Source organism: Nocardia tengchongensis, from assembly GCF_054781395.1.
Genome location: NZ_BAAGUM010000005.1, coordinates 57,384 through 113,595, shown reverse-complemented (window position 1 = coordinate 113,595; position 56,212 = coordinate 57,384). Strand labels below are relative to the sequence as shown.

General features: G+C 67.7%; 53 protein-coding genes (2 of these 53 only partly in view). 28 read left to right on the top strand and 25 right to left on the bottom strand.

All coding sequences use genetic code 11. The annotated features are described in order from the left end of the window. Positions 1 to 233 carry the 5' portion of a MarR family transcriptional regulator gene (locus ACYVKL_RS09330; RefSeq protein ID WP_379168378.1) on the bottom strand. Its footprint begins 4 nt before the window's first position, so 233 of the gene's 237 nt are visible here — the first part of the coding sequence; it begins with the start codon at positions 231 to 233; its stop codon lies off the left edge, out of view. 193 nt (positions 234 to 426) lie between these two features. Here ACYVKL_RS09330 and ACYVKL_RS09325 point away from each other — a divergent pair, with 193 nt between their 5' ends. From ACYVKL_RS09325 to ACYVKL_RS09315, 3 genes are all read left to right on the top strand, one after another. Further along, entirely contained in the window at positions 427 to 1,260 is an 834-nt protein-coding gene (locus ACYVKL_RS09325) for a sigma-70 RNA polymerase sigma factor region 4 domain-containing protein (RefSeq protein WP_379168376.1), read from the top strand. Next, positions 1,257 to 2,048 carry a PP2C family serine/threonine-protein phosphatase gene (locus tag ACYVKL_RS09320; RefSeq protein ID WP_379168374.1) on the top strand — a complete coding sequence of 264 codons (792 nt, stop codon included), beginning with the start codon at positions 1,257 to 1,259 and terminating at the stop codon, positions 2,046 to 2,048. Before ACYVKL_RS09325 ends, ACYVKL_RS09320 begins: the two co-directional genes overlap by 4 nt. Before the next feature lie 134 nt (positions 2,049 to 2,182). Then, positions 2,183 to 3,361 carry a permease gene (locus tag ACYVKL_RS09315; RefSeq protein WP_379168372.1) on the top strand — a complete coding sequence of 393 codons (1,179 nt, stop codon included), beginning with the start codon at positions 2,183 to 2,185 and terminating at the stop codon, positions 3,359 to 3,361. A gap of 85 nt (positions 3,362 to 3,446) precedes the next feature. Here the strand turns inward: ACYVKL_RS09315 and ACYVKL_RS09310 are convergent, their stop codons facing one another. Continuing rightward, a complete protein-coding gene (locus tag ACYVKL_RS09310; RefSeq protein WP_379168370.1) occupies positions 3,447 to 4,283 on the bottom strand; it encodes a hypothetical protein in 837 nt (278 codons plus the stop codon). Between the two features lie 482 nt (positions 4,284 to 4,765). On the opposite strand from ACYVKL_RS09310, the gene ACYVKL_RS09305 reads away from it, so the two are divergent. Beyond that, positions 4,766 to 5,176, top strand: a complete 411-nt coding sequence (locus ACYVKL_RS09305; protein ID WP_379168368.1) for a DUF4189 domain-containing protein — start codon at positions 4,766 to 4,768, stop codon at positions 5,174 to 5,176. A gap of 154 nt (positions 5,177 to 5,330) precedes the next feature. On the opposite strand, the gene ACYVKL_RS09300 is transcribed toward ACYVKL_RS09305, so the two are convergent. Beyond that, positions 5,331 to 5,954, bottom strand: coding sequence for a DapH/DapD/GlmU-related protein (locus tag ACYVKL_RS09300; protein WP_379168366.1), 624 nt, complete (start codon positions 5,952 to 5,954; stop codon positions 5,331 to 5,333). 137 nt (positions 5,955 to 6,091) lie between these two features. Next, a complete protein-coding gene (locus tag ACYVKL_RS09295; protein ID WP_379168364.1) occupies positions 6,092 to 6,490 on the bottom strand; it encodes a nuclear transport factor 2 family protein in 399 nt (132 codons plus the stop codon). 817 nt (positions 6,491 to 7,307) lie between these two features. Here ACYVKL_RS09295 and ACYVKL_RS09290 point away from each other — a divergent pair. Further along, on the top strand, positions 7,308 to 7,961 hold the full coding sequence (locus tag ACYVKL_RS09290; protein WP_379168362.1) for a hypothetical protein: 654 nt from the start codon (positions 7,308 to 7,310) through the stop codon (positions 7,959 to 7,961). Positions 7,962 to 8,073: 112 nt separating this feature from the next. On the opposite strand, the gene ACYVKL_RS09285 is transcribed toward ACYVKL_RS09290, so the two are convergent. Next, complete coding sequence (locus ACYVKL_RS09285; RefSeq protein ID WP_379168360.1) at positions 8,074 to 11,346, bottom strand: protein kinase domain-containing protein; 3,273 nt, start codon at positions 11,344 to 11,346, stop codon at positions 8,074 to 8,076. Between the two features lie 195 nt (positions 11,347 to 11,541). Then, positions 11,542 to 12,387 carry an SDR family NAD(P)-dependent oxidoreductase gene (locus tag ACYVKL_RS09280; protein ID WP_379168358.1) on the bottom strand — a complete coding sequence of 282 codons (846 nt, stop codon included), beginning with the start codon at positions 12,385 to 12,387 and terminating at the stop codon, positions 11,542 to 11,544. 141 nt (positions 12,388 to 12,528) lie between these two features. On the opposite strand from ACYVKL_RS09280, the gene ACYVKL_RS09275 reads away from it, so the two are divergent. Beyond that, a complete protein-coding gene (locus ACYVKL_RS09275; RefSeq protein WP_379168356.1) occupies positions 12,529 to 13,062 on the top strand; it encodes a CGNR zinc finger domain-containing protein in 534 nt (177 codons plus the stop codon). Positions 13,063 to 13,255: 193 nt separating this feature from the next. Here the strand turns inward: ACYVKL_RS09275 and ACYVKL_RS09270 are convergent, their stop codons facing one another. After that, positions 13,256 to 13,513, bottom strand: coding sequence for a hypothetical protein (locus ACYVKL_RS09270; protein ID WP_379168354.1), 258 nt, complete (start codon positions 13,511 to 13,513; stop codon positions 13,256 to 13,258). Beyond that, positions 13,510 to 13,746, bottom strand: a complete 237-nt coding sequence (locus ACYVKL_RS09265; RefSeq protein WP_379168352.1) for a MarR family transcriptional regulator — start codon at positions 13,744 to 13,746, stop codon at positions 13,510 to 13,512. Before ACYVKL_RS09265 ends, ACYVKL_RS09270 begins: the two co-directional genes overlap by 4 nt. Before the next feature lie 174 nt (positions 13,747 to 13,920). Here ACYVKL_RS09265 and ACYVKL_RS09260 point away from each other — a divergent pair, with 174 nt between their 5' ends. Beyond that, entirely contained in the window at positions 13,921 to 15,138 is a 1,218-nt protein-coding gene (locus ACYVKL_RS09260) for a helix-turn-helix domain-containing protein (protein WP_379168349.1), read from the top strand. Positions 15,139 to 15,165: 27 nt separating this feature from the next. On the opposite strand, the gene ACYVKL_RS09255 is transcribed toward ACYVKL_RS09260, so the two are convergent. Then, the gene (locus ACYVKL_RS09255) at positions 15,166 to 16,068 is read right to left on the bottom strand and encodes an SGNH/GDSL hydrolase family protein (protein ID WP_379168347.1); all 903 of its coding nucleotides are present in this window, start codon (positions 16,066 to 16,068) and stop codon (positions 15,166 to 15,168) included. Then, entirely contained in the window at positions 16,069 to 16,992 is a 924-nt protein-coding gene (locus tag ACYVKL_RS09250) for an SGNH/GDSL hydrolase family protein (RefSeq protein ID WP_379168345.1), read from the bottom strand. It lies immediately after the preceding gene. Positions 16,993 to 17,076: 84 nt separating this feature from the next. On the opposite strand from ACYVKL_RS09250, the gene ACYVKL_RS09245 reads away from it, so the two are divergent. Continuing rightward, positions 17,077 to 17,409, top strand: coding sequence for a hypothetical protein (locus ACYVKL_RS09245; RefSeq protein WP_379168343.1), 333 nt, complete (start codon positions 17,077 to 17,079; stop codon positions 17,407 to 17,409). 7 nt (positions 17,410 to 17,416) lie between these two features. Here the strand turns inward: ACYVKL_RS09245 and ACYVKL_RS09240 are convergent, their stop codons facing one another. After that, on the bottom strand, positions 17,417 to 18,223 hold the full coding sequence (locus ACYVKL_RS09240) for an LLM class flavin-dependent oxidoreductase (protein ID WP_379168341.1): 807 nt from the start codon (positions 18,221 to 18,223) through the stop codon (positions 17,417 to 17,419). A gap of 242 nt (positions 18,224 to 18,465) precedes the next feature. Between ACYVKL_RS09240 and ACYVKL_RS09235 the strand changes: the two genes are divergently transcribed. Then, positions 18,466 to 18,843 carry a hypothetical protein gene (locus ACYVKL_RS09235; protein ID WP_379168339.1) on the top strand — a complete coding sequence of 126 codons (378 nt, stop codon included), beginning with the start codon at positions 18,466 to 18,468 and terminating at the stop codon, positions 18,841 to 18,843. A 143-nt stretch (positions 18,844 to 18,986) separates the two neighbouring features. On the opposite strand, the gene ACYVKL_RS09230 is transcribed toward ACYVKL_RS09235, so the two are convergent. The 5 genes from ACYVKL_RS09230 to ACYVKL_RS09210 all read right to left on the bottom strand — a co-directional run bounded on the left by ACYVKL_RS09230 (position 18,987) and on the right by ACYVKL_RS09210 (position 25,889). Continuing rightward, positions 18,987 to 19,454: a carboxymuconolactone decarboxylase family protein gene (locus ACYVKL_RS09230; RefSeq protein WP_379168337.1), complete on the bottom strand. Its 468-nt coding sequence runs from the start codon at positions 19,452 to 19,454 to the stop codon at positions 18,987 to 18,989. A 140-nt stretch (positions 19,455 to 19,594) separates the two neighbouring features. Beyond that, positions 19,595 to 23,080, bottom strand: a complete 3,486-nt coding sequence (locus tag ACYVKL_RS09225) for an indolepyruvate ferredoxin oxidoreductase family protein (RefSeq protein WP_379168335.1) — start codon at positions 23,078 to 23,080, stop codon at positions 19,595 to 19,597. Next, entirely contained in the window at positions 23,077 to 24,726 is a 1,650-nt protein-coding gene (locus ACYVKL_RS09220) for an FAD-dependent monooxygenase (protein WP_379168333.1), read from the bottom strand. The genes ACYVKL_RS09225 and ACYVKL_RS09220 overlap by 4 nt, the downstream gene beginning before the upstream one ends. After that, positions 24,723 to 25,238, bottom strand: coding sequence for a VOC family protein (locus tag ACYVKL_RS09215; RefSeq protein WP_379168331.1), 516 nt, complete (start codon positions 25,236 to 25,238; stop codon positions 24,723 to 24,725). Before ACYVKL_RS09215 ends, ACYVKL_RS09220 begins: the two co-directional genes overlap by 4 nt. A gap of 87 nt (positions 25,239 to 25,325) precedes the next feature. Then, positions 25,326 to 25,889, bottom strand: coding sequence for a TetR/AcrR family transcriptional regulator (locus ACYVKL_RS09210; RefSeq protein ID WP_379168329.1), 564 nt, complete (start codon positions 25,887 to 25,889; stop codon positions 25,326 to 25,328). 100 nt (positions 25,890 to 25,989) lie between these two features. Here ACYVKL_RS09210 and ACYVKL_RS09205 point away from each other — a divergent pair, with 100 nt between their 5' ends. Beyond that, positions 25,990 to 26,856: a fumarylacetoacetate hydrolase family protein gene (locus ACYVKL_RS09205; protein ID WP_379168327.1), complete on the top strand. Its 867-nt coding sequence runs from the start codon at positions 25,990 to 25,992 to the stop codon at positions 26,854 to 26,856. Next, positions 26,853 to 28,718 (top strand): acyl-CoA synthetase, encoded by a 1,866-nt coding sequence (locus tag ACYVKL_RS09200; protein ID WP_379168325.1) that lies wholly within the window; start codon positions 26,853 to 26,855, stop codon positions 28,716 to 28,718. The genes ACYVKL_RS09205 and ACYVKL_RS09200 overlap by 4 nt, the downstream gene beginning before the upstream one ends. 84 nt (positions 28,719 to 28,802) lie before the next feature. On the opposite strand, the gene ACYVKL_RS09195 is transcribed toward ACYVKL_RS09200, so the two are convergent. The 3 genes from ACYVKL_RS09195 to ACYVKL_RS09185 all read right to left on the bottom strand — a co-directional run bounded on the left by ACYVKL_RS09195 (position 28,803) and on the right by ACYVKL_RS09185 (position 31,951). Then, entirely contained in the window at positions 28,803 to 29,150 is a 348-nt protein-coding gene (locus ACYVKL_RS09195) for a DoxX family protein (RefSeq protein WP_357198124.1), read from the bottom strand. A 154-nt stretch (positions 29,151 to 29,304) separates the two neighbouring features. Next, positions 29,305 to 30,276, bottom strand: coding sequence for an alpha/beta hydrolase (locus ACYVKL_RS09190; RefSeq protein WP_379168323.1), 972 nt, complete (start codon positions 30,274 to 30,276; stop codon positions 29,305 to 29,307). A gap of 121 nt (positions 30,277 to 30,397) precedes the next feature. Next, the gene (locus tag ACYVKL_RS09185; RefSeq protein WP_379168322.1) at positions 30,398 to 31,951 is read right to left on the bottom strand and encodes an acyl-CoA carboxylase subunit beta; all 1,554 of its coding nucleotides are present in this window, start codon (positions 31,949 to 31,951) and stop codon (positions 30,398 to 30,400) included. A 196-nt stretch (positions 31,952 to 32,147) separates the two neighbouring features. Here ACYVKL_RS09185 and ACYVKL_RS09180 point away from each other — a divergent pair, with 196 nt between their 5' ends. The 3 genes from ACYVKL_RS09180 to ACYVKL_RS09170 all read left to right on the top strand — a co-directional run bounded on the left by ACYVKL_RS09180 (position 32,148) and on the right by ACYVKL_RS09170 (position 35,512). Continuing rightward, positions 32,148 to 32,771 (top strand): LppP/LprE family lipoprotein, encoded by a 624-nt coding sequence (locus tag ACYVKL_RS09180; protein WP_379168320.1) that lies wholly within the window; start codon positions 32,148 to 32,150, stop codon positions 32,769 to 32,771. 203 nt (positions 32,772 to 32,974) lie between these two features. Next, positions 32,975 to 34,198: a PucR family transcriptional regulator gene (locus ACYVKL_RS09175; protein WP_379168891.1), complete on the top strand. Its 1,224-nt coding sequence runs from the start codon at positions 32,975 to 32,977 to the stop codon at positions 34,196 to 34,198. A 114-nt stretch (positions 34,199 to 34,312) separates the two neighbouring features. Further along, a complete protein-coding gene (locus tag ACYVKL_RS09170) occupies positions 34,313 to 35,512 on the top strand; it encodes an esterase/lipase family protein (protein ID WP_379168318.1) in 1,200 nt (399 codons plus the stop codon). 40 nt (positions 35,513 to 35,552) lie between these two features. Here the strand turns inward: ACYVKL_RS09170 and ACYVKL_RS09165 are convergent, their stop codons facing one another. Beyond that, positions 35,553 to 36,215 (bottom strand): TetR/AcrR family transcriptional regulator, encoded by a 663-nt coding sequence (locus ACYVKL_RS09165; RefSeq protein ID WP_379168317.1) that lies wholly within the window; start codon positions 36,213 to 36,215, stop codon positions 35,553 to 35,555. Between the two features lie 124 nt (positions 36,216 to 36,339). Between ACYVKL_RS09165 and ACYVKL_RS09160 the strand changes: the two genes are divergently transcribed. Beyond that, complete coding sequence (locus ACYVKL_RS09160; protein WP_379168315.1) at positions 36,340 to 37,707, top strand: ABC1 kinase family protein; 1,368 nt, start codon at positions 36,340 to 36,342, stop codon at positions 37,705 to 37,707. A gap of 47 nt (positions 37,708 to 37,754) precedes the next feature. On the opposite strand, the gene ACYVKL_RS09155 is transcribed toward ACYVKL_RS09160, so the two are convergent. Both ACYVKL_RS09155 and ACYVKL_RS09150 read right to left on the bottom strand, forming a co-directional pair. Then, a complete protein-coding gene (locus ACYVKL_RS09155) occupies positions 37,755 to 40,094 on the bottom strand; it encodes an arylsulfatase (protein WP_379168313.1) in 2,340 nt (779 codons plus the stop codon). A gap of 252 nt (positions 40,095 to 40,346) precedes the next feature. Continuing rightward, on the bottom strand, positions 40,347 to 40,571 hold the full coding sequence (locus ACYVKL_RS09150; protein WP_379168311.1) for a hypothetical protein: 225 nt from the start codon (positions 40,569 to 40,571) through the stop codon (positions 40,347 to 40,349). Between the two features lie 140 nt (positions 40,572 to 40,711). Here ACYVKL_RS09150 and ACYVKL_RS09145 point away from each other — a divergent pair, with 140 nt between their 5' ends. Both ACYVKL_RS09145 and ACYVKL_RS09140 read left to right on the top strand, forming a co-directional pair. After that, positions 40,712 to 41,656 (top strand): ATP-binding cassette domain-containing protein, encoded by a 945-nt coding sequence (locus tag ACYVKL_RS09145; RefSeq protein WP_379168309.1) that lies wholly within the window; start codon positions 40,712 to 40,714, stop codon positions 41,654 to 41,656. Further along, complete coding sequence (locus tag ACYVKL_RS09140; RefSeq protein WP_379168307.1) at positions 41,653 to 42,465, top strand: ABC transporter permease; 813 nt, start codon at positions 41,653 to 41,655, stop codon at positions 42,463 to 42,465. The genes ACYVKL_RS09145 and ACYVKL_RS09140 overlap by 4 nt, the downstream gene beginning before the upstream one ends. Here ACYVKL_RS09140 and ACYVKL_RS09135 read toward each other — a convergent pair. Next, positions 42,449 to 45,610: an ATP-binding protein gene (locus ACYVKL_RS09135; protein ID WP_379168305.1), complete on the bottom strand. Its 3,162-nt coding sequence runs from the start codon at positions 45,608 to 45,610 to the stop codon at positions 42,449 to 42,451. The genes ACYVKL_RS09140 and ACYVKL_RS09135 overlap by 17 nt on opposite strands. Positions 45,611 to 45,758: 148 nt before the next feature. Between ACYVKL_RS09135 and ACYVKL_RS09130 the strand changes: the two genes are divergently transcribed. The 10 genes from ACYVKL_RS09130 to ACYVKL_RS09085 all read left to right on the top strand — a co-directional run bounded on the left by ACYVKL_RS09130 (position 45,759) and on the right by ACYVKL_RS09085 (position 54,314). Further along, on the top strand, positions 45,759 to 46,394 hold the full coding sequence (locus ACYVKL_RS09130) for a DUF4097 family beta strand repeat-containing protein (RefSeq protein ID WP_357198147.1): 636 nt from the start codon (positions 45,759 to 45,761) through the stop codon (positions 46,392 to 46,394). Positions 46,395 to 46,501: 107 nt separating this feature from the next. Further along, positions 46,502 to 46,999 (top strand): hypothetical protein, encoded by a 498-nt coding sequence (locus ACYVKL_RS09125; RefSeq protein ID WP_379168303.1) that lies wholly within the window; start codon positions 46,502 to 46,504, stop codon positions 46,997 to 46,999. A gap of 111 nt (positions 47,000 to 47,110) precedes the next feature. Beyond that, a complete protein-coding gene (locus ACYVKL_RS09120) occupies positions 47,111 to 48,151 on the top strand; it encodes an urease accessory protein UreH domain-containing protein (protein ID WP_379168301.1) in 1,041 nt (346 codons plus the stop codon). Between the two features lie 17 nt (positions 48,152 to 48,168). Then, positions 48,169 to 48,384, top strand: a complete 216-nt coding sequence (locus ACYVKL_RS09115; protein WP_379168299.1) for a heavy-metal-associated domain-containing protein — start codon at positions 48,169 to 48,171, stop codon at positions 48,382 to 48,384. Between the two features lie 85 nt (positions 48,385 to 48,469). After that, positions 48,470 to 49,540, top strand: a complete 1,071-nt coding sequence (locus ACYVKL_RS09110) for an FO synthase (protein WP_379168297.1) — start codon at positions 48,470 to 48,472, stop codon at positions 49,538 to 49,540. Positions 49,541 to 49,544: 4 nt separating this feature from the next. Then, positions 49,545 to 51,029, top strand: a complete 1,485-nt coding sequence (locus ACYVKL_RS09105) for a flavin-containing monooxygenase (protein WP_379168295.1) — start codon at positions 49,545 to 49,547, stop codon at positions 51,027 to 51,029. A gap of 92 nt (positions 51,030 to 51,121) precedes the next feature. Next, the gene (locus tag ACYVKL_RS09100) at positions 51,122 to 52,036 is read left to right on the top strand and encodes a dienelactone hydrolase family protein (protein WP_379168293.1); all 915 of its coding nucleotides are present in this window, start codon (positions 51,122 to 51,124) and stop codon (positions 52,034 to 52,036) included. A gap of 131 nt (positions 52,037 to 52,167) precedes the next feature. Then, positions 52,168 to 52,824, top strand: a complete 657-nt coding sequence (locus ACYVKL_RS09095) for a hypothetical protein (protein ID WP_379168291.1) — start codon at positions 52,168 to 52,170, stop codon at positions 52,822 to 52,824. Positions 52,825 to 53,020: 196 nt separating this feature from the next. Next, entirely contained in the window at positions 53,021 to 53,170 is a 150-nt protein-coding gene (locus ACYVKL_RS09090; protein ID WP_213558133.1) for a hypothetical protein, read from the top strand. A gap of 154 nt (positions 53,171 to 53,324) precedes the next feature. Further along, positions 53,325 to 54,314: a cation diffusion facilitator family transporter gene (locus tag ACYVKL_RS09085; protein ID WP_379168289.1), complete on the top strand. Its 990-nt coding sequence runs from the start codon at positions 53,325 to 53,327 to the stop codon at positions 54,312 to 54,314. 33 nt (positions 54,315 to 54,347) lie between these two features. Here ACYVKL_RS09085 and ACYVKL_RS09080 read toward each other — a convergent pair whose 3' ends face one another. After that, positions 54,348 to 55,190 carry a helix-turn-helix transcriptional regulator gene (locus ACYVKL_RS09080; protein WP_379168287.1) on the bottom strand — a complete coding sequence of 281 codons (843 nt, stop codon included), beginning with the start codon at positions 55,188 to 55,190 and terminating at the stop codon, positions 54,348 to 54,350. A 118-nt stretch (positions 55,191 to 55,308) separates the two neighbouring features. On the opposite strand from ACYVKL_RS09080, the gene ACYVKL_RS09075 reads away from it, so the two are divergent. Further along, positions 55,309 to 56,070: an SDR family oxidoreductase gene (locus ACYVKL_RS09075; RefSeq protein WP_213558136.1), complete on the top strand. Its 762-nt coding sequence runs from the start codon at positions 55,309 to 55,311 to the stop codon at positions 56,068 to 56,070. Positions 56,071 to 56,086: 16 nt separating this feature from the next. Here ACYVKL_RS09075 and ACYVKL_RS09070 read toward each other — a convergent pair whose 3' ends face one another. Then, on the bottom strand, positions 56,087 to 56,212 hold the 3' end of the coding sequence (locus ACYVKL_RS09070) for an AMP-binding protein (protein WP_379168285.1). The gene runs 1,404 nt beyond the window's last position; the window shows 126 of its 1,530 coding nt (coding positions 1,405-1,530); its start codon lies off the right edge, out of view; its stop codon occupies positions 56,087 to 56,089.

The following is a 56,212-nucleotide window of genomic DNA, read 5'->3' as shown; positions in this document are numbered from 1 at the left end:
TGGGCGTACCTCCTGAACTTCGTGGTCCAAGCCGCGTGTCCCCTGGGGGTGATCGACCAGCGGGAGGCGTATGGCGCGGCCATCACCAGACCACGTGACTCCAGTTGCCCGATCGCCCGGCGAGTGGACCACCCGGTGATCCGGGCCTGTTCGCTGATCTGGGCGGCGGTCAGCATCCCGCCGGGCGCGAGCACGCCCAACACCGCCGCCTCCGCCATAGACCCGGTTGCCATCGCTACTCAGACGGACGGATTGCGGAGAACTTCGTTGACTTACGGACCCGCACGACGACCCCCTAGTCAAAGCTTCCAGTGTTTACCCCCTCTAAACTCACGAATCGGACGGTCAGAGGTGTGGTTTAGAAGGGGTAAACAGGAGCATACGCCTAACGGACACCCGCCGTAAAGGGCCTCTAAACTCGTACCCGTGGCTACCGCCGAGGAGTTCGAACAGGTCCGGAACGACCCGGATCCCATTCGGCGCGGTCAGCGAGCCGCCGAGCTCATGATCATCTACCAACAGCGCGCTACCGAACTTGCACGTCTCCGCAAGGCCGCCATCGAGGAAGCCCATCGAAATGGCCTGAGCTACACCGAGATTGCCGATCAACTCGGCATCACTAAAGGGCGCATCAGCCAGATTCGATCTACCGCGCCCGGCCCTGAACGCGCCTTCTTCGGGGTTGGCCCAGTGACCGTGGGCATCCCCCGACGATTTGGGTTCGAGGAGGGGCGTGAGCGCCCGTTCTTCGACGCGAACGACGAGGCCACCCGTGAGGTCATCGAGGGCACGCTGACACGGCTTTCATTGGCCAACAGCCGGTTTGCGATCGATCCAGACATGTCCGAGCCGCCGGCAGGTGACTCGGTGATTATCTGCGGGCCGAAATCCACGCCTGTTGGGCGACATCTGCTCGATGCCGATCCGGTGCTCGACTTCGAGCGCACCGAGGAGGCCTGGTGGATCACCGATACACGGAGCGGTAACCGCCACCGCTCTCCATACCACCGCGATAGCTCGGTTCGAACTGACCTCGGCTACTTCTCCCGGCGCCGAGAGCCTGGGCGCGTACTCGTTCACATCGCGGGCATCACCAGCATCGGATCGCTCGGCGTGGCGCATTGGCTGGATCGGAATCTGAGCGAGGTGTTCAGCTCGTCCTCGACATTCATCAGCGGAGTAGTCGAATGCGACTTCGATGCCGACTTCGCCGTGACCGAAAGCCGTTTGGTCGCCGGCCCATACTCGGAGCGCTCATGAAGGTCACCGCGGCTCAGCTTCCCGCGCTAGCGGACGAGGACCGGGTATTCGTCACCGATCACGGCGTGATTGTGCTCGACGGAGCCACCGCGCATGACCCAGCCATGCCAGCCGCTCGCGAGTACGTGGATACCCTTGGCGCCGAGCTCTGCAGTCGGATCGACCGCCCCGGGGATCTGCGGGGCATTCTCGCCGGGGCCATTGCCGCTACTGCGGATCACCTCCAGCTGCATTCCGGCGGCGCTCCATCGAGCACGGTCGCACTGCTTCGGGTATGTGACAACATCGCCGAGATCCTCACTCTCGGTGATTCCCCGGTGATCGTCGGCCGAGCTGACAACGGCTTTGACATCGTCACCGACACCCGCATCAACGACCTCAATCTGCCGGAGTCCACGCAGTACCGAAACAGGCTTGCCTCCGGCACCGGTTACGACGAGACCCACCGCGGCCTACTCCGAGTGCTCCAACGCAAGCAACTAGAGCACCGGAACCAAGCCGGTGGCTACTGGATCGCCGAGACCGAACCCGATGCCGCATATCACGCCGTAACCGCCCGCTACCCAGTTGAATCAGTCCCGTGGGTCGTGCTCGCTACCGACGGAGCCGCAAGCTCCCTCCCGCTACTGGAGACCTCTTGGCCGGACATCGCGAAGATGGACACCACCGGACTGCGGCAACTCCTCGAACGTGGTCGACATTGGGAAGCCGACCGCGATCCGGATGGCCAGATCCAGCCACGTTCCAAGCGCCACGACGACATGACCATCGCCGTCGCCTTGCCGTAACCCCTTGCGGCCGCCCCAGCTCCCCATCTCCGCTTCCCCCAATCGAGTGGCAGCAGTGATTGATTAATACCCCTGGCGGGTATAGGGTCGCGATTGTTCGGTCGTGGGGGCGAAGAGGATGGGACGAAGCGGCGATGAGCGCTATCGGACACGCCCTGGCGTTGGCCGGATCGATGACCTGGGAGATTCTGTGGGCGTTGATTCTCGGCTTCGCGCTGTCGGCGATGGTGCAGGCCGTGGTGCGCAAGTCCACGATCGTGCGACTGCTGGGTGACGACAGTCCCCGCACCCTCGCCGTCGCCGCCGGATTGGGCGCGGCTTCCTCGTCGTGCTCGTATGCCGCCGTGGCGCTGGCACGGTCACTGTTCCGCAAAGGCGCGAACTTCACCGCGGCCATGGCCTTCGAGATCGGCTCCACCAACCTGGTCGTCGAACTCGGCATCATCCTCGCCCTGCTCATGGGGTGGCAGTTCACCGCCGCCGAATTCGTCGGCGGACCCATCATGATCGTGCTGTTGGCGGTGCTGTTCCGGCTGTTCATGCGCTCCCGGCTCGTCGACGCCGCCCGCGAGCAGGCGAACAAAGGGCTGGCCGGATCCATGGAAGGCCATGCCGCCATGGACATGTCGGTACCCGCCGAAGGCCCCTTCCTGCGGCGGCTCTTCTCCAAGCAGGGCATGACCGCCGTATCCCACGTCTTCGTGATGGAGTGGGCTGCCATCCTGCGCGACCTGGTCATCGGCCTGCTGATCGCGGGGGCGATCGGCGCCTGGGTGCCGGATACGTTCTGGCAGAAGTTCTTCCTGACCGACCACCCGCTGGCCTCGGCGATCTGGAGCCCGATCGTCGGTCCGCTGGTGGCGATCCTGTCGTTCGTCTGCTCGATCGGCAACGTGCCGTTGGCGGCGGTGCTGTGGAACGGCGGCATCAGCTTCGGCGGCGTCATCGCGTTCATCTACGCGGACCTGTTGATCCTGCCGATCCTCAATATCTACCGCAAGTACTACGGCACCCGCATGATGCTCACCCTGCTGGGCACCTTCTACGCCGCCATGGTCGGCGCCGGCTACCTCGTCGAGATCCTCTTCGGCACAACCGGTCTCATCCCGGGTGAACGCAACGCCATGGTGATGGCCGAAGGCATCCGCTGGAACTACACCACCTGGCTCAACCTCGCCTTCCTCCTCCTCACCGCACTGCTCGTCCTGCGATTCGTCCGCACCGGCGGCATCCCGATGCTGCACATGATGGGCGGCGCACCCAACGACCAGCCCGCCCACCACGACCATCACCCATCCGGCCCCGCCCAATAGCCGAACGGCCGCTGCCGCAAGTGATCACATCGTCATCGGGGGCAAGATGCCTTGCTGATGCAGCGACATCATGACCTGACATCGACTACCGGCGCACCCACCCCTGGGCAACATCGGATAGATTCCACCATGAAACATATTGGAGTGGAGCCGATTTAAGCTCCCACCCTTCCGCCAGGACATCGAAGAAGGCGTCATCACCAGTCTTGCCGCCCTTCGGTTCACCGATGAAGATCAGCCGCTGCCCTCCGCGCGCCGCGAACTTCGCAAGGGCCCCGGAGGCCATCGGGCTTCCCCATCCGGGCGGCCAGCACATCAGTAGCGTGTGATCGGCGTTCCCCGCGGTCCGGGCCGAGTACTGCCCCAAGTCGCCGACACTGTGCCAGATGTCACGCTGACCGGCAGCGCCAGGGAACGAGATGTTGTCGGTGATATCTGGCGGTTCCGAGTCATAGGCGTCTACCTTCATCCCCGCGTGTTCCAGCTGCGCCGCCCAATACCCGCGTCCCGCACCTAGTTCCACTAGCAGACCGCCTTCACAGAACTTCCGGACCCACGCGACTGTTTCGGGCGAGGGTATGGCGTACGCGTATGCGGCCTGGAGGATTGTCTGCGCGAACGCGAGGCGGGCACTCCCGGACGGTTTGCCGCCGTCCACGACCCATCGCCCATCTCGCTCTGAAACTGCCGACTCCACGATGTCCCAGTACGGATTTCCACTCGGAGACTCGCCGCCCGTCATGTAGTGCACGAACTTCAGGTCGAATGCTGCGTCGGCTTGCTGATCACCCGTGCCCGGCAGCATCGGCGCCGTCTCCAGGTACTCCGCGACCTTTGGATACTGAGCGCGCAATCGCTGCTCGTCACCGAGTAGAGCGGCGAGCTCACTCCGCCGCTCCGGGGTCAGTGTGAGATCAGCCATGCATCGATTCTGCCGCTTGGCTGATCGATCTTGGCTCCCTTCAGCAGAGATCGGCCAAATCCGTTGCTGCACAACAGAGCTACAGCACCCTTGACTCGCCCTCCCCCTGCTGAGGGCGGCCAGTATGAGACGGTTGGGAGGACTGGGCAGGCGGCCAGGTCGAGCGATCAGCGGCAGGAGAGTGTGTTCGGCAAGGCGACCTCGTCGAGGGAGGACCGAATCCGCCGCAGCCGCGGCTCTCGCCCGGGCCACACGTCGTCATAGTTGACCGCGTCCGTCGCTGCGCGAGGCGATGGCCACCGACGAGGGCGCTCCCGCAGCCAAGGGCGACTGGATCGGTTTCCGCAGATCCGTCACGAACACCGCAGTTCGTGATGGTCTTTGCCGTGCCCCCAAGACTTGGGGCGATCTCGAGTCCATGCGCTGCGGTATCTTCCATGCGATCGCCGCACCCTGGTCGGCGCGCAGAGGAAGCACGCCACTTGTTCAACAAATCCTTTGCGGCCGCCGCCCTCTCGGTGAGCGCCGCTGCCCTTCTTGCGGCACCGCCTGCCTCCGCCGACCCGGTCAACTGGGGCGCCGTTTCCCTCAGCGCGTGGGGCAACGTCTACGCGTTTTCGGTCAACCACCCGACCGAAGCCGACGCCATTCGAGCCGCCGACCGAGCGTGCAAGGGTCAAGGCATCATCGACTGCCGGATGATGGTGACGTTCGCGAACGGCTGCGGTGCAGTCGTGACGAGTCCGCTCGCGATCGTCGCAGGGTTCCCGATCGTGGGCTTCGGTAAGGGGGCGACCCCGGGCGAGGCATACGCAGACGCCACCCGCAACCTCCCCACCGGCACCGGAAGCGTCGGCTCGTTCAATCGCGAACATGCCTGCACCCAGCCTTGATCTAGTTCCAGCACGGTCCTCGGCAATTGCGGACGTTCCGCCGGCCTCGGATCAGTAACGGCCCGTTATCTTCCGTCGCGCTGGCCGGTTCGGTCAGCGCGGTATGCGGCAGTTCGTGCGTTCAGCAGCAAAGTGGAACCGCTGCTGCCTCGCGCTACCAATCTCGGCGCACCGCGGCCTTGGGGCCAGCCACCAAGCTCCTCGCCGGCACGTCATCGGCCACGACTGCACCTGCGGCGACCACCGCGTCACGCCCGATGCTGACCCCGGGCAGGATCATTGCCCCGGCACCGATCCATACGTTCTCCGCCACATCGATCGGTGCACCGGTGAGGAATCGGCGCCGTTCCTCCGGGTCTACCGGGTGGCCCATGGTGATGAATGTGGCCTTCGGGCCGATCATCACGCCCCTACCCAACCGAATACCGGCGTAGTCCAGGAAAGTACACCCCTGATTGATGAACACGCGCTCGGCCAAGTCCAGGTGCAGTCCATGGTCGGTGTAGAAGGGCGGGTAAATCGTGACTCCTGCGGGGAGAGGGCGGCCCAGGATCTGTTCGAGCAGGGCTGCCTTTCCGGTCTCGTCGTCGAAGGGCAGGATGTTGAGACGGGAGGTCAACTCCGTGACCTGCACAACCCGCTCGTGCATCGCTGTGAACTCGGCACCGAGAACCCGTTCGCCCTGCGCAAGGAGCTCGGCATCGTGGATCAGCATGAAGTTGTCGCTCGCCATCCCGCCATACTTGCGCATCTCACCGACGAATGGACGCTCGGTCATCGAGCAGTAGCGAACGTTCTCTGGGCCTCAGATCGCCTCAGCCTGTTGATCTTCGGCGCACCTGCGGTGGCCCGTTCTGACAGCGCGGTATGCGGCATGACAGTGCATCGGCGTCATCGTAGAGTCGCAAGCGCCTCTTATCCTTTTGCCCAAGCCCAGGCCGTCAAGCGCCAGTCGGTGCCGACCTTGCCCAATGCCACAGTGAAGACCGCGCCGGTTTGGGTGACCCGCTCGCCCTGAAGGTTGAACGAGAGGGTGCACGGAACGACGACATACCCGAAGTCGCCGGTGACGTCGACATGTCGTGGCTCACCGAGATCCATGCGATAGCCGGAAACCCCGACGTGCTCGCCCTCAGCAAGCACAGCCCTCCACCACTCCTCCGCGGCTGTCGGCCCTTGCCACACATGTGGCGACATTCCGTCCAGAATCTGCATCGGGTCAGCGCAGGCTGCCGCCATCGCCTTCTCGTCACCGTTGTTGAAAGCGTCGACATACTGGCGCACCACCGCCATCGGATCGTTGGAGTTGGGCACGACGGGTCTCCTCTCTCGCGATGTGTCGCTCATTGTTCTTCGGAGGGTGATTCGTAGTCGCCGGCGCCGATGGCCGGGCAACGATGCGGGCGCTGTCACGACTCTGTCGCAAGTGCCTGCACACACCGGACAGGCGCCTACCGAAACGCCAGGATGAGAGACGGTGGCAACCAGCCAGAGAAACCCATCACCCGATCCCATTCTGCCTCGGAGCTGAAGCTCGCTCATCGGCAGTTGCGGACGTTCCCCCGGCCTCGGATCGGCACGGCCAGTTGATCTTCCGACACCACGCGCTGACCGCTGCGGTCAGCACGATCAGCGGCAATAGCGTGCGTTCCGGCGTTCCGAGATTGGGAGAGGCAGCTGGGGGATTCTGGCGATGGACTGCAGCCGGATTGGTTTGTTACAGGGCGCGGTATCCGGCTGCCTCGGAGTCTTGGCGGCTGATGGCAGCAATCAGGCAGATCGGACTGGCGGTCTGGATGTGGCTGTCCGAGGGGCGGTTCGGCCGGGTTTTCCCTCCGACCTGCACGTAAATGGCAGGTGAGGGTCGGTGTGTGCTGTGCAGGGGATCAAGGCTGGCTAGCTCTCGTTGCCGCCGCGATGGACCATGAAGACGTTCTAGGCGTCGGCGTCTGGACACGTGGAACGTCCGCCTGATGCGCTAGTCGGGCTTGCTTCCAATTCCATTCGAGCGGTAGCGGGAAGTCGGTTCGAACCCTGAGGTGTGCCGAAGTGTGTGAAACGATCGTACGTAAGATTGGTGGTGGATTTCCTGCCGGAGCAGTCGCGGCGGGTTGTGGATGAAAGGACCCCGATGACCACCGAGACCTCCGAAGACACCCGCCAGGCGGAGACCCCGCAGGCGCCGATGACACGGGCCGATCAGTTGCGCGCGGTGGTGACGCTGGTCAAATCGGGTGGATTGAAGCCGCTGGCGATCTACGTGTACGGCGAGCGGAAGAAGGCCGCCAAGAACTCCATGTACCAGTACCTCGGCAAGGGAGTCATGGCGGGAACAGCCGCACTGCACCGCGCCCTGGTGCCTGTAGCAACCGCACCCGGCGCGGGGCCGGTGCGCGACCGGCTGATCGAGCTGCTCGACCGCCAGGCCGAGGTCATCCACGCCGCACCGGTGCGCAAGGTGGCCCTGACCTGGCTCGCCGCCGGCACCCCGGTCGATTTGAGCGCGCAGCTGAGCAAAGCTGACATGTTCCGGCTGGCGTTGAACTACCACTACCGCCAGCCGTTCGAAGAGTTGTTCGCGACCGAGGACGGCCGTGCGGCGATCGGTACGGACAACGTGCCCGCGGTGGTCGCGCAACTTGTCGGCCCGATCGCCTACGGTCGGCTGGTCGGAGCCGCCCGCACCACCCACGACGACCACGTTCGCATCGTCGACGAGTTCCTGGCCGCACACCGGCAGCCGGAGACCGAGGCCGAGCCGGCCGACACCGCTGCGGAGTCCTGACACAGGTCGCAGGTTCGAATCCGGTCCCCGCTATTCGGCCGATCAATCTTGGCCCACTTCAACATGATCGGGACCATCAGGTTCAGGCAGCACACAGACTTCTGGCCGACGGTCAATGAACTTGTCGTTCAGCGCTTTCCGCGATCCAGGCCGCGATTTGCGTTCGGGAGGTGAATCCGAGTTTGGTGAGGATGTGCTCGACGTGGCCTTGGGCGGTGCGTTGGGAGATCACCAGTTTGGCGGCGATCTGTTTGTTGGTGAGCCCTTGCGCGACGAGGTCCGCGACCTGGCTCTCACGCTTGGTAAGAGCTTTGCCCGGACCTGATGCGGGCAAAGCGTCGGCAGGTTTTTCACCGAGTACGTAAGCCACGGCATCGTCCATCCCCATCGCTCGGCCTTTACCGGAGGCCACGTCGAATCTGCGGGCGCCGAGAGCGGATCGCGTTGTCCGGACACATTCGTCGTGATTGTCCACCATTGGCAACATGGGCGATGCGTTACCGAAGGACCGCCGTCCTTCTTCTGCGGCTCCCATCAGTACGGCTGCACGCCCGGCGTCACCGTTGGCGCCGGCGACCCAGGCCAGCACCTCGAGGCTCAACGCGGCAACGAACGGACTGCGCATTCGCCGGTTGACTCGCAGTGCGTCCTCGAACAATTCGGTTGCCCGGGAGCGCTCACCTTGCCGCCAGGCGGCAACGCCCAGGCCCCACAACGCTATCGACCGGAAGTACGATTCACCGACCTCTTCGGTGAGGGAAATCAACTGCCGGTAACACTGGATCGCCACTTCTGTCTCACCGGCCAGTGCGTGCACCCCACCGAGCCGGGCCAAAGCAGCAGCGTGAAGGGATTCTTGCCGATTCGAGCCGAGCATCCTGACAGCGCGTTCCAAGCAGGAGACCGCCAGAGCAAGCTCACCGCGATAGAGCGCCACGACACCGTCGGCATAAGCGATCAGCGCCTGGGTCATCGGGGTGGGATCCTGTTCGGCGAGCACGCGTCCCTCCTCGGCAAGCGCGGCAGCCGCCGGCAGGTCGCCCTGCACAGCTGCCATGATGCAGCCGGCATGAAGGGCTTTGACACGGTCGGGTACCGATTGCCGGGCCGGGTGGTCGAGGAGCCGTTCGATCCAACGGCGACCCTCGCTGTACAGACCTCGGAAAGTCCAGAACATGAATAGTGCTGTGGCGGTCTGCAATCCGGCTTCGGCCGCTTGCTCGGTGTTTTCGGCCAGGCTGTATTCGAGCGCGTCGCGCAGGTTGGGTTGTCCGCGTTCGAGCCTGGCGTTCCAGTAGGGTTGCCGGTCGCTGATCCACCCGGCCTCCGCGGCCAGCGCTACTCGGTGGGACCAGTCGAGGTGCCGGCGCCGTAACAGCTGATCCTCACCGGACTCGCGCAGCTTCTGCCGGCCGTAGTCGCGAAGTGTCTCCAGCATCCGGAACCACACCACACCATCCGACTCGTCGCGGATCACGATCGACTTGTCCACCAGCGAGGACAGCTCATCGAGCGCACTCTCCGGAGCCAGATCGACGCCGCAAACCTGTTCAGCGGCATCGAGTTCGTAGCCCCCGGCGAATATCGACAGCCGGGCCCACAGCCGCTGCTCGACCGGGGTGCACAACTCGTAGCTCCAGTCGATACACCACTGCAGCGTCTGCTGCCGTGCGGGTGCGGTACGGCTCGCGCGCGTCAGCAGTGCATACCGATCGTCGAGGCGTTGCAGGATCTGCTCGGGCGACATCATCCGCATCCACGTCGCCGCCAGCTCAATCGCCAGCGGTAACCCGTCCAGCCGAGCGCAGATCCGGGCCACGGTGGCCTTGTTGTCTTCCGACAGTTCGAAGCCCGGCACGACCGCGGTCGCGCGGTCGACGAACAGCGTGACCGCGTCGTACCGCAGCAGCCCTCGCACTGACGATTCCGGATCCGGCACCGTCAGCGGCGAAACACGCACTACCGCCTCCCCGGCGATATTCAGCGGTTCACGGCTGGTGATCAGGATCCGCAGGTTCGGACAGTTCAGCAACCATGTCTCGACCAGCTCCGCCACCGCCGCCACCAGCTGCTCGCAGTTGTCCAAGACAAGGAGCGACTCCCGCGTGGACAGAAACTCGACCACCACCTCGGGCAGCGGCCGCGCCGACACATCGCGCAACCCCAAGGTGGCGGCCACCGCGTGGACCAGCAGCGACGGGTCGGAGACATCGGCCAACTCCACCAACCACACCCCGTCGGCGAACTGCCGCCGCGCGGTCGCCGACACCCGCAACGCCAACCGGGTCTTACCGACACCGCCGATCCCGGTCAACACCACCAGCCGGGCGGTCGACAGCAGATTCTTCACCTCGGCCAGCTCGGAGCGGCGACCGACGAAACTGGTCAACTCCAGCGGCAACCCACCCGCACCCCGGGAAATCGGCGGCCCAGGCGGGCACCACCCCAGCGTGGCGGGCTTGTGGTCCCGGCGTTCCGCGGCCGGCTCGGGGCGCAACGCCATCTCGCCTCCGGTGAACCCGTGGTGACGCTGCACTCGCTGGATCATCTCCCCCAGCGCGGCTGCCGACGGCCGTTGGAGGGGATCGCGGCTCATCCCCGCCGCGATCACCGCGGAGATGTCGCCGGCGATGCCGTGCTCACGCAGGTCCGGCACCGGCTGGGAGGTTATCCGCAGGAACTGGGTCACCACGCTCTCTCCACTGCGACGTTCGAACGCCGCATGCCCGGTCAGCGCACAGAACAGGGTGGCACCCAGCCCGTAGACATCCGCAGCCGAGGTGGGAGCCCGACCCTCGAGTACCTCCGGGGCCGTGAACGCCGGCGACCCGGCCAGAGTGCCCGCGGCCGTCTCGAAACCCCCGGCGATCCGCGCGATACCGAAATCCGTCAGCGCGGGCTCGCCGTAGTCGGTCAGCAACACATTGCCCGGCTTCACATCCCGATGCACGATGCCGAGGCGATGCGCGCTCTCCAGCGCCCCGGCGATCTTCACCCCGATCCACAACACGGTCTCAACCGGCAGTGGACCCTGCCCGCGGATCCGTGCTTCCAGAGATCCGACCGGGTAATACGGCATCACCAGATAGGGTCGTCCGCTCGCGGTGGTACCCGCCTGCAGCATCGTGACGATGTTCGGATGCCCGGTCAGCCGGCCCATCACTTGCTGCTCCCGGAAGAACCGCGCCCGGTTCTCTGCGTCCAGCTCGGCGGTCAGGATCTTCACCGCCACCGTCCGATTCAGCTCGGTCTGTGTGCAGCGATAGACCACACCGAAACCGCCCCGCCCGATCTCCTCGGCATCCTCGAACCCGGCTGCGGCCAATTCCTCCGTGACCGGTTCGAACACGTCACGAACTGTCTGGAACCGATCGTCCTCGCTCATCAGCTGCCCACCATCCACCGGCGTCCCGGCACCGAGCAACACCCGTTAAGTCCTGGTCAACGCACAGCGTATCCCCACCGAGCATCGGCAATCGAACGGCTTGGACCTCAACCTCGGTCACATTTCCTGCTCACTCGGGACCGCGCGCAACACCTCACCCGTCCGACGATCCGCGTGGCCCCGCTGCGAAGTTGTCTATCCCGTGTGGGCATCGACCAGGTTGGTGACGGAGGCCCATTCGTCGAGGTCGTCGAGGCGGGCCGTGAGCGCGGAGCGCATGCTGTCGGAGCCCGCGATGCCGAGGGCGAGGCGGCGGGGCGGATTGTCGCTGGCAACGGCGGTTCGGATGCCTGCGGCTACGCGATCGACAGCGGAGAAGGCCGAGGCGGGCAGTGCCCCGATCGCCTGTTGCAGGGTTCGTACCGTCTGGTCGTAGTCGGCATGGTTTGCGGTGGCCGCGGCGAGGTTCGACAGAAAGGGTGTCGCGGTCAGGCCGGGCTGCACGAGAGTGACGTGGATATCGAGTGGCGCGAGTTCGGCGGCGAGCGCGTCGGAGAGACCCTCGACGGCGTATTTGGTGGCGGCGAGCAGCCCGACGCCGGGGTCGGCGGTCTGTCCGTAGTAAGACGAGCCTTGCAGGATGTGCCCGGATCGTCGGCTGCGCAGCACCGGCAGTGTCGCGCGTAGGACGTTGAGTACGCCGAAGACGTTGGTGTCGAAGATCGCCCGTGCTTGCGCGTCGGATGCTTCCTCGACCGCCCCGAAGAGCCCGTAGCCGGCGAAGTTGGCGACGACATCGATGCGGCCGAAGCGAGCCACGCTCTGCTCGACCGCCTTCATGACGGCGGGCTCGTCGCGCACGTCCGCCTCGATCGTGAGCAGCTGTTCGGATTGCGCCAGGCCGGCGAGGGTTTCGGTGTGTCGAGCTACCGCGACGACAGCTTCACCGGATGCCAGCGCCTGAATTGCGAGCTCGTGTCCGATGCCCGAGGAGGCGCCGGTGATGAACCAGACTCGCGGGGTATGTCCTTCATTCGTCATGTTGCGACCGTAATGTTTTAGAGCGCAACATTTCAAGGGGTTCTTCTGTCCTAGTTGCGACCGAATGAGCTAAACCGCAGGCGGCGTTGGTATCGTGCAGGTGTGGAGATACCGCAGTGGAGCGACGACGCGGCTGCCCTGGTGTTGTCGTTCGTCAACACCAGAGCTGACGGCGCGGGGCGCGTCGAGATGTTCGGCACGGCTGCGGAATTCGCACATTGGGCGATCCAGCGAGGTCTGCTCGACGCGGCCACGGTGGTGACCGACTCCGACGCGGTGGCCGCACGCGAGCTTCGCGACGCGTTGGTCACGACGTTGCTGACACACGCGAGCGACCCGGATATCACTGATGCCCAGGTCATCGCGGCGGAACGGTACCTGCGGCAGGCCGGTGTCCGCTATCCGCTGACGACGGTCGTCACCACGCAGACGGCGCGACTTCTCGCCGGATCGACCGGTGTCCCCGGTGTTCTGGGGAGCGTTCTCGCGGCGGTGACGGAGACAGCGCAGCGCGGGGACTGGATGCGGATCAAGGCATGCTGCAATCCGCCGTGTCACTTCGGCTTCATCGATCGCACCCGTAATCGGGCAGCGCGCTATTGCAGTCCCGGATGCGGATCGCAGGTGTCCATGCGCGCGCTTCGGCAACGACGCAAGCAGGCCGATTCCCTCTGATCGAGATGACCTCGGCGCGTTGCGGCGGTGGCCCGGCGCTCCAGTTCGATCCTGGCTCTGATCGCACCCACGCTGTTCTGCGGCGGCATCCGATCGGACCAGAGCGCAAGGCGCAGCAGGGCGACGGTGGGAACAACCATGGCCAGGACCCACCCCCAGAACAGCGAGGTCTCGTAGTGGGCCAGGTGGGTAATCATCTGTCCAGCTCCCTTCGCTCGAAATCCGGTGTATTCCAGTGGCTTTCATGGGCGCTCGCGGGCTCCACCTCGGTCACGACCAGGCCCAGCGCCCTCAGGTCGGACACGTCGACCTCGAGCTCACACAACTGCATGCAGTAGGCGTCCATCGGGATCGGCCACCCGTCCGCGCCGACCACTGACCAGGAGCCATCGGCGTGCTGGAGGTAGCCGATCCCGGATCGCCTTGCGGGCCAGGGACTTCGGCCGGTCATCGCGCGTACCGACTGAACTTCGTGGCCCAGGCCGCGCGGCCTCGGGGAGTGATCGACCAGCGGGAGTCGTGCGGCGACGGCACCACCAGGCCTCGTGACTCCAATTGCCCGATTGCCCGGCGGGTAGACCACCCGGTGATCTGGGCCCGTTCGCTGATCTGCGGGGCGGTCAGCAGCCCGCCCCGCGCGAGCACGCCCAGGACTGCCGCCTCCGCCATGGACCCCGTCGCCATCGGTACCCCCTTCGATCGCCTGCCCGTCGTGGACGAGTACCGAGCACCGGCGGTCCGGCGGCCGATACCCGCTCCCTCACCTTGACAGCCTGGTCAGGTGACTTTGTCCCGCTGCGGGACAAGGCTTGGCGACGCACGTAATCTGTGTCTTGTCAGCGCCATGGAGGGAGCGGCATGACCGCCGAAGATCTGTTCATCGGGCAGCGGGTCAAGGAGATCCGGAAGCGGCGCGGCATCACGCAACAGGTGCTGGCCGACCGGACCGGACTCTCACGCGGCGCGATCGCGAAGTACGAATCCGGTGAGCGCCCAGTGGATTCGCGGCGCACCCTGCTTACTCTGGCTGGGGCGCTGGGCGTCACCCTGGGTGATCTGACCGGGCACGAACACGACAAGTTCGACCCGTCCACCGCCGGATTCCACACCGCCGTACCGGATCTGGAGACGATCCTGTGGGCTCAGGGCAACGTCACTGACACTCGGCCACCGCGCACCCTGGACCAACTCGCCGCCGAGGCGGAGCGGGCTACGAAGCTCCGCAACGACTGTGACTATGCGGCGCTCGGACCAATGCTCGGGCCGATGCTGACCGACGCCTACCGTCATGTCCGCGATGCCGAGCGCGAGCACGCGGAGCGGGCCTGGGATGTGCTCGGCACGGTGGCCTACGGGGTCGCGTCGGCACTGCGAGCACGTGGGTATCACGCGCTCGCGTGGACGGCAGCGCAGGAGGCCGAGCGCGCGGCGAATCAGATCGGCGCGGCCGCACCCCTGGCCGCGGCCGCCTTCAGTCGGGGACAGATCATGTTGTCCCGCCCCGATGCGCTGCCCGCCGCCCTGGCCACCACGATGGGGACGGCGGAGCGGATCGCCGCCGAGGTGCGTACGGTCGGCGAGATCGAAACGTACGGGATGCTGCACCTTCAGGCGTCCATCGTCACTGCCATCATGGGGACCGATCCGGAACCCCACCTGGTCGAGGCGGCGGAGCAGGCGGGCCGGCTGGCCGATGCGAAGCCGAATACGTCTGTCGCGCGCAATGAATCATTCGGACCGGCCAACGTGGCACTGTGGCGAATGTCGGCGGCGATGGAGCGGCGGGAGCCGGGCCGGGTGCTCGCGCTCGCGCCAACCCTCTCGGCCGCGGATCTGCCCAGCGAAGGGCGGCGGGCTCAGTACTTCGTGGAGATCGGCAAGGCGCACGCCATGCGCAAGAACTACCGCGACTCGCTGTACGCCCTGCTGCGAGCCGAACACGCCGCACCCCAGCACGTGCGCACCATGCCGCCCGTGCGCGAACTGGTCGGCCACATGATGCGCACGGCCAAGCGGGATCTCACGACAGGCGATCTGGGCAAGCTCGCGAACCGGGTTGGCGTCGTACCCGCCTGACCTTCAGCTCGACCTCTCGTGAACAACTCAGCGTCCGTAGCGGGCGTAGATCGCGGTCGCGAGCATGGTGTCGCCCTCGGTCGACGGATGGAAGGGCAAGCCGCCGATCCCGGTGCGGGGGTCGAGAATCCCGTTCAGCCACGGGCTCTGAGAGCAGAGGCCATGACCGGCGGTGAGGGCTCGCGCATCGAGGAAATCGATGCCCAGCAGCTGGGCGGCTTCGCGCTGCGCCAGGTCGATCTGGTCGAGGTACTCCACCAGCGCGCGGCCTCGCGGATTGATGAACGGCGCAGCCCCCATGATGCTGAGACAGATGGTGCTGCTTCCCGGGGTGAACAGCTCCGGGTAGCCGACGAATACGATGCGCGCGTTCGGTGCGTAGTACTTGATGTAGGTGACCGTGTTGCTCATTCGCATGGCCATCAGCGCACCGGACACACCGGTGTAGTCCGTCATCCGGCCCTGATCGACAGCCTCCGGGTCACATCCCAATTCGACGTTGAGCACGCAGGACGCCAAGGAATCCCACAGCGACCGATCTGATTTTCCCCATTTGTCGTTCATCCCGAACTGCAATGTCACCAGCTTGGTGTTCGGTCCGAACGCGCCTTCTTTATCCGCCCGCAGCGCCTGCTGACTCATGGTCCATCCGGGCCCGCTGTCGATCGACGCACCCGGGCACGACGGGTCGGACACATCTTCGGTCCCGTACACGCCCATCCGTTTGGCCAGCTGGACCGGCCAGGCCGTGGGCCCGTGATGATTGCAGTTCCGCTCGGATTCGAAATGGTTCCAGTCGTTGGCGGAGTACGAATCACCCAGCACCACAAGCTCTTTGCCTGCCGGAACCGGATCCGCCACCGCACTACCCGTCGTGACCGCGAACGCCGCGATGGTGGCGCACAACCACCGCCTGCCATTGCCCAACATTCAGCGGCCGTAGCGGTCGTAGATCGCGTTCGCGAGCACGGTGTCGCCCTCGGTCGACGGGTGGAAGGGCAGGCCGTCGATGCCGGTGCGGAAGTCGAGGATTCCGTTCAGCCACGGCTGTGTGGAGCAGAGGCCGTGGCCGGCGGTGAGGGCTCGGGCGTCGAAGAATTCGATGCCCAGTAGTTGGGCGGCTTCGCGCTGCGCCAGGTCGATCCGGTCGAGGAATTCCACCAAGGCGCGACCGCGCGGGTTGATGAAGGGGGCGACGCCCAGGACGCTGAGGCAGATGGCATTGCTTCCCGGGGTGAGGAGCTCCGGGTATCCGACGAATACGATGCGCGCGTTCGGTGCGTAGTACTTGATGTAGGTGATCGCGTTGCTCATGCGCTTGGCCATCAGCGCACCGGATACGCCGGTGTAGTCGGTCATCCGGCCTTGGTCGACGGCCTCCGGGTCACATCCCAATTCGAGGTTGAACAGGCAGGACTGCAAGGAACTGAACAGCGTCTGATCCGATGTTCCCCATTTGTCGTTCATCCCGAACTGCACTGTCACCAGCTTGGTGTCCGGCCCGAACGCGCCTTCTTTGTCCGCCCGCTGCGCCTGCTGACTCATGGTCCAGCCGGGCCCGCTGTCGATCGACGCGCCCGGGCAGGACGGGTCGGACACGTCCTCGGTGCCGTACACGCCCATCCGTTTGGCCAGCTGGACCGGCCAGGCCGTGGCCCCGTGTCGATTGCAGTCGTTCTTGCCTTCGAAATGATCCCAGTCGTTCGCAGAGAATGAATCACCCAGCACGACAAGATCTTTGCCCGCCGGAGCCGGATCCGCGACCACGCTGCCCGCCGTCGCCGTCGTGACCGCGAGCGCCGCGATGGTGGCGCCCAGCCACCGCTTGCCATTGCCCAGCGGTACAACAGACATCATCGACACCCCGACTCCACATTGAAGCGTGATCTTTTCATTCCGATTGGCAGCGTATTCGACTCAGCGGCGTTGGGAAGTGACATGGGGACATTCGGCATCGAGTTCACCGATCCGGGTACGCAGCGCGATCCGGCGATGGCGTCGGGCCTGATCCGGCTGGGCGACGATACCGAGTATTTCGGGGCGCCGACCGGCTACTGGGGTGTGGACGACTACCAGGCCGGTTGGACGGCGGCGCTGCGGCGGATTCTCGACGGGGAGACTGTCGCGTGCCTGCCCGTCACGATGAGCGATCCGAAGACGACCAACTTCGTCGAGGTGTGGGCGCTCTACCGCGACGGCGACGCGATCTCGGAGTGGACCGTGCAGGTCACCGCTATCGAGGAGTTCGTCGACAGCGGTGCGGGGCGGTAGCCACGGACTATTGGGCGGCCCGGAGGTCGGCGGCGAAGGCGTAGTCGCGCCGCCAATCCTGGCCGGTGGGGGCCAAGATCACGCGCTCGACGCCCGCGGTCTCGTAGGCGGCCAAGGCGGCGGCGGCCTGGTGCGGATCCGCGGGCAAGGCCGGGGCGACGACCGTCACCGTGGGGGTCGGGCGGTGGTAGTGGGCGGCAAGGTCGCGTAGCTCGGTGAGCAGGGCGGGTAGCTGGTCGAGGCCGGGGTTGATGGGCATCCAGGAGTCCGCGAAGGCGGCGGCCCGGCGACGAGCCCGGGCGCTGTTGCCCGCGACCAGGATCGGCGGCATCGGGGCGGCCGGGGACAGCGTGACCTCGAGGCCATCGTCGAGCGTGACTGGTTCGCCGGCGATCAGTTTCGGGAGCGCCGACAGTGCGCGGTCGGTGCGGATTCCGCGTTCGCCGAACGGGACACCCGCTGCGCGCCAGCCGATATCGCCGTGGGCCGGGTTGCCGGTGCCGACGCCCAGCAGGGTGCGGCCGTCCGAGAGTTGTTGCAGGGTACCGATTTCCTTCGCAGCCCAAGCGATCGGGCGTAGAGCCAGCAGCATTGCGCCGAAGCCGATCCGGATTCGATCGGTGACCGCCGCGGCGGTGGTGAGGGCGACGGTACTGTCGAGCATGGGTTGACTGGCGATGAGATGGTCTGTCGCCCACAGGGATTCCAGCCCAGCGGCTTCCGCGGTCCGCGCGCTGTCCCGGATCTCGCCGGCCCCGAATCCGGCCTCACGCGGCCCGGAAGTGGGTAGGAATACGCCGATCTGAACAGCCACAGGTCTGCCTCCGATTTGTGAGCGATTGTGCCGCAACCGACGTTAGGTCCCCGAACCAGACGTTCCAAGGTTCGATCCGCTCGAGCGCATGCCCGATACGCGCACACCAGCACTGCTCTCAAGGAATTCCTCGACAGCCACGCCGAAATTCCGAGCGGGGACCGGCAGGGCTTGTACGGTTTTCGCAGGTAGCCAACTATTCGCTGACTGCCGGTGTGAAATCCCCTGCCCGAGAGGTTCGAATGCGCAGATCTATCGTGGCCGCGACGGTCGCGGCGGTGGCCTGGTTACCGCTCGCTGTCGGCCAGGCCGCTGCTCAGCCACTTTTCACCCCGGAACCCGACGGCGTGATCCGCGTCGATTCATCTCCCGGCGAATGGTGGAAGTGCGGCCTCTACAGCATCGATCCACCCACGGCGAAGGGTTTGCCACCGGTGGTCAACTACTCCCCCGGCTCCTGGTCGAGCCCGACCGGGCAACCACCCGCCGACACACCGCTACCCGACTTCGCGACACCACCGGCCTACGCCGAATTCGCGCCCGGAACGCAGGTCTTGGCCGACTGCATCAGCCAATACGCCCCGATCTTCTGGCTCCAGGTAATCCAGACCCAACCCTGACCCCCGACGTGCGGAGACCCTTTTCATGCTCGTTCTCCTCGGCATCATCCTCTCCCCGGTGATCGCTCTCACCGCCCCGATCTGGGCCCCGATCTGGCTCGGAACCCAACTCGGAGGAGCACTGCTCGTCACCCCCTGACCGGCTACCACTGGCCGGGGGTGTACTCCCCACCCACCATGCCCGCCAGCACATTCAGGCGGTTCCAGGCGTTGATGGTGGCGATCAGGGAGATCAGCGCACCGATCTGGTCGTCGTCGTAGTGCTTGCGGACCTGGACCCAGGTGTCGTCGGAGACGCCGCCGCCGTCGGCCAGACGGGTGCCCTCCTCCGTCAGCGCCAGCGCGGCGCGCTCCGGATCGGTGAAGACGGTGGATTCCTTCCACGCCGCGACCATGGCCAGACGGACCGGGGTCTCACCGGCGTGGGCGGCGTCCTTGGTGTGCATGTCCAGGCACATCCCGCAGCTGTTGATCTGCGAGGAACGGATCTTCACCAGCTCCTGGGTCGCCTTGGGCAGCGTGGACTCGTCGACCACACGGGCGGCGGTGACCAGGCGCTTGTTGAACTTGGCGGCAATGTCGTTGGCGTAGAGGTTGAAACGCGGTTCCATGATCTTCTCTTCTCTGCGAGGACGTTCGGTCCGGGCTGGGACGCTGCGTCTCAGCCGGGCTTCGTCAAGGTGACGACGCAGCCCGGCAAGGTGTGACACGGCTCAGCGTTCGTCCCTGGAACCAGCCGATCCCGATCCGCTCACCTCCCCGTATGGGGTAGGAGGGCGGCGACTCTGGCCCGGTAGGCATCGACGTTCGCGGCCTTGATCGACTCGTAGCCGCGGATCATGTCGGGGAGGTCGGCGATTTCGACGGCCAACGCGTGGGTGCCGGGGTTCAGGGTGTCGAGGAGTTCGGTAATGGTGCTGCGGTATTCGGCGATCAACGCCCGTTCGGTTCTGCGGACCGCGGCGTAGCCGAAGAGATCGAGGCGGGTGCCGCGGAGGCGACGGAGGGCCACCAGCGCACGGTAGGCCGGGCGGAACCATGGGCCCAGTTGGAGTTTGTTCTTCATGCCGAGGGCACGGAGGGCGGGGGGATGCAGGCGGTAGGAGATGCGGGCGCCGGGGCCGAATTCGGCTTCGACGGCTCGGCGGACTCCGGGGTCCAAGGAGAGGCGGGCTACCTCGTATTCGTCCTTGTAGGCCATGAGTTTGTACAGGTTTCGGGCGACGGATTCGGTGAGGGCGGTCGAGCCGGGGATTCGTTCGGATTCGACACGGAGGACCTGGGCGATGAAGGTGCTGTATTCCCTTGCGTAGGCGAGGTTCTGATACTCGATCAGGTCGGGAACGCGGATGCCGAGTAGGCGGTGGAGTTCCGTCTCGGGGTCGACCGGGAGGGTCGCGATGAGGTTCGCGGCCGCATTCGCCAGTGGGCGAACGGTTTCGACCGGTCCGCGAGCCCGCTCCAGAGCGGCGGCGAAGGCGGCCGGATCGGCGACTGACAGTCGGCCGTAGCGAAAGGCGGACGTATTCGCCTCGGCTTGAACACCATTGAGGACGATGGCCTCCTCGATGGCAGCCGGCGCCAGCGGCAGCGCCCCGGACTGCACGGCCGCGCCCGCGAGCAGCAGATTCGCGAACTGATCCGCGCCGAGCAAGGCACTCGCCGCGCTGCGCGCATCGAGGAAGAAGGTGACGTCGGCGGCGGCCCGGATGCTGTCCAGGATCGGCCCGGACGCGGGGAAGGACACGGTCGGGTCGATGACCATCTGCCCGGTCGGGACTTCACTGGTGGACACCACCGCGACCGTGCGCGCCGGATCGACGGCCGCGAGGTAGCGGGGTTCCGCCGCGACGAGCAGGTCGCAGCCGAGATAGAGGTCGCATTCGACGGCAGTCGCCTTGCTGCCCTGTTCGATCGGCTCATCGGAGAACTTGAGGTCGGAGACGACGGCGCCGCCCTTCTGCGCGAGACCGGTCTGATCGAGCGCGCGGACCCGATGCCCGGCCAGCGTGGCCGCGGTGCTGAGCAGCTGGGCCAGCGTCACCACGCCGGAACCTCCGACGCCGGTGATGCGCGTGGTGTGGGTTCCGCGGAACGTCCCGGGCGGGGCGGGCAGGTCGTTCGGGTCGAGGGCCGCGGTGCCGCGCCGGGCACGCTTGCCGGCCGGGACGACGGACAGGAACGACGGGCAGTCCCCCGCCAGGCAGGATCGGTCGATATTGCAGGAGGACTGGTCGATGCGGGTCTTGCGACCGAATTCGGTGTCGAACGGCTGCACCGAAAGACAATTCGACTTCTGCCCGCAGTCACCGCAGCCCTCGCAGACACGTTCATTGATGACGATGCGTTCCACAGGCGTGGGCGCGAGCCCGCGTTTGCGTTTCCGCCGCAGTTCGGTTGCGCACTCCTGATCGTGGATCAACAGTGTGACACCGGCTGTGCGGGACAGGGTTTCCTGCGCCTCGATCAACCGGTCACGGTGCCAGACCTGAACGCCTTTGGGCAGCTGGACTTTTCGATACCGCTTCACCTCGTCGGTCGTCACGATGATCCGCGCGACGCCTTCGGCCAGCATGGCGGTGCAGATCGCGGATACCGGCATGACCCCGACGGCCTGCTGGCCGCCGGTCATCGCCACCGCCGAGTTGTAGAGCAGCTTGTAGGTGATGTGGCTGCCCGCGGCGATCGCGGCACGCACCGCCAGGCTGCCCGAATGGTGGAAGGTGCCGTCTCCGAGGTTCTGGATCATGTGGGTGCGGGCGAGGAAGGGCGCCATCCCGATCCACTGTGTCCCCTCACCGCCCATCTGGGTGAGGCCGGTGACGTTGCCGACCTGGGCGGGACTCATCAGCGACACCATGCCGTGGCAGCCGATGCCCGCGCCGACGGTGGCCCCCTCGGGCGTCTTGGTGGAGACGTTGTGCGGGCAGCCCGAGCAGAAGTACGGCGTTCTGGTGGCGAGCGGCAGTGCGCGCGAGGCGATTCCGGTGCGGCGGCGGCCTCGCCATTGCTCCGCGGACGGGAATCCGCCGATCGCGGACAGCCGTGCGGCCAGCTTCGTGGCGATAACGTCCGGGTCGAGTTCGCCATCCGCGGGCATGAATACCGTGCCGTCGGGCAGCCGCTTGCCGTGGACGGCGGGAGCTCCGGGGCCGCCGTACAGCAGATCCTTGACCGCGGTCTCGAGGAACGGCCGCTTCTCCTCGATCACCAGGATTTCGTCGAGGCCCTCGGCGAATCGCCGGACGATGGTGGGCTCGAGCGGATGAATCATCCCGAGCCGCAACAGCCGGACACCGCGGCGGCCCAGCTCGGCGTCGTCGAGCCCCAGCATCCGTAAGGCTTGCCGCACATCGAGATACGTCTTGCCCGCCGCCACGATCCCCAACCGGTCGCCGTCGCCGCGCTGGGTGATCCGATTGAGGTCGTTGGCGACCGCGTACCGTCGCGCGATCTCGAGCCGCGCGCCCTCCCGGCTGCGTTCGAGCACACCGAGCGTCGGCTGCAGCACCTGCGCGGTCACCTCGTGCCGGTAGACGGCGCCGTCGACGGTCAGGTCGGGCACGACGGGCCGCACCCGATCGGGGTCCAGGTCCACCGTCCCCGAACCGTCCGCCACATTGGTGGCGATCTTCAATGCCACCCACAATCCGCAGGCCCGCGACATCGCCACGCCGTGCAGCCCGAAGTCCAAGGCCTCCTGCGGATCCGCCGGGTACAGGGTGGGCAGTCCGAGATCGGCGAGCAGCCCCTCGGACGCGCCGGGCACGGTGGAGGATTTGGCGGCGGGGTCGTCGCCGACCAGCGCCAGCACCCCGCCGTCCGGATGCGTGCCCATCAGGTTCGCGTGCCGGATGGCGTCGGAGGCGCGATCCAGGCCCGGTGACTTGCCATACCAGAGCGCGAGGACGCCGTCGACCCGCTTGTCGTCCTGGGTCGCCGCCCATTGCGTGCCCTGCACGGCGGTCGCCGCCAGTTCTTCGTTGACGCCGGGGCGGAACACGATGTCGTGCTCGTCCAACAGGGCGGCGTTGCGGGCGAGTTCGGTGTCGTAGCCGGCAAGCGGCGAGCCTTCGTAGCCGGAGATGAAGGCCGCGGTGCGCCGACCTGCGCGGACGTCCGCGCGCCGCAGCTCCAGCGGCAGGCGGGCCAGGGCCTGGATACCGGTGAGGTGCACGGCGCCGACCTGCCGGGTGTACCGGTCCGACAGGGTGACCGGTGCGATCTGATTCGTCATGGGGTCGGCTTTCTGCCGCAGGCGGTTCGGAGTGCGGCGGCGAGATCGGCGGCGGGTGTGCCGGAGCCCTGATCGGTCGACCAGGCGATGTGCCCGTCCGGCCGGACCAGGATGGATCCGGCCGCGCCGATGCCGAAGCGATCGGTGTCGAGTTCGAAATCGTGGCCGACGATGAAGGCCCGGCACGGGACCTCGCCTGCGGCTTCGGAAAGCGCTGTCGCCCAGTCGGATCCGGACGGACCCGCGATCAGAGTGAACCACGGCCCCAGCAAATCGAGGGTCGACGCCGTGGCGCCCTCGTGGGCGATCCACGCATGCGGTAGCCGCGCGCCGAGGACGGCCGTGGCGATCGGATCGGCGGTGACGTCCGCGCCGCCGTAGACGTAGCCCAATTCCTGATCGAGATCGTCGAAGTGCTCGCGGTGCCGCGGGATCGCCGCGGCCAGCAGCTCGCGCTCACGCTGCGCGACCGAGGGTTCCGCACTGTCGAGCCGCTCGGCGATCTGAACAGTGAGCGGCCCGATTCCGGCGTCGAACATCTTCAGGGCATTGGCGACACTGCGCTCGGCATTGCTGAGCGCGACCGCGCTGCGCTCGGTCCCATAGGTGTCGAGCAGGGATTCGGGCGCCCAGCCACCGAGCACGGCGGCCAGCTTCCAGCCGAGGTTGTCGGCGTCGGCGAACCCGGTGTTCATGCCGAGCCCACCGGTCGGCGGGAATTGGTGCGCACTGTCACCGGCGAGCAGCACCCGGCCGGTGCGATAGGTTTCCGCCGTGCTGGCCGCCATGGTCCAGGTACCGACCGAGCGGATGTCTACGGCGAGGTCCGCGCTGCCGACGGCGGTGCGCACCAGGTCGATACAGCGCTCCGGGGTGTAGTCCGACAGCGATTCCTGGGCCGGGTCGAACGGCCGGTTGAGCGTCCATCGATGCCTGCCGTCCATTCCGATGAACACACCTGGTGATTCGGCGTTGATCATCCAGATCAGCAGGGCCGGATCGGTTTCGGTCCAGGGCGACAGGTCGGCGTGGAAGTAGATGTTCACCTGCTGCCCGAGCTCGGGCAGTCCCGCCATGCCGATTCCGAGCTCGGCGCGCAGCGTGCCCGCCGCGCCGTCCGCAGCGACAACGTATTGCGCCGCGATAGTTCTTGTCGCACCGCCGGATTCGACGAGCACGTCGACCCGATCACCGGTGTCGGTGACACGGACGACGGTGGTGTCGAAGTGGACGGTGGCCATGGCCTGCGCTCGCAGCGCGTCGAGCAACCGCTGCTGTACGCGATCCTGTGCGCACGAGGTGATCAGCTCGGGAGAGGCGTTACCGCGGCGCGCGATTCGCTCCGTGCCGTCGTCGGCCAGATTGATCCGGCCGAGCGATTCCCCTGCGAGGGTCTGCTTCCAGACGATATTGAGCATCCACTCCGGGGCCACCGCGTCACCGGTGACGGCCTCGGCGATGCCCCAGGCCCGCAGCAGTTCCATCGAGCGCGTATTGACCACGTGCGCGCGGGGATGCGGATTGACCGCTCCATAGCGCTCGCAGACGATGCTCGGAATGCCATGTCGCCCCAGCACATACGCGGTGGCGAGGCCGACCGGGCCCGCGCCGGCGATGAGCACCGGGGTCTGCTCGGCCGCGCTCACGACCGCCGCACCAGATCGGCCAGGGGCTCGCCCGCTTCGAATCGGGCGACGAGTTCGTCGGCATCGAATTCGACGCCGATGGGATTGGCGTCGAACGCGCCGGAGTCGAAGAAGTCGGTCAGCTCCGCGTCGGTGGCGAAGTTGTCGATCTGCAATTCGATGTGATTGCCCTCCGGGTCCTCGTAGTACATCGAGGTGGTGGGGCCGTGATTGATGGTCCAGAACGGTTGCACGCCAACGCTCTTCAGGCGCTGATAGGTGCCGAGCAGGTCACCGAGCGAGTCGTAGGTGAAGGCGACGTGGTGCAGTCCCGAGTGCGCGTCGGTGGGCCGCTGGGAGGCGCCGGTGGCCAGGAACGCGACGCGATGATGCTCGTCGTCGTAGGTCATGAAGGCCAGCATGTCGTTGCCGAACACGAGGCGACCCTCGAGCACCTGCACGTACCAGTCGACCATCTCCGGCAGTCGGCCGGTGCGCAGGACGACGTGGGCGAGTTTTGCGGGTGATGCCATGAGCGGACTCTCCTTTGAGCCGAGAACATCTCTTGAATGCGATACAAGAGAAGCTAGGCCCGCTCATGAATGGAAGTCAAGAGGTACCTATCGACTCGCCTCCGCGGTGGCCACCAGCGAGGTGATGAGCAGGTCGACCAGCTCCCCCGTCGGCCGATCCAGCCGGCGCACGCTGATCAGCAACCCCTCGAACAGCACATGGGCGAGATCGGTGATCGACGCCAGATCCGCACCCGCGGCGGCCCGCTGCGAGATCGCGGCCAGCAGCCGCTCCTCGAGCCAGTCCTGTATCCGCCCGTAGACCGCGCGCAGCGTCTCGGTCTCGTCCATGCGCTCGTAGGCGACGCGATGCAGCCCCCGATAGGGCTCCATCCGCACCAGCAGGTCGACCAATTCGTCCCGCGGATCGCCCGCCGGTTCGGCCTCGACGAGTGCACGCGTCTCACCGAAGATCGAATCGACGACGGCGGCGAAAAGGTCGTCCTTGGTGGGGAAATACCAGTGCACCGCCGCGGGCGCGATCCCGGCGGCCCGGCCGACCGCCGCCACGCTGGTGCCGCGATAGCCGTTCTCGGCGAAGAGCTCGCGAGCATGGGCGACCAGTTCGGCTTGGCGTTCGGCCTTGGGGATGTCCTGGCGATTCTTGGGCATGAGCCAACTCTAGGCCCGCTCTTGACTGAGAGCTAAGACGTGCTCTTAACTGTCAATCAAGAGAAGGCCGGCGCGGTGCCGGTGAACAAGGAGGTTCGGCATGCGTCTCTACTCGACCGACGACGGGCTCGCGCGAGAAGACCGCGCCGGCGTGCTCTCGCTACTCGACCTGCCTTACGCCGAGGTCGGCGCACTGCTGCGCGGTCCGGGACTCGACGCCGCCCGTACCGCGACGGTGCTGCGTGAACAGGCCCTCGAGCAGGCGGTGCTGCGGCCGCCGGTGGCGCGGCCGGGGAAAGTTCTGATCATCGGATTGAACTACGAGAGCCACGCGACCGAGGCCCTGGACATGTTCGCGGCGCTGGGAAAGACCGACATCGCGGTGCCCACCGAACCGAACATGCAAGTCACGGCCGGGTCGGCGGTCGTCGGGCCCGGCGATCCGATCACGCTGCCGGAGGTCGCGGCGGAACAGGTCGACTACGAGGGTGAGGTCGCGGTCGTCATCGGCACACCCGCCCGCGGTGTGTCCATCGGCGCGGCCTGGCGTCATGTGGCCGGGCTGACCATCGTCAACGATGCCTCCGCGCGCGATATCCAGCTGCGCGCGATGACCGGCGACCCCACCGCCTCCATCGGCGTCGCCAAGAGCTTCGACACCTTCAAGCCGCTCGGCCCCTGCCTGGTGACCGCCGACGAATTCACCGAGACACCCGACCTCGCGCTGCGGACCCGGGTGAATGGGGAACTGCGCCAGGAGGATCGGACCAGCGGCTTCATCCACTCCATACCGGAGTTGATCGCGCATGTGTCGCGGTACCAGACCCTCGAACCCGGTGACGTGATCTGCACCGGCACTCCGCGCGGGGCCGGCGTGTTCTCCGGGAGATACCTGCGGGCGGGCGATCTGGTCGAGGTGGAGGTAGAGGGCATCGGGGTGCTCGCGAATCCGGTGGTGCGCGCGTGAACACGCGGCTCGAGCCGGACTTCGCCGGCGAACTCGCGCGCCTCGAGTCGATTCCGCTGAGCGACCGGGACCTCCCGGGCAGCACCTACGAGCTGATCGCACGGACCGCACGCCGCCATCACGACCGGCCCGCACTGCATCTGCTGCCCGGCGGGACGGACTGGGACAAGCCCGAAACCTGGTCGTACGGTGAACTTTTGCGGCGCGTCAACCAGGCCGCGAATCTGTATGCCGCACTGGGGGTCGAGCCCGGCGGCGTCATCGGGCTGATGCTCCCCAATACCGGGACCACCTATGCCGCATTGTTCGGCGCACAGGCGATCGGCGTCGCCAACCCCGTCAATCCGATGCTCGCCACGGAACACATCGTCGACATCTTCCGGCTCACCGGCGCGCGCGTACTGGTCGCTCCCGCACCGGAACTCGATGCCCCGGTCTGGCGCACGGCGTGTGCGGTCGCCGCGGCGCTGCCCGGACTGCGTGCGCTGATCTCGGTCGGCGGTTCGGTCGACGACGCGCCGCCGCAATGGGCCGGAGACTTCGACGAACTGGCCGCGGCCCAGCCTCCGGAGCTCACCGTCGACCGGCGGCCCGGGCCCGCGGATGTGGCCGCGTACTTCCATACCGGCGGCACCACGGGCACACCGAAGGTCGCGCCGCAGACGCACGCGAATCAGGTGTACGTCGCCTGGGTCGTCGCCCAGCACGCGCTGTTCGCCGGAGAGTCGGTCACGCTGGCGGGCCTGCCGCTGTTCCATGTCAACGCGGTGCACATCACCGCGCTCGCGCCGTTCCTTGCGGGGGGATCCGCCGTCTCGCTCGGACCCCTCGGCTATCGGGACCGGGCCGCGATGGCCGACTTCTGGCGGATCGTGGAACGCTATGGCATCACCGGCTTCTCCGCGGTGCCGACCGTCTACGCCGCCTTGCCCGCCGTCCCGGACGGAGTCGACATCTCCAGCCTGCGCGCCGGAATCGTCGGGGCGGCACCGCTTCCAGGCCGGGTCCGCGCGGACTTCGAATCCGCCACCGGGATACCGATGCTCGAGGGATACGGCCTCACCGAGGCCACCTGCGTCAGCGTGCTCGCACCGGAGACCGGCAATCGGCCGGGCGCGGTCGGACTGCGACTGCCGTACCAGCGGATCAAAGCCGTGCGGGTCGACGACGATGGACTGCCCCGCGGCGATTGCCGCCCCGGCGAAGATGGTGTGCTCGCCATCCAGGGCCCCAATGTCTTTCCCGGATATCTCCGGGCCGGACCTACCGGCCCGGCACCCGACCCCACCGGAATCGTCATCGACGACTGGTTGATCACCGGCGACCTGGGCCGAGTCGACGCGGCGGGATTCGTCACCCTGACCGGCCGGGCCCGCGACGTCATCATCCGCGGCGGCCACAATATCGACCCTCGGCTGGTCGAGGAGTCACTGCTCCGGCATCCGGATATCCTTGCCGCCGCGGTGGTTCCGAGACCCGACGCGCATGCCGGAGAAGTCCCGGCGGCCTATGTGGTCCTGCGCCCCGGCGCTGCGGCACCGGCCGCGGAACTTCTGACCTGGGCCGCCACGCACGCCCCCGAACCTGCGGCAGCCCCGAAGTTCATCGACCTCATCGCGGCGATACCCCTCACCGCTGTCGGCAAGGTGCACAAGGTGCCGCTGCTTCACGACGCGATGCACCAGGTCGTGGCACGGGAACTGCGGGCGGCCGGGCTGCACGGCGACATCGCCGTCTCGCCGCGCGACGGCCGGCCGCACGCGCACATCGACGTGGCGTGCAGCGCATCCGACGACCTGATCGGCGTCCTCACCGAACGCCTCGACGCGTACTCGTTCTCCTACGATGTCGATCGCGCCTAGGCAGTCGTGAATACGAGGGAACCGCAGATCCGGGATCTGCGGTTCCCTCGTATTCAGGAAGGCATTCCCACTGGCCCGGGGTGGTCAGGCGGCGAAGCCCAGGCCCATCGCTACGGCGACCGGGACCAGGTACAGCAGCGGGAAGGGGATGCTGCCGTAGGCGCGGGCTCGGATGATGGTGATGATCGCGCCGGCGAAGTACAGGATCAGGCCGATGGCCGCGGCCACCCCCACGAACGGGATGAACAGTCCGGCAATCAAACCCACCGCGCCCGCGCCCTTGGCCAGGGCCAGCGGCGTCCACCACGCCTCCGGCACCGAGTACTCCCGCAGCGGGCCGACCACGAACTCGGCCCGTCGGTACAGCGAGAACGCCGAGAATCCCACCCAGGCGGCGGCGACAACGGTGACGATGACATAGGCGATCGACATGACAGACTCCAATTTCCTTGCGGGAGAAGGCGCTAACCGCCATCTGCGAGACGTTCAGCCGAGGCTGGGACGGTGCGTCTCAGCGGGCTTCGTCAAGGTGACGACGCAGCCCCGCAAGGTGTGACATGACCCAGCTTTCGCTGGGCCGCGTCCGTCAGTTCGGCAGGCCCATGCCCTGCGCCAGGATGGGCCAGGAGTCGCGGAGGGCCTGCTCCCAGTAGGGCCAGTAGTGGGTGCCTACCGGGGTGAATTGGTAGGTGGCGGGGATGTTCAGGCCGTCGAGACGGTCTTTCAGGTTGTGCGAGCACTGGTTGGTCGCGGCCTCGATGATGATGCCGAGCGCCAGGCTCGCCGCGCCGTCGACTTCGGGTGAGCTGAGGTAGTAGTCGACGTCGTCCATGACCGGGATGCCGCTGCCGCTGGAGACGTAGAGCAATGTGCCGCGCAGTTTTTCGGCGTTGATGATCGGGTCGTTCGCGGCCCAGGCGGGACTGTTGTCGGGGCCGTACATGTTCTCGGGGTTGCCGCCGCTGCGGCCGACGGCGAGCTTGATGTATTCCTGGCCGACCGGGTCGGCGACCTGGGCGCAGCCGCTGTAGGCGGCGACGGACTTCCACAGGCCGGGTTTCGCCTCGGCCAGCTGCAGCACCGAGGTGCCGGAGGTGGACAAGCCGGTCAGGGCGTTGACACCGGTGGATTGCAGGGTCTGATCCAGGAGCGGCGGCAGTTCCTCGGTGTAGAACGTCCGCCACTTGTTGACGCCGAGTTTGGGATCCGGCTGCTGCCAGTCGGTGTAATAGCTGGCGTAGCCGCCGATCGGCTGGATGACGTTGACCGGTTTGTCGGCCAGCCATTCCAGGGCGTGGGTGCGGGCCTTCCAGTTCGCGGTGCCGTAGCCGCCGTCCAAGCCGTTGAGCATGTACAGGTTCGGCGCGGGCTGGGATTCGTCGGCCGGACGCTGGACGTCGACCGTGACGTCCTTGTCCATGGCCGCCGAATACACCGTCAGGTGCCAGGTGCGGCCGTCTTTCACGATCGAGGTGATCGACGACGGCTTCGGCGGTTCGGGTGCGGCCGCGCCGGTGGCCAGTGTCGCCGAAACCGCGGCCGCGACCACGAATGTCACGGCGCGCCTGAATGATTGGTGTATCACGATAAACCCCCGAAAGAGAAGGTGGTCAGAATGCCCAGGCCCGCGACGAGGCTAACCCGCCCGGGCATTCAGCGGTACACACCATTTCGAGGGGCTACATCGGGTAGATCGGGTGCTTGCGCGGGTTGAATTCCGGCTTGACGCGGGGCTTGTCGCGGAGCAGGCGCAGCGCGTGGCGGATTTCCAGGCGGGTGCGGGAGGGTTCGATGACGGCGTCGATGTAGCCGCGTTCGGCGGCGACCCACGGGGTGGCGACCGTCTCGTTGTAGGTGTTGACCATGAATTCGCGGGCGGCGGCGCGGTGCTCCTCCGGCACCGCCGCCAGCTGGCGCTTACCGAGCAGGTCGACCGCGCTCTCCGCGCCGATCACCGCGATCCGGGCGGTCGGCCAGGCCAGGCTGATGTCCGCGCCGACCTGACGCGCGGCCATCATGCCGTACGCGCCGCCGTAGGACTTGCGGACCACCAGGTTGATGATCGGCACCGTGGCCTCGATGATGGCGCGCGGGACCCGGCCGCCGCGGATGATGACGCCGTTGGCTTCCTCGGTGAGACCCGGGAGCACGCCGGGGGTGTCGGCGATGAACACCAGCGGGATGTTGAAGGCGTCGCAGAGGCGGATGAAGTAGGTCGACTTGTCCGAGCAGGCGGCGTCGATGGAACCGCCCAGCACCAGGGGCTGATTGGCGATCACGCCGACCGGGTAGCCGTCCACGCGGGCGAAGCCGGTGATCAGGTTCGGCGCGAAAGCGGCTCGGATCTCGTGGAATTCGCCGTCGTCGAAGAGACGCAGCAGAATCTCGTGCATGTCGTAGCCGGCCCGGTCGGAGTCCGGGATGATGCTGTCGAGTTCGAGGTCGTGGGCCGTGAGCTCCGGTTCCAGGCCGGGATTCACGATCGGCGGCTGTTCGACGCAGCTGGTCGGCATGTAGCTCAGGTAGTTGCGGGCCCAGTCGTAGGCGTCCTGCTCGGTGTCGGCCACGTGGTGCAGGGTGCCGCGTTCGGCCTGCACCTGCGCGCCGCCGAGCTGTTCGGCGGTGACGTCCTCGCCGTTGACGGCCTTGATCACGTCCGGCCCGGTGACGAACATGTACGAGTCCTTGGTGCCGATCAGCACGTCGGTGTTGATCGGCCCGTACACCGAACCGGCCGCACACTTTCCGAGAATGATCGACACCTGCGGCACATACCCGGACAGCTTCTCCAGCACCCGGGAGATGTCGCCGAACGAGGCGATGGAGCCGACCGCGTCCTGAATCCGCGCCCCGCCGGAATCGTTGATCGTCACCACCGGGCACGCGTTGTCGAACGCGAACTTCAACGCCCGCATGAACTTCTGCGCGGAGGTGACGCCGACCGATCCGCCGTACACGGTCTGATCGTGGGAGATCACCACTACCGGCCGGCCGCCGATCAGTCCGCGCCCGGTGACCAGTCCGTCGCCGTACAGCGCGTCCGATTGCCCGGGCTGCCGCGCCAGCGCCCCCGTCTCGATGAACGTCCCCGGATCCAGCAGCATGTGCACCCGCTGCCGGACACTGGGAATCCCCTTCTTCGCCCGCTTGGCGATCGCGGCCTCGCCTGCGGGCTCCGCGGCGATCTCCAGCATCTTCGCCAATTCATCGAGCTTCGCCCGTGTACCGATCACGCCCGGTCCAACCTTCCCAGCCAAATCATGTGCCCTGCGCACGTTAGGCGGTATCGCCCCCGAACGTGACACCGAACCAGATAAACGGGACGAATCACAACCTCGGTCGAAAACTCGCCTCGCACTCGCGGACCAGCGCAACGCTTCCGCACCGGTACGCGAATAACTCGGTAGCACCCAGGGGAGAGGACATTTCATGAAGAAGCTCGCGGGGATCGTCGCGCTGGCCGCCGCACTGGCGTTGACGACGGCATGTCAGGACGAGACGACGCCGAGGCCCGGAGGTGCGCCGACCACGGCGGCGGCGACCACGCCGGGGTCGGCGCAGCCGTCCGACACCCAGCAGCCGCCCGGCACGACGCAACCGGCGAGCGGCGGCGCTCCCGCCACCGCGGGCAACGGCAAGTGCGTGGATCTGAAGTCGCCGGTGGTCACCGCCGCGCTCGGCAAGATCGGACCGAGTGTCAGCGATGCGAAGTTCGTCGCGTACAGCGGCACCGAGGCCGCCGTCGGCTCGTGTCCGGCGCTGCTGTGGGTGCTGGCCGATACCCAGGGCGGCACCGCCAGCTCGCCGTGGCACGTGCTGCTGTTCAATCACGCGGGTTTCCTGGGCACCGCGACCAAGAAGTGGACGTCCTACACCTCGGTGGTCGGGTCGTCCGATCGCAGCGTCCGGGTCGAATACCGGTGGCTGGCGAGCAAAGACGCCAGCTGCTGCCCCACCGGCGGACCGGTCGACGTGACGCTCACGCTGGGCGCGGACGGTCACACCGTCACCCCCGACCGTGACTTCCCCACCGAAGTGACCAATCCGAAGTAGGCCGGAAAAGTGAGCAATCCTGCCGCTCTGCCCTTCCGGGAGCGGCGGGATCCGCCCGGATTCCGAAGTGATTGCACAGGCAGGCAAGGCAATTCACGCTCGGCCCGGAGCCGGTTCGAAAGGGAGTAGAAGGTGAGCTGGCGGCCACTTTAGAGTTCGATCACCGTGAACTCGCGGTCGATCACCTCGGAAGAGAGTCGATGATGACAACCGACGGAGCGCTCCGAACCGGCTTGACCGTCTCCGGCCGGCCGATGTCCCGCCCACTACAGGATGTGGGGACCCTGTCCCGGCAATTGGTGGGGCATTTCGTCGACACCGTGATCCCCTGCGGCACCCTCCCCGGTGATGTGATCTCCGGTGATGTCACCAGCGTGACCCGCGTCTGCCTGGAACTGGCCGTCAGCATGTTGGACGGCAAGGACATTCCGGCGAAGGCGGAGCGGCTTTCCGAAGCCGCCGCGGGGTGGTCGCGCGAGGGCGTGCCGATCGACACCGTCCTGCATTCCATCCACGAGGGCTTCAAGGTCGGCATGGACCTCATCACCTCGGGCGCCACGGCACAGGATTACGCGCATCTGATGGACGGCGCGAAACTGGTGGTGGAACTGCTGGACACGATCAGCGCCACGGTGGCCCGCGCGTACGTGAGCGAATACCGGGCGGTGGTGAGCGAACACCACAATGCCGTACACACGCTCACCTCCGCACTGCTCGGCGGTCACCCGACCTCGACGATGGCCCGCGAATGCGGCATCGACATTGCAGCCGAGTATTCGGTGGTGGCGCTGGACATTCCGCGACATCCGGACGAACGCCATCCGATGCTGGACGCAAAGGTGGTGGCCCGGCGAAAGTTACGTCGCATTCAAGCCGAACTCGCCACGCGCTGTGGTGATTCCGCGCTGGCATTGTTGAGCGTGGACGGCGGCACCGTCCTGTTACCCGCCACCAGCCCGGTCGTCGACCGCCTCGACGAACTGATCGCGCAGTTGTCGGCGGCGGCCCGCGTTCGGATCACGGCGACGGTCGTGGTGGCGGGTCCGGCCGACATCCCGTCCGCGGCCGATCGCGCCCATGAACTACTCGATATCGTGCATCGCCTGGCCTGTGATCCGGGACTCTACCGATTCACCGACATGGCGTTGGAATACCAGCTGACCCGGCCGGGTCTCGGCCGGGAAACCCTTGGCGCACTATTGGATCCACTCGACGCCCATCCCGAGCTGTTGCAGACCCTGCGCTGCCACATCAGCACGAACCTCAATCGCCGCCGCACCGCGCGCCTGATGCACATCCACACCAACACCGTCGACTACCGGGTCAAACGCATCTGCCAGATCACCGGTTTCGACCCGACCGTGACCTCGGGCCTGTGGCAGCTGCGCGCCGCGTTGATCGCCCGCTCCTTCACCGACCGCGAGTAGCCGCGCACGACACTGTTGTTGCGCACCATGGTTGCGCCGCCACCGATTCGGGCGGCTTTCCAAACTCTGGTTCGGTACCGCCGCAACCCCCTGTTCCGCTCCTAGTTTCGCCGCATGAGACGAAGAATCCGCCCGCACGCACTACGGGCCATGGTCATCGTGGGAGCCTCGCTGTTGACGCTCGCATTCACCGGAACAACCGCGGGAGCCGAACCCGCGCCCACCGAACAACAATTGGCCGACTACATCGCGCAGGGCCGCACGGTGGCCGCGCCGATCGCGGACTCCGGGAGCGGCACCGGCTCGGCCTGCAACTCCGGGAGCGGTGCTGGGTCGGGCAACGGCTCCGGCGACTGTTACGGCGGTTCCGGGTCCAGCGCCGGCTTGTCGGGCGGGTACGCCTCCGACACCGTGGGTTACGGGCCGCCCATGACGTCGTGGGTGGCGGCCTTCGGGTACGGGCTCGCCAATCCCGACGCCGCCCCGCCGGGCACCAACGACTGGAAATGCAAGCCGACGACGGCCCATCCGCGTCCGGTGGTGCTGGTACACGGCACCTGGATGAACGCGTACAACGGATTCGCGTACATGAGCAAGCCGATCACCGACGCCGGATTCTGCACCTTCACCTTCAATTACGGCCGGTCCGGCCTGGTGCAGGGCGGCGGGCTGGGTGCGGTGCTGCCCGGCGTGATGGGCACCGGCTACATCCAGGATTCGGCGAAACAGCTGGCCGCGTTCGTGGATCGGGTGCTGGCGGCGACGGGCGCGCCGCAGGTCGATATCGTCGCGCATTCGCAGGGCGGGCCGATGTCGGGCTGGTACACCAAGTTCGAGGGCGGCGGGCCGAAGGTGAAGCATCTGATCACCTATGGCGCCACCCATCACGGCACCTCACTGGACGGGATCGGCGCTTTGGGCCGGGCGGTCAACAACTTCGGGATCGACGTCCTGGGTTTCGTCGAATTGTTCGTGGGGCACGCCGGAATTCAGCAGACCATCGGCTCGGATTTCGTGAACAAACTCGATGCGGGCGGTGACACCGTGTCCGGCATCGACTACACGGTGGTCGGCACCCGCTACGACGAGATCACCAACCCGTCGGAGCTGACCTATCTGAAGGCCGGTCCGGGCGCGCACGTGGACAACATCGTGCTGCAGGACGGCTGCGAACAGGACGTGTCCGACCATCTGACGCTGATGTATTCGCCGCGAGCGCTGTCGATCGCGTTGCGGGCCTTGGATCCGGCGAAGTTCCCGACCCTGCAGTGCACCTTCAACCCGTGGGTACTCGGCGGTGGAGGGGGGTTGTAATCGAATCGGCCGCGGGTCCGGCGGACGCTGCCGCTCACCGTCATCGGGCAGCGGCCGCCGGACTCTCGTGGATCTCCGCGTGGATCCAGGCGGCGATCATGTATCCGGTCATGGCGACGACCTCGTGCCGCTCGTCGCTGCCGACCTCGAGCGCCGAGGCGCGCATCACCCCGGCGAAGCCGGTATTGACCAGCACCGCGGCCATCACGTCGTATTTGTGGTCGTTGCCGGGACCGAGCAGTTGGATCAGCAGCACCTTGACCAGCAACCGCAGCCGCGGCTCGAATTCGGGCAGGCCGCTGTTGTAGAACTGCACGCCGCCGACCAGCGCTCGCACCAGTTTCGCGTTCGCGACCGGTTCCTGGGTGAACATGTCGAGCAGGCCGGTGACGATCTCGGTGCGCGCCTGGATGGACTGGGTCTCCGAGTGCGGCGGGAGCCCGGAAAGCCATTGCGTGAAACGGTTCTCGACGCGTTGCAGCAGTTGTTCGAGCAGTTCGTCCACCATCACGCCGCGGTCGGCGAAGTACCGGTAGACGGTGCCGATGCTGACCCCGGCCTCGGCGGCGATCCGGTTGGTGGAGGTGTCGGCGATGCCGCGCTCGCCGAACAATCGGGCGGCGGTGTCGAGGATGTGCGCGCGGGTGGCCTTCGAGCGTTCCTGGGTCGGGCCGCGACGCGGTCGCGCTGCCTTCGACGGCATCACAGCCTCCCTGCTGTGCGGCGAAAATGAGCTTTGCTCATCTTAGGCCGCCTTCGCCGACCCGGCGGTATGTTGTTGCCACACAGGCCCGCCCGCCGTGGCGACCCACACGGAGGTACCGAGCATGACCGGTCGAGTACGTGGCGGCCGGGTCGCGCGCGGCAGCCAACTGGGCAAACTCGCCGCCGGACAGGCGTTGCGCGGGGCCGGGACCCGATTCCAGATGATCGGGCGGCCCGAGGAGGCGCGCCGGATTCTCGCCGAACGATCCACCTTGCAGGCGGCGCAACAGCTGGTCACCGTCCTGGGCGGGATGAAGGGCGCGGCGATGAAGCTGGGCCAGATGCTGTCGGTGCTGGATGTCGACCTGATCCCGGCGGCGCATCGGGAAATGTTCCGCGACAAGCTCGCCGAACTGCGCGACCGCGCGCCCGCGGTGGAGTTCACCGCCATGCGCGAGGTCATCGAGGACGATCTGGGACCCCTCGCGCGCGTCTTCGCGGACTTCGACGAGACGCCGATCGCCGCGGCCTCCATCGGGCAGGTGTACCGGGCCACGCTGCGCGACGGCCGGACCGTGGCGGTCAAAGTGAAGTATCCGGGCGTGGACAAGGCCGTCGCCGCGGATATGCGCAACCTCGAATTCTTCAGCAGGCTCTGGAAATCCGCGCTGCCCAGCGCCGCCGACGGCGGCGTGCTCGACGAGATCGCCCGCAATATCGGCAGCGAACTCGACTACACGCAGGAGGCGCGAACCCAGCATCGCGTCGCGTCCCGCTTCCGCGGCCACCCCCACATCGTGGTGCCCGACAGCATCGAAGAACTGTGCGCGCCCAGCGTTCTCGTCACCGAGTTCCTCGACGGATCACCCTTCGAGCACATCCGGGCCCTGCCCGCCGCCGACCGCGACCGGATCGGTGAGGTGATCTACCGCTTCTACATCAGTTCCCTGTTCACCGATTTCGAATTCTGCGGCGACCCGCACCCCGGCAATATCCTGCTGACCGCCGACGGCCGGGTCGGATTCGTGGATTTCGGCCTCTATCACCGGATGGACCCGCGCCACGTGGAATTCGAGCGCACCGCCCTGCGCGCCGCCGGCGAGAACCGCCCGCAGGACCTGTACGACCTGTGGGTGCGCCGCGGCATCATCGACCCGGACGCGGGCGTCACCCCGCGCGAATGCTTCGAATACGTCTGGGCCGCAGCGGGCTGGCATCTGCTCGACGAGGACATCACCATCACGCCGGAGCTGGCCACGGCCGCGGTCGTGCACGCCGTAGACCCCCGCGCCGCCGAATTCCGCGGTATGCGCCGCCAGCTCCTCCCACCCGAACACGTCTTCTCCCGCCGCGCCGACCTGCTCACCTTCGCGACGCTGGGCCAGCTCGGGACCACCGTCAATTGGCATCGCATCGCCCGCGAATGGCTCTACGACGAACCCCCGGTCACCGAGATCGGCCGGGCCACCGCGAGCCGGAACTCTCCGTAGTGCGGCGAGTTCGTGCGAGGTGGCGCCCCGGGTCGACAGGCCCGTTCTCAGTCGCGCTGGAAGTCGGCCTTCATCTCGCGTTCGTAGTCGAGGGAGACGTCGGTTCCGGCGGTGACCACGACATTGCCGATGGTCGCGCCGGTCAGCGCGAAGGGTGCGGCGTAGTCGGAGGAGACGGGTTGGCCGCGGTCGCGTCCGACGTTGGAACCCTCACCCGAAAGTGAGAAGTAGGCGGGCTGGACCTTGATCTTGTCCGAGGCCACCGCGTCGTCGGCGATGTAGAGGGTCGCGGTGCCGGTCGGGGACGGACCGTCGACGCCCTCCTTACGGAAGTCCATGCCCACCACGGTTTTTCCGACGGTCAGCGGCTTGGACGCGACGATCTTCTGCTCCAGCTCACCCAGCCAGTTGTAGACGTAGTGCAGAACGCCGTCCATCAGATACAGGGCGTGGCCGCCGAATCGGCCACCGCCCGCGAAGATGACGCCCTCCGCCTTCGGTTCGGTGACGTCCAGCGTGGCGGTCAGCGAGAAGGAGCGGCCGACGATGGGGAACGACCGTTCGGGCACCTCGGAGCCGCCGGGGAACAGCACCATGCGCCCGGTCTTACCGGACACGCTGGGCTGTTCCATCCCGGCAAAGTCGGCGACGGTGCGGTCCTCGAGCGGGTAGCCGTTGTAGATGCGGGCCTCGTCCTCCCACACCTGCTTCAATTCCGCCAGCAGTTCCGGCTTTTCGCCGGCGCGGTCCTGCATCTGGTTGCGGTCGGAGTCGAGGTGGTACAGGCACCACTTGTCGTCGTCGAAGTGCGACCAGCCGCTGGGCGCGGGCGCGTGCACCGTATTGGCCTGCCAGCCGTCGCGCCAGATGGCGCGGGTCCCGAACATGGAGAAGAACTGGGTGTGCTTGGGCGACGGAGCGGAATCATCGCGCAGGATCGCGGCCATGCTGACGCCCTCGATCGGGCTCTGCGGCACCGAGGCCACCGTCTCCGGCTGCGGAATGCCGATCAGCTCGTAGAGCGTCGGGACCAGATCCATGGCGTGGATGTACTGGTGGCGGACCTGGCCGTGGGCGCTCAGCCCGCGCGGCCAGGAGATGACCATCGGGTCGGCGGTGCCGCCCTCCCAGGCCGCATTGGTCTTGTACATCTTGAACGGCGTATTGAACGCCATCGCCCAGCCGTTGGAGTAGTGCGGGTGGGTGGACTCGGTGCCGAGTTCGTCGAGGACCTTCAGGTTCTCTTCGACATTCTCGGGAACTCCGTTGTACCAGCGGTTCTCGTTGACCGAGCCCGCCTGGCCGCCCTCGGCGGAACCGCCGTTGTCGGACAGCGCGATGATGATGGTGTTCTCGAGCTGACCCGTCTGCTCGAGGTAGTCCAGCAGCCGCCCCACCTGATCGTCGGTGTAGGAGGCGTATCCGGCGAACACCTCGGCCTGGCGGACGAACAGCTTCTGCTCGGCATCGGACAACTCATCCCAAGCCTTCACGATGTCGGACTCCGGCCACGGGCTCCCGTCCGCGCTCTTCTCCTGGCCGAGCGGGTTGATGTCGGGCAGTTCGATGTCTTCGGGGAGCAGTCCCAGCTTCTTCTGCTGGGCCAGCACGATGCGCCGGTATTCCTCATAGCCCATGTCGAACTTGCCGCGGTAGCGGTCGGACCACTCCTTGAAGACGTGGTGCGGGGCGTGGCAGGCGCCGGGGCAGAAGTACATCATCCACGGCTTGTCGGGCGCGGTAGCCAGCGAATCGGAGATGAACTCGATGGCGTGATCGGTCAGATCCTTCGACAGGTGGTAGCCCTCCGAAGGCGTTGCAGGAGCGTCGATCTGATGGTTGTCGTACCACAGGTCCGGGTACCACTGATCGGTCAGGCCGCCGAGGAACCCGTAGAAGCGGTCGAAGCCGCGGCCCAGCGGCCAGGTCCGTTTGGCCGCACCCAGCGACATCTCCGTCGCCGGGGACAGGTGCCACTTGCCGACGGCCATGGTGTTGTAGCCGTGCTCCCGCAGCACTTCGGAGATGAAGCCGTTCTCCCGGGGAATCACGCAGGAGGCGTTGGGGAAGCCGTCGGCCATCTCACCGATGACCGTCATGCCGTTCGAGCCCGGCGACCGGCCGGTCAGCAACGAGGCTCGCGTCGGGGAACACAGTGCGGTGGTGTGGAACTGGGTGAAGCGCACCCCGGTGTCGGCCAGGCGCTTCATGTTCGGCATCTCGATCATGCCGCCGAACAAGTCCCAGGAGCCGTATCCCATGTCGTCCCACACGATGTAGAGCACGTTCGGTGCGCCCTCGGGCGCGGACGGCTCCAGATACGGCGCCCAGTCGGGGGTCGAATTCCGGATGTCGTGCTCGATCTTGCCTGCGAACTTCGGTGCCATAACGCTCCTTACAGCGGGATTCGGGCGCGCGCGTCGGACAGCGACGACCCCATCCACCAACTCCTTCGCATCAGCAAATTTACGGTAACACCGAGATTCGGGCGCATTAATACACGGAGATGAGGTGTTTCCGAAGCGAAACCCGCCGAGCAGAGCAGTCCAGCTACCCGATGGTCACCGCTCGTCCGGGATGATCGTCGAGTCGCGGAAGCGGTCGGCTCGGTGGGAGAGCCGTTCGGAGAAGGTCTCGGTTCAGGCCACCGACTCGGTTTCGTCGGTGATCCGGGTCGCGCGGCGGGCCGCCGCGGGGGTCGCGCCCGCCCGGCGCGTGGCGCCGCCCGGGCGGGCCTGGAACGCCAGGACGCGAACGCCCCAGGTCACGTATGCCGCCACGCTCATTCCCGCGCATTCGGCGGCATCGCTGAGGGTGAGCCAGTCGTCCTCGCCGACGGTCACCACGATGTCCCTGCTTGCCATGGGTGAACGGTAGTCCCGTCGACCCGCCGCCGCCGGTAAACGCAGGTCGGATGCCGTGTCCAAGCCCATATCAGGGATGTCAGGGGCCGTGTCAGGTCGGCATCAGGCCGGTGTCAGGCGAGGGGTCGAAAGTTCCTCTCATGAACGACACAGCGATCGCGGCTTCGGGGCTGCGGAAGGCGTACGGGGACAAGACGATCCTCGATGGCATCGATCTGAACATCGGCTCGGGCACCATCTTCTCGCTGCTCGGCCCCAACGGGGCGGGCAAGACGACGACGGTCAACGTGCTCACCACCCTGCTGAAGGCGGACGGCGGCATCGCCCGCGTCGCCGGGTACGACATCGCCACCCAGACCCGGGCGGTGCGCGCCGCGATCGGCGTCACCGGCCAGTTCGCGGCGGTCGACGACCTGCTCACCGGCGAGGAGAACCTGCGGCTGATGGCCGACCTGCACCGGCTGCGCGGCAACGAGAGCAAGCGGGTGGTGGCAGCGCTGCTGGATCGATTCGAACTGACCGAGTCGGCGCGCAAACCGGCCTCGACCTACTCCGGTGGCATGCGCCGCAAGCTGGACCTGGCCATGACCCTGGTGACCAAGCCGGACATCGTCTTCCTGGACGAGCCGACCACCGGACTGGACCCGCGCAGCCGGCGCACCATGTGGGACATCGTGCGGGAACTGACCTCCGACGGCGTCACCATTTTCCTCACCACCCAGTACCTCGAGGAAGCCGACCAGCTCGCCGACCGGATCGCGGTGCTCGACGGCGGCCGCATCGTCGCCGAGGGCACACCCGACGACCTCAAGCGCCGGGTGCCCGGCAGCTACCTGCAGCTCCGCTTCCGCGACAGCGCGCAGCTGGACGCGGCCGCCCGGATCCTGCCCGGCAGCACCCCCGACCCCGAGGCCCTGACCCTGCAGGTGCCGGGCGACGGCGGCTCGAATGCCCTGCGCGCCTTGCTGAACCGGCTCGCCGACCACTCGGTCGAGGCCGAGGACGTTTCCATCCACACCCCCGATCTCGACGATGTTTTCCTTGCCCTGACCGGGCACGCCACCACGGAGGCCGACGCAGCATGAGCACCATCACTTCCACCGAGACCACCACCGCCGCCGGCACTTCCGCCGCGGGCGGGCTGTCCGCCTCGCTCGGCGACTCCGCGATCATGTTGCGCCGCAACTTCAAACACATCGCCCGCAACCCGGTCGCCATCTTCAACGCCGCGCTGATGCCGGTGATGATGCTGCTGATCTTCGTCTACGTGTTCGGCAGCGCGTTCAACGTCGGCGAGGACTACATCAACTACTCGACACCCGGCATGATCCTGCTGGCCATCAGCTACGGGCTCTCCGGCACCGCGGTGTCGGTCAGCTCCGACATGGCCAAGGGCATCATCAACCGGTTCAAGGTCATGGACGTCTCCCGCGGCGCGGTGCTGACCGGGCACGTGGCGGCGACCATGCTCACCAACCTGATCGCCATCGCCGCCGTGCTCGGCGTCGCCCTCACGCTCGGCTTCCGCTCCCCGGCCTCGGCCACCGAATGGCTCGGCGCGATCGGCGTCATGGTGGCGACCTCGTTCGCGGCCTCCTGGCTCACCGTTGCGCTCGGCATGGCGGCCAAGACCCCGGAGTCGGCGGGCATGTCGGTGGTGCCGCTGATCATGCTGCCCTTCGTCAGCAGCGCGATCGTGCCGGCCGAGCAGATGGGCCAGGGCGTCCGCCAGTTCGCCCAGTACCAGCCCTTCACCCCGATCATCGAATCCCTGCGCGGCTTCCTGACCGGTCACCCGTCGGGCGGCTACACCGCCGCCGCGCTGGCCTGGTGCGCCGGGTTCGCCATCGTCGGATACCTGTGGTCGCGAGCCACGTTCAGCAAGCGAGCGTGACCTGGGCCAGCTCGTGCCAGTCCGCCCGCGTCCCCTCCCCCGCCGCCTCGGTGAAGCCGTCTTCACCGAGGCGGCTTCGTGTCGTCTGCTCGATCCGGGCCACATCCGGATGCGAGCGATCGGCCAGTCCGCGCACCGCGTCCCCGGCCGCCAGCAGCCGCACCGCCTGCTCGTCCTGACCGTCCCGCAACGCCAGATCCGCGATGCCCACGATGATCCGGGCCAGCAGCGGCGCGTGCCCGCCGGCGGTCGCCGCCGCGAAGGCCGCGGCGCGTTCGGTTCTGGCCTCGGCCGGATCCTCGGCCAGATAGCCGCGCAGATCGTGGATCAACGCGCTCATGAACGGCTGCCCCACCTCCTCGCCCAGCATCGCGGTAGCGACGGCGATCTGGCGCCTGGTCTCCGCGCCGTCACCGTTCCAGCGCGCCAATTCCGCTTTCACCAAAGCCAGCTCGGCCAGACCGCTCGGCCAGGCCGCCTGATCTGCGTACCGCTGCGCCTCGGCCAGCGCGACCGCACTGGCATCGAAATCACCCAGCAGCCAATACAACTGGGCCTGGCGGGCACGCATCCGGACGGCGTCCTCGATCGCGCCGACCTCGGTGGCGGCCGCCACGGCCTGTTCGAAATACGCGCACGCCCGGCCGAATTCGCCGCGCATGGCGATCCGATCGGCCAGCTCGGTCAACGCGAACGACATCCCCCAGCGCTCACCGATGGCCCGGAACTCGGCCAGCGCCAGCTCCAGCTGCTCGTCCGCCTCCTCCCCATCCTCACCGAGCACCACCCGCAACTTGCCGGTCTGCAACCGGGCCAGGGCCCGCACCCACGGGTCGTCGTCATCGAGCAGCGCTTCGAACGCGGGCAGAAACTGGTCCGGCCCCTGCAACATTCGCTCCAGCGCGGCCAGGAAGGCCAGCGCCGGATGACTGGTGCGAATGCCCTGACTGACCCGGCTCGCCTTGTGGATCCACTCCTCCACCTGATGCTGGTCGCCGGGCCCGGAGGTCACGAAGTGCACGACCAGCCCGTATACGGTGGCCCGGGTCTCGGCGTCCACCGTCTCGTCGGTCAGAGCCGCAGCGGCGCTGACGAATTCCAGGCCCTCGGCCTTGTGCCCACTCAGCCACCAGTACCAGCCGGCGGCCGCGGCCAGCCCCAAGGCGCCGGGCGCGTCACCGGCGGCGAGCGCGCCGCGCATGGCGGCCGCGATGTTGTCGTGCTCGGCGTCCAGGACCGCCAGCCACTGCACCTGTTCGGCGCGGCGCAGATGCGGTTCCGCGGTCGCGGCCAAACCGGTGACGTAGGCCAGGTGCGCCCGGCGCGCGGCGTCGGCCTCCCCCGCCTCCGCCAGCCGATCGTGGGCGTACTGCTTGATGGTGTCGAGCATGCGATAGCGCGGCTCGTCGTCACCGGCGGTGCGCAGCAGCGACTTCTCGGTCAGCGCGGTCAGCAGCTCGAGCACCTCCCACTGCTCGACCGCGGCGTCCGCACCGAACTCGGTGGCCGCGCAAACCTGTTCGGCCGCTTCCAGACTCGCGCCGCCGGAGAACACGGCGAGCCGGCGCAACACCCGGCGCTCGGCGTCGGTGAGCAGCTCCCAACTCCAGTCGACCACCGCGCGCAGGGTGCGGTGCTGCGGGATCGCGGTGCGGCTGCCGCCGGTCAGCAGCCGGAACCGGTCGTCGAGGCGGTCGGCCAGCTGCTCGAGCGACATGGTGCGCAACCGCGCCGCGGCCAATTCGATAGCCAGCGGGATCCCGTCCAGCGCCCGGCACACCCGGGCCATGGTCGCCAGCGAGCGGGCATCGGAGGCGAGGTCCTTGCGCACCGCGCTCGCCCGGTCGCGCAGCAGCTGCACGGCCGGGGAGGATTCGATCTCCGCGGCATCCGCGTTCCCGGCGGGCAGGGCCAGCGGCTCCACCTGCCACAGCGCCTCGCCCGTGATGCCCAGCGGTTCCCGGCTGGTGGCCAGGATCCGCAGCCGCCGGCACTCGCCGAGCATGCGGTGGGCGAAGGCGGCCGCGGACTCGATCACGTGCTCGCAGTTGTCCAGGATCAACAGCATGTCGCGCTCGCGGACGGCCGCGATGAGCCGGTCGATGGGTTCCGCGTTGGGCGCCCCGCCGAGCAGCGCGTCCCGCAGACCGAGCGCGGCCAGCGCGGACTGCGCGAGGTCGCCGCTCACGCCGGTGGCGGCCAGCTCCACCAGCCACGCCCCGTCCGGCAGCTCGGCGAGCAGGGCGCGCCCGGTCTCGGTGGCCAGCCGGGTCTTGCCGGAGCCGCCCGGCCCGGTCACCGTCGTGAGCCGGTGGGCCGCAACGAGTTCGCGCACCGCGGCGATATCGGCGCGCTTGCCGACGAAGCTGGTCAGCTCGGCCCGCAGGTTGGTGCGGCGGTCCTCCTCACGCTGCGCGCCCACCTCGCCGCGCAGCAGCGCCACATGCAGTGCGGACAGTTCCGGCGAGGGGTCCACGCCCAGCTCGTCGGCGAGGGCCTCGCGGGTCCGCTGGTAGACGGTCAGCGCTTCCGCGCCCCGGCCGGCGGCGGCGAGCGCGCGCATCAGCGCGTCGGCGAGCCGCTCCCGCACCGGGTTCCGGTCCACCAGCTCGGTCAGTTCGGCGACCAGGGCCGCGCCCCGGCCGAGGCGGATCTCGGTTTCGTAGAGATCCTCGGCGGCGGCCAGACGCAGGCCCTCGAAGCGGGTGATCACCGCGTCGATGGCCGCGTTCTCCTGGGCGCCGATGTCCTGCAACGGCGCGCCGCGCCACAGTTCCAGGGCCTCGCGCAAGGGCTGCGCCCGCTGCGCCTCCGCGCCGCCGCGGGCCGCCTCCAGCAGCTGCTCGAACCGGACGGCGTCCACGGCGCGCGGCTCCACGGCCAGCCGGTAGCCGCCGGGCTGCACGTCGATCACCCCGTCCGGCAGCACCTTTCGCAGCCGGGAGACCAGCGCCTGCAGCGCGTTCGCCGCGTCGGCCGGCGGGCGCTCACCCCAGATCCAGTCGACCAGCGTGGTTTTGGCGACCGCGCGGCCGGGTTCGAGCGCGAGCGCGATCAACAACGCCCGCAACCGGACACCCGGCACGTCCAGCGATCCACCGTCCTCGGTTCGGATCTCGAGCGGTCCAAGCATCCTGATCTGCACCGGACCATTGTGCCGTCAACCCGCGACCAGGGCCGAACGTGTGTCAGCCGACGTGTCAGGCCGGCGTCAGCCCGCTGTCAGCGGGGGCGATCAAAGTAGCTCTCATCAGCGAGGTTCCACCCCGGAATTGCAGACAGAGGAGCACATCATGACCGCCTTCGAGACCCCCGCCCCGATCGCCGTCGCCGTCGCCGTGGCCGCCGGAAACGTCACCGTCAACGCCTCCGACCGCACCGACACCACCGTCGACGTCCGGCCCGCGAACGCCGCCAAGAAAGAGGACGTGCGCGCCGCCGAGCAGGTCCGCATCGACTTCATCGACGGCGTCCTCACCGTGCAGACCCCCACCGGCTGGCGCGCCCACAACCCGTTCACCACCGTCGGGACCATCGCGGTAACCATCGCCGTCCCCGCCGGATCCCGCCTCACCGGCACCGTCGGCCTGGGCAGCCTGCGCGGCGCCGGCGGCCTCGGCGAATGCGAGCTGGAGGTGTCCGCCGGCGACATCACCGTCGAGCGCCCGCAGGGCTCGGTGACCGCGAAGGTCGCCAAGGGCGACATCCACATCACCGAGGCCGCCCGCGGCGTGCTGCGCCTGGAAACCTCCATGGGCGACCTCAGCGTCGGCATCAAGCCGGGCAGCGCCGCCCAGCTGGAGTCCAACACCAAGAGCGGCTCGGTGCAGAACCGGCTGGCCGCCGTCGACCAGCCGCAGGACGTCGTCCAGGTCTTCGCGCACACCTCCTTCGGCAATGTCAGCATCGGCCAGGAAACCGCCGCCTGATCCTCCGACCACGTTGACCGGCCCGGTCGCCGCCCCGCGGCGCCGGGCCGAACGCGTGCCATCACCGCGTATGCCGCCGGTCGGAATCTGTCGCTACCATCGCCGACGTGATCGCCGCACCCCATCCCCGAGACAGCCTGTCCCGGCTGCTCGTGGTGCTGGCGGCACTGCTCGGGATGCTGCTGTTGCAGAACGCGCACTGCACGGCGGGGATGGCCGTGGGCATGCCCATGACACCGGACATGCCGATGGCGGTCGGGCTCACCGGCGACTCGGCCGGGCAACCCGCCGGACCGAGCATGGACCGGCTCGATTCCCACGGCACCGACGCGTCGAGCGCTTTCGTCGCCGAGGCACCCGGTGCGGTCACCAGCGATACCGCCGTGGACGCTCCGGCTCTGCGCGATCATCCGCAAGCCTCAGGCCCCGGTATCGGAATGGCCTGCCTGGCAATGTTCTTGGCGCTGCTTTCGGTGCTGGCACTCCGATATCTCCACGCGTTCAGGCCCTGGATTCGGACCTCGCTCCCGACACCCACGCATCGGCTGATCGCCGCGCTGCCGCGCCCGCTCAGCCTCGCCGAACTCTGCGTGCTGCGGACATAGACCGACCCGCACCGGTTCTCGCCTCCTGGTGAACCGGTGACCCTGCCTGCCTCCCCGACGCCGGGGAGCGCATCGGTCTCATCCGTATCTTCTTACGCAGGAGTTCCTTTCATGAACCTCACCCCTGTCCTCGTCACCGGCTTGTTCGCCGGCGGCGTCTCCTGTGCCGCTGTGCAAGGCGGTCTGCTCACCGGCGTGATCACCCGCCAGCGGGCGCTCGGCGCGACCACCACGGATCACCCCGCATCGCGCGGCTTGACTCGACTCGGTGACGATCTCCTCCCCGTCGGCGGCTTCCTGAGCGGAAAGCTGGTCTCCCACACCCTGCTGGGCGCGCTGCTCGGCGCGGTCGGCGGCGCCGCGCAGTTGTCGGTCGACACCCGAACCTGGCTGCAGATCGGCGCGGGACTGCTGATCGTGGTCTTCGGGCTCGCACAGCTGGGCGTGCCGGGCTTCCGGAGCATCGTCGTCGAACCGCCCGCGTCCTGGATGCGGCTGGTCCGCACCGGTGCTCGCATGCGGACCGCGCTGGCCCCGGCCATCCTCGGCCTGCTCACCGTCCTGCTCCCCTGCGGAGTCACCCTCTCGGTCGAGGCGCTGGCGCTGGCCTCCGGGTCACCGGTCGAAGGCGCGGCCACCATGGCGATCTTCGTGCTCGGCACCGGGCCGCTGTTCGCGCTGCTCGGCTACGCCGCTCGGGTCGCGGCCACCGTCTGGCGCGGGCGACTCGCACTGGCCACCGGGGTGGTGGTGCTCGGCATGGGTCTCTACACCCTCAACGGCGGCCTCGAATTGGCCGGATCACGGCTGGCTGCCAGTCGGATCGCTCAGACCTTGGGCGCCACACCGCCCGCTGCCGACACCACCGCGACAACCGTCGACGCCGGGGCGCAGACCGTGACGATCACCGCCCGCAGCAGTTCCTATTCACCCGCCAATGTGCAGGTCAAGGCTGGTCTGCCGACCACACTGGTGGTGCGCACCGACCACACGCAGGGCTGTATCCGCGCGCTCGTCATCCGCGACCTCGGGATGCAGAAGATCCTGCCGGCGACCGGGGAGACGCGCATCGAACTCGGCGTCCTGCAGCCCGGGCGACTCGACTACACGTGCGGCATGGGCATGTACTCCGGCACCATCACCATCGACTGACAAGGACCGAAACCCTCATGGCCACACACGTTTTCCGGATCGACGGCATGCACTGCGGCAGCTGCGCGCTGCTGGTCGACGACACCGTCGAGGAGCTGCCGGGCGTCCGCGCCAGCCGGACCTCGGTGAAGAAAGCCCGCGCCGACGTCGACTTCGACCCCGCCCGCACCAGCGCCGCCGACATCGTCGCCGCCATCACCGCACTCGGCTACACCGCCTCGATCGCGAGCTGACCCGGCCTCGCCCGCGGACCGGCTCGATCCCGGCCGATCCGCAGGCGGGGTAGCGGCTCGAAGCGGCGGCGGTATCGTGGCGATCGTGGATGGTGGTGTCGCCGAAGTCGGCTTGCCCGATGTGGGTCAGGTGCGGGAATGGCTGGCCGAGGCGGAGCGGGACCCGGCGGGATTGCCGGACCCGGGATATCTCGCGTTGCTGGCGGCCGACGGGGCCGAACTGGAGCGGCTGTGCGGGCTGGCGGACGGGCTGCGGGAGCGGACCGTCGGCGATGCGCTGACCTTCGTCGTGAACCGGAATCTGGACACCGCCGCGGTGTCGGGCTCGGCCGCGCGCGAGCGGCTCGCCGCGCTGGTCGCCGAGGCTCACCAGCTCGGCGCCACCGAGATCTGCATGCAGGGACCACTGCCCGCGGACAGCGATGACGACTACCTGGCGTTGATCGCCGCGATCGCCGACAGCGCTCCCCTGCATCTGCATGCCTTCCGCCCCGAGGAACTGCTCGACGGCGCGGCCCGGCTCGGGGTGCCGCTGCCGGAATTTCTGGTGCGGGCCAAGGCTTCCGGGCTCGGTTCGGTACCCGGGACCGGCGCCCGCATTCTCGACGACGAGGTCCGCGCCCGGCTCCGGGGTGGACCGGATCTGCCGGTGCGCACCTGGGTCGAGGTGATCGAGGCGGCGCATCGCGCGGGCCTGACCTCCACCGCGACCATGGTGTACGGGCACCTCGAGACGCCGGCGCAGCAGATCGCCCACCTGCGACTGCTCGCCGACATCCAGGACCGCACCGGCGGCTTCACCGAATTCATCGCCATGCCGATGGATCCGGTCACCGCCGCCGCCGGATTCCGCACGCCCGCCGTCCCGGAACGACTCCGGCGGCAGTCCCGGGCGATCCACGCCGTCGCGCGGCTGCTGCTGCACGGGCGCATCGACAATATCCAGGCGGCCTGGCCGCGGCTGGGCGTGACCGCAGCGGTCGAGCTGCTGCACTGTGGCGCAAACGATTTCGGCGGCCTGCTGCTCGACGGCCGGCTCGCCCCGGAATCCGGTCCCGAAGCCGGGCGGACCCTCACCGTCGCCGACGTCGAGCAGATCGCCGCCGAACACGGCCGCTCACTGCGTCAGCGCACCACCCAATACGGCCGGATCTGACGCCATGGCTCCGAATTCCACTGCGGCACACGCACACAACCGCCCCGAACAGGTCGACGTCCTGATCGTCGGCGCGGGATTCGCCGGTATCGGCATGGGCATTCAGCTGGCCCGTCGCGGCCGGGAATCGTTCGTGATCATCGAACAGGCCGAGGACGTGGGCGGCACCTGGCGCGACAACCGCTATCCCGGTGTGGCCTGCGATATTCCGGCCCACCTCTATTCCTTCTCGTTCCTGCCGAACCCGCACTGGTCGCGGGTGTTCGCGGAGGGCGCGGAGATCCACGACTACCTGCGCTCGTGCATCCGGCAGGAGCGGCTGGAACCGTATCTGCGCCTGAATTGCGCACTGGAACACGCGGAATGGAGCGAAGCCGACGGGCGCTGGCTGGTGCGGACCGCGCAGGGCGAGTTCTCGGCCGCCAATCTCGTCATCGCCACCGGGCGGCTGACCGAGCCCAAGATCCCTCCCGTCCAGAACCTGGCCGAATTCCGCGGCCGCCGTTGGCATTCGGCGCGGTGGAACCCGAAGGTCTCCCTGGTCGGGAAGCGCGTAGGACTGGTGGGCACCGGCGCGTCCGCGGTGCAGATCCTGCCGCGGCTGGCGAGCGAGGCCAGCGAGGTCGTGGTGTTCCAGCGCTCGGCCCCCTACGTGCTGCCCCGCGGCGACCGCTTCTACACCCCCGACGAGCTGGCCGATTTCGCCGCCGACCCGGGCACCATCACCGCGCTGCGGGACGAACTGTTCGCCGAGGCGGAACTCAGCATCGCCGCCCGCCGGCGCCGCCACCCCGAGATCGATCTGCTCAGCCGCCGCGCGCTCGACCATCTGGCGACCCAGGTCCGCGACCCGCGGCTGCGGCAACAGCTGACCCCGGACTACGAGATCGGCTGCAAGCGGATCCTGTTCTCCGACGACTACTACGCGTCCCTGCAGCTGGACAGCGTCACCCTGGAACCGACCGAACTGACCCGGATCAGCGACGGCTTGGCCATCGCAGCCAGCGAGCAGGTCTACGACCTGGAAGTGCTGGTCTTCGCGACCGGGTTCAACGCCACCCGCCCGTCCATCGCCAAGCACATCCGGGGCCGCACCTCGCTGCTGTCCGAGCGCTGGAGCAACGGCATGGCCGCGCACGCCTCGACCGCGGTCGACGGCTTCCCCAACATGTACGTGCTGGACGGACCGAACTCGGCACTGGGCCACAACTCCGCGATCTACGTGATCGAAACCCAGATCGACTATGTGCTCAGCGCTTTCGACCACCTCGCCACCAGCCCGGAGACGGTCCTGGAGGTCACCCCCGAGGCGGTGCACTCCTCCATGCGCGACATCGAGGAACGCGCCCGCGACACCGTCTGGACCCAGGGGCGCTGCACCAGCTGGTACCGCGACGAGCAGACCGGGCGGGTGACGCTGCTGTGGCCCGACTCCGCCGAGTCGTTCCGCCGCAGCAACGGCGCGTTCGACATCACCGCCTACCGGTGACCTGCCGTCCCGGGGTGAACACTCGGGGCCTCGAGCATTTCCACAGCGTTCTCCTCGGGACCGGAACGGGTCCGTCGGCCTAGGCTGAGGGCATGACGCCGCTGCAGCGCTATATCGCAGAGGAAATCGCCACCGACCACGTCGAGGGCCTGCTCAGCCGCCGCGAGGCGCTGCGGCGGCTGGGTCTGCTCGGGATGGGGGCGCCGGCCGCGGTGGCGCTGCTGGCCTCCTGCGCCGAGTCGGCCCAGCAGTCGGCTCCCACCACGACCACCGCCGCTGGCTCGTCCGCGAGCCCGTCGTCTCCGCCGCCCGGTACCGCGAACGCGGTAGCGGCCACGCCCATCACCTTCCCCGGACCCGAGGGCCGCACCTTGCAGGCCGCCTGGGCCGAGGCCGCCCAGCCCCGAGGCGGGGTCCTGGTCATCCACGAGAACCGCGGCCTGACCGATCACATCCGTTCGGTGACAGGCCGTTTCGCGGGCGCCGGGTATTCGGCGCTGGCGGTGGATCTGCTCTCCGAGGAGGGCGGCACCGCCACCTTCACCGATCAGGCCGCCGCCACCGCGGCCCTGAGCAAGATTCCCCAGGACCGCTTCGTCGCCGACCTGCGCGCCGGCCTGACCGAACTGGGCCGCCGGGTGCCCGGAAAACGGCTGGGCGCCACCGGTTTCTGCTTCGGGGGCGGCCTGACCTGGCTGCTGCTCACCTCCGGCACGCCCGAACTGGCCGCCGCCACCCCCTTCTACGGCCCCTTCCCCGACGGTGGCCAGGTCACCGGCTCCAAGGCCGCGGTCCTGGCGGTCTACGGCGCTCTCGATGCCCGAGTCGACGCGTCCCGGCCCGCCGCCGAAGCAGCGTTGGACCAGGCGGGCCTGCCCCACGAGAGCTACGTCGCCGACAATGCCGACCACGCCTTCTTCAATGACACCGGCCCCCGCTACCAGCCCACCGCGGCGGCCGAAGCCTGGCGGCGCGTCATCGATTGGTACGGCCGCTACTTGGGATGACCCCTTGCCTAATCTACTGGGGCACATCCGAACCGACCTGCCGGTTCTGGCAGATGTCGGAGCCGTGACAACCTGGCATCGACTGTGCATGACCGCAGGTAGGCACCTGTTTTGGTGATACAACGGCAAGCATGACGGAGGATGTCGGACCCGAGGCTGTTGCGACGACGGCGGGTCGCTCGGTGGAATTCTGGGGCTATTGCATGTGGGGCCTGGCGGCACTGGCCATCGCGGTGTCGGAGCTGGCCTCGGTGTTCGGACTGGCCGGCTGGCCGACCATTTCGAACACTGTCGGGCATCTGGAGACCCAGCATTCGTTCGTGCGGCTGATCGTGGTGTCGGTGATCGTGCTGCTCGCCTATTACGCGGTGCCGCAACTGACCGTCGCGCCCGAACCCGTCGTGCGACAGGTGGCGGGGCGCACCATCACCGTGAACGGCCGTGTCACCAAAACGGATTCGGTGATCACGCTGCTGGGCGCGGGCTATCTGACGGCGGCATTCGCCACCTATGCCTTCGGTGTCCTGTTCGCCATCACCGACCGCGGCATGCACCCGCACTCGTACCTGGGCGCGTACGTCCTCTACGGCTTGATCGCCCTGATGTGGGTGATCCTGCCCAGCGTGCTGGCCATGGTCTTCAGCCGAGACGTCCCGTTCCCCACACTGTTTCGCACCATCGGCTATCTGGAGCGCCGCGCGCACCCGGTCGCCGCGATCCTGCTCGCCGGACTCGTGGTGCTGCTCATCCACCTGGCCTTCTACCCCTGGCCGCGAGTGGAGAATTGATCGGCGGGCAACGCGAAAGCCGTTGCCACCGAACTATTTACGCCCTCGTAGCAGTAGGAACGCCGCATAGGCTGCCCCCGAGAGACCCACGACCGCGACCACACCGATGGTTGTCAGGATTGCGTCCACCCTGCCGATTTTAGGGATCCGGCGTGCCACGCATGCCCGATCCAGGGAAAAGGCGTATGCAGGAGTCATGGGTCGCCATCCGCAGCGGACCCCCCTCTATGGGGCGTTGATGCTGGTCGGGGTCATGCTCACCGGACTGTGGGTCCGGGACTGGCCTTGGCTGTGGCTGCGGGCGCTGGGTTTCATCGCGAAGCGCGGGGAGGCGGAGCGGTCGTGATCGCCTTCGCGGGGTTCCTCATGACTTTCCGCGACCTCTCATGACCAGGTCGGAGCACATTTCAGGCAATCCCCGGGGATCGAACGCGTCACAAACATTGCATACATAGCGATTCATGCATATGGTCTTGTTCGAGCAGCAACGGAGGAGGGTTATGAGCGACCACGGGCATTCACACGGACACGACCACGCCGGGCATTCGCACGGCGCGACCGCCGACAGCGACAAACGCTGGCTGGCCGGCGCGCTCGCCGTCATCGTCGTGTTCCTGCTCGGCGAGGTCGTGGTCGGCCTGCTCGCCCAGTCGCTGGCGCTGCTCTCCGACGCCGCGCACATGCTCACCGACGCCGCCTCGATCGTGCTGGCGCTGTGGGCGATCCGCCTGGCCGCCCGGCCCGCCGCGGGCCGCATGACCTACGGCTGGAAGCGCGCCGAAATCCTCTCCGCCCAGGCCAACGGCCTGACCCTGCTGGGCTTGGCCGCCTGGCTCACCTACGAGGCCATCCGCCGCCTCATCGACCCGCCCGACGTGACCGGTGGCCTGGTGCTCGTCACCGCGCTGGTCGGCATCGCGGTGAACGTGCTGGCCAGTTGGATGATCAGCCGCGCCAACCGGACCAGCCTCAATGTCGAAGGCGCCTACCAGCACATCCTCAACGACCTGTTCGCGTTCATCGCCACCGCGATCGCCGGTCTGATCATCATGCTCACCGGCTTCACCCGCGCCGACGGCATCGCCACCCTGATCGTGGTGGTGCTCATGGTGAAGGCGGGCGTGAGCCTGGTCCGGGCCTCGGGCCGGATCTTCCTCGAGGCCGCCCCCGCCTACCTCGACCCGGTCGAGATCGGCAGCGAGATGGCCGCCGTCGACTCCGTCATCGAAGTGCACGACCTGCACATCTGGGAGATCACCTCCGGCACGCCGTCGCTGTCGGCGCACATCCTGGTCGCCGAGGACGCGGACAGTCAGGCTGTGCGCGCGGCGGTCGCGACCATGCTGGCCGAGAAGCACCACATCGACCACACGGTGCTGCAGGTCGACTACACCGACCACGCCGAATGCCCCGACACCGACCACGAGCACATCCCGCACTGCCAGGACGCGCACGGGCCGGTGCACCGGAAAACCGCTGCCTCGAACTGAGATCCGGCCCGCGCCCGGCCCGGCCGCGTGCGGTCAGACACCGACCGAGCGCCGGGACGCCAGCCGGGCCAGCGCGGCCGCGGTCGCCGACGCCGGCTCGGCGGTGTAGACGACCAGCAGCTGATCGGGATCGGCGGGCAGCGCCAGGGTCTCGTATCCGAGCTCGAGCCGGCCCGCCTCCGGATGCTGAATCAGCTTGGCCCCGCGCGTCTTCTCCTTGACCGGATGCGAGGCCCACAGCCGCGCGAAGTCCGGGCTGCGGGCCGAGAGCTCCTCGACCAGGGCGGCCAGCTTCGGGTCGTCCGGGTGCAGGCCCGCGTCGCGGCGCAGGAACGCGACGGTCTCCCCGGCCACGGTCTCCCACTCCGGGTAATAGACCGGCGCGACGGGTTCGAGGAACAGGTAGCGGGCCTGATTGCGCTCTGCAGTCGGGACTCGAGAGAAGCCGGAAACCAAGTCGCCCAGGGCATTCCAGGCCAGCACGTCCATGCGCCTGCCCAGCACGAAGGCGGGCGCGGTGAGGGCGTCGAGCACCAGGCGCACGCCCGGGTGCACGGTGTCGCTGTACACGCCCGACGCCGTGGTGGGGTGGGCGTCCACGGTGCCGCCGGGCCGCGCCAGCGCGTACAGGTGCAGCCGTTCCGGCTCGGTCAGCCGCAGCGCGCGGGCGACCGCGTCGAGGACGGCGTCCGAGACATGTTTGCCGCGGCCCTGTTCCAGGCGGATGTAGTAATCGACGCTGACCCCGGCGAGTTGCGCCACCTCCTCGCGGCGCAGGCCCGGCACCCGGCGGCGGCCGTATTCGCGGAGTCCGGCATCCGCGGGCTGGATGCGGGAGCGGCGCGAGCGCAGGAAATCGCCCAGATCGTTCTGCATGGGATCCAGCGTACGAACCCATCCTGGTACCGGTAGACCCAGGAAAACCGCAACCCTCGTCGAACCCGGCGCGCGCTCGCAGGATGAATGCACACGCAGAAGCGAAGGAGCATTCGAAATGAGCTACGAGAACCTGGCCGGACGGACCGCCGTGATCGCCGGAGCCGCCAGCGGCATGGGCGAGGCCACCGCACTGCTGCTGGCCCGCAACGGCGCCCGCGTCGCACTGCTGGCGCGGCGCGCGGACCGGCTGGAGACACTGGCCGCCAAGATCGCGGCCGAGGGCGGGACCGCGCTCGCGGTCGCGGTGGACGTCACCGATTCAGCGAGCGTGACCGCGGCGGCCGAGGCCGTGCACGCGGCCTTCGGGACCGTCGACCTGGTGGTGAACTCGGCGGGCGTCATGCTGCCCAACCCGATCACCGAGGGCCGCGAGGACGAATGGACCCGCATGCTGGATACCAATGTGGCCGGACGCCTGCGCGTCATCCGCGCCTTCCTGCCCGGCCTGCTGGCCGCCGCCGACGCGGGTCGCCCCGCCGACCTGGTCAACATCTCCTCCATCGGCGCGCACGTGCCCTTCCCCAGCTACGCGGTCTACGCGGCCACCCAGGCCGCCATCACTCAGCTCTCGGCGACCCTGCGCACCGAACTGGGCGCCCGCAAGGTCCGCGTCACCAATATCGAACCGGGCCTCACCGACACCGAATTGGGCAGCCACATCGACAATCCGGAGATCAGCGGCCAGCTCGAGGGCATGTTCGGCTTCATCGAATCCCTGCGCGCCGACGACATCGCCGACCTGATCGCCTACACCACCAGCCGGCCCGCCCACGTCAACCTGCGCCAGGCCGTCATCCTGCCCACCCAGCAGGCTTGAACCCGAACGACCGCGCTCAGTGCCGGGCGGCGGTGGAGTTGTTGAGGATGGTGGCGTCGCCGTAGCCGACGAGGCGGCCGATGGGGAGGGTGCCGACGCGGCCGTGGTGGTCGAGTTCGCCGTCGCCGCGCCAGCAGCCGAG

Coding starts and splice junctions, on each gene's coding strand:
- ACYVKL_RS09320 (WP_379168374.1), top strand. CDS start 1,257: ATGAAGGTCACCGCGGCTCAGCTTCCCGCGCTAGCGGACGAGGACCGG.
- ACYVKL_RS09315 (WP_379168372.1), top strand. CDS start 2,183: ATGAGCGCTATCGGACACGCCCTGGCGTTGGCCGGATCGATGACCTGG.
- ACYVKL_RS09310 (WP_379168370.1), bottom strand. CDS start 4,283: ATGGCTGATCTCACACTGACCCCGGAGCGGCGGAGTGAGCTCGCCGCT.
- ACYVKL_RS09300 (WP_379168366.1), bottom strand. CDS start 5,954: ATGACCGAGCGTCCATTCGTCGGTGAGATGCGCAAGTATGGCGGGATG.
- ACYVKL_RS09290 (WP_379168362.1), top strand. CDS start 7,308: ATGACCACCGAGACCTCCGAAGACACCCGCCAGGCGGAGACCCCGCAG.
- ACYVKL_RS09285 (WP_379168360.1), bottom strand. CDS start 11,346: ATGAGCGAGGACGATCGGTTCCAGACAGTTCGTGACGTGTTCGAACCG.
- ACYVKL_RS09280 (WP_379168358.1), bottom strand. CDS start 12,387: ATGACGAATGAAGGACATACCCCGCGAGTCTGGTTCATCACCGGCGCC.
- ACYVKL_RS09270 (WP_379168354.1), bottom strand. CDS start 13,513: ATGACCGGCCGAAGTCCCTGGCCCGCAAGGCGATCCGGGATCGGCTAC.
- ACYVKL_RS09265 (WP_379168352.1), bottom strand. CDS start 13,746: ATGGCGACGGGGTCCATGGCGGAGGCGGCAGTCCTGGGCGTGCTCGCG.
- ACYVKL_RS09260 (WP_379168349.1), top strand. CDS start 13,921: ATGACCGCCGAAGATCTGTTCATCGGGCAGCGGGTCAAGGAGATCCGG.
- ACYVKL_RS09255 (WP_379168347.1), bottom strand. CDS start 16,068: ATGTTGGGCAATGGCAGGCGGTGGTTGTGCGCCACCATCGCGGCGTTC.
- ACYVKL_RS09250 (WP_379168345.1), bottom strand. CDS start 16,992: ATGTCTGTTGTACCGCTGGGCAATGGCAAGCGGTGGCTGGGCGCCACC.
- ACYVKL_RS09245 (WP_379168343.1), top strand. CDS start 17,077: ATGGGGACATTCGGCATCGAGTTCACCGATCCGGGTACGCAGCGCGAT.
- ACYVKL_RS09235 (WP_379168339.1), top strand. CDS start 18,466: ATGCGCAGATCTATCGTGGCCGCGACGGTCGCGGCGGTGGCCTGGTTA.
- ACYVKL_RS09230 (WP_379168337.1), bottom strand. CDS start 19,454: ATGGAACCGCGTTTCAACCTCTACGCCAACGACATTGCCGCCAAGTTC.
- ACYVKL_RS09225 (WP_379168335.1), bottom strand. CDS start 23,080: ATGACGAATCAGATCGCACCGGTCACCCTGTCGGACCGGTACACCCGG.
- ACYVKL_RS09215 (WP_379168331.1), bottom strand. CDS start 25,238: ATGGCATCACCCGCAAAACTCGCCCACGTCGTCCTGCGCACCGGCCGA.
- ACYVKL_RS09210 (WP_379168329.1), bottom strand. CDS start 25,889: ATGCCCAAGAATCGCCAGGACATCCCCAAGGCCGAACGCCAAGCCGAA.
- ACYVKL_RS09205 (WP_379168327.1), top strand. CDS start 25,990: ATGCGTCTCTACTCGACCGACGACGGGCTCGCGCGAGAAGACCGCGCC.
- ACYVKL_RS09195 (WP_357198124.1), bottom strand. CDS start 29,150: ATGTCGATCGCCTATGTCATCGTCACCGTTGTCGCCGCCGCCTGGGTG.
- ACYVKL_RS09180 (WP_379168320.1), top strand. CDS start 32,148: ATGAAGAAGCTCGCGGGGATCGTCGCGCTGGCCGCCGCACTGGCGTTG.
- ACYVKL_RS09175 (WP_379168891.1), top strand. CDS start 32,975: ATGACAACCGACGGAGCGCTCCGAACCGGCTTGACCGTCTCCGGCCGG.
- ACYVKL_RS09170 (WP_379168318.1), top strand. CDS start 34,313: ATGAGACGAAGAATCCGCCCGCACGCACTACGGGCCATGGTCATCGTG.
- ACYVKL_RS09165 (WP_379168317.1), bottom strand. CDS start 36,215: ATGCCGTCGAAGGCAGCGCGACCGCGTCGCGGCCCGACCCAGGAACGC.
- ACYVKL_RS09160 (WP_379168315.1), top strand. CDS start 36,340: ATGACCGGTCGAGTACGTGGCGGCCGGGTCGCGCGCGGCAGCCAACTG.
- ACYVKL_RS09155 (WP_379168313.1), bottom strand. CDS start 40,094: ATGGCACCGAAGTTCGCAGGCAAGATCGAGCACGACATCCGGAATTCG.
- ACYVKL_RS09150 (WP_379168311.1), bottom strand. CDS start 40,571: ATGGCAAGCAGGGACATCGTGGTGACCGTCGGCGAGGACGACTGGCTC.
- ACYVKL_RS09145 (WP_379168309.1), top strand. CDS start 40,712: ATGAACGACACAGCGATCGCGGCTTCGGGGCTGCGGAAGGCGTACGGG.
- ACYVKL_RS09140 (WP_379168307.1), top strand. CDS start 41,653: ATGAGCACCATCACTTCCACCGAGACCACCACCGCCGCCGGCACTTCC.
- ACYVKL_RS09130 (WP_357198147.1), top strand. CDS start 45,759: ATGACCGCCTTCGAGACCCCCGCCCCGATCGCCGTCGCCGTCGCCGTG.
- ACYVKL_RS09120 (WP_379168301.1), top strand. CDS start 47,111: ATGAACCTCACCCCTGTCCTCGTCACCGGCTTGTTCGCCGGCGGCGTC.
- ACYVKL_RS09115 (WP_379168299.1), top strand. CDS start 48,169: ATGGCCACACACGTTTTCCGGATCGACGGCATGCACTGCGGCAGCTGC.
- ACYVKL_RS09105 (WP_379168295.1), top strand. CDS start 49,545: ATGGCTCCGAATTCCACTGCGGCACACGCACACAACCGCCCCGAACAG.
- ACYVKL_RS09100 (WP_379168293.1), top strand. CDS start 51,122: ATGACGCCGCTGCAGCGCTATATCGCAGAGGAAATCGCCACCGACCAC.
- ACYVKL_RS09095 (WP_379168291.1), top strand. CDS start 52,168: ATGACGGAGGATGTCGGACCCGAGGCTGTTGCGACGACGGCGGGTCGC.
- ACYVKL_RS09090 (WP_213558133.1), top strand. CDS start 53,021: ATGGGTCGCCATCCGCAGCGGACCCCCCTCTATGGGGCGTTGATGCTG.
- ACYVKL_RS09085 (WP_379168289.1), top strand. CDS start 53,325: ATGAGCGACCACGGGCATTCACACGGACACGACCACGCCGGGCATTCG.
- ACYVKL_RS09080 (WP_379168287.1), bottom strand. CDS start 55,190: ATGCAGAACGATCTGGGCGATTTCCTGCGCTCGCGCCGCTCCCGCATC.
- ACYVKL_RS09075 (WP_213558136.1), top strand. CDS start 55,309: ATGAGCTACGAGAACCTGGCCGGACGGACCGCCGTGATCGCCGGAGCC.